The following is a 53,913-nucleotide window of genomic DNA, read 5'->3' on the forward strand; positions in this document are numbered from 1 at the left end:
GCATCTCGTTCAAACCTTTTCAGTCAAAGTGCTCAGCATAGACGAGCAAGTTGCTTGACCGTCAACGCGACAAAACCCGGAAAACTGCTCAAGCGGGAACTGCGCCTGCGCTACGCCGCAAGCTGAGCCTTACAGCGTCTCGTGGTGGCCCGTGCTGCCGCGCTTCCAGTAGGCCGAGGCGCGCACGCGTGATTTGTCCAGGCCGTGCCCGCCCACCAGGGCCTGGCGCACGGCGGCGATGCTGGCGGCCTCGCCGGCCGCCCAGGCGAAGCCTTCGCCGGCGGGCAGCGTGAGCGCGGCCACTTCACGCGCCAGCGCGTCGGTGGTCCCGGCCTTCACCCAGCGAACATCCACCGACGCGCGGCCCGTGAAGGCGCGGCGGTCGGCCTCGTCCGCCGTCTCGGCCACCACGATGGCGCGCACGCCCTCGGGCAGTTCCTCCAGCCGCCGCGCGATGGCGGGCAAGGCGGTTTCGTCGCCCACCAGCAGGTGCCAGGCAAAGCCCGTGGGCACCACGAAGGAGCCGCGCGGCCCGCCGATGCCCACCTCGTCGCCCACCTGCGCGCGCGCCGCCCATTCGCTGGCCGCGCCCTCGCCGTGCAGCAGGAACTCGATGTCGAGCCAGCCGTCGGCGGTGTCGTAGGCGCGCGGGGTGTAGTCGCGCATCACCGGGCGCTCGGCGCCCTCGGGCCACACCAGGCCGTCGGCACCCGTCTCGGGCAGCACCAGCGGCGCCCCGGCGCGCGCGGGCAGCATGAGCTTGAGGTGATCGTCGAAGGACGCGCTGATGAAATCGCGCAGATCGTCGCCCGCGAAGCGCAGGCGCAGGAAGTTGGCGCCCAGGCGCTGGATGCCCTGCACCCGCACGCGGCGCCGCTTGAGGGCGTGGCGCACGCGCTCCACGCTCAGATGGGAAGAAGTGTCACTGTTCATGGTCTTGATTTTGGTTGACAATAACAACCATCATTCCCCAAACTGGTTGACCACATCAACCATGTGGACATCATGCCCCGCCCCACGAACACCGAGGTGATGGACCGGCTGCACGCCGTCATGCACGGCCTGCGCCGCCACCTGCAACAGGCCCTGCGCGACGACGCCGACGGCCTGGGCCCCATGGAGGCCCGCTGCCTGAACTACTTCGCCCACCACGACGGCCACACGCAGAGCGACCTGGTGCAGCACGCCGGGCGCGACAAAGCGCAGATCGCCCGCCTGGTGAAGAGCCTGCACGAGCGCGGCCTGCTGCTGAGCCGGCCCGACCCGGCCGACGGCCGCGTGCTGCGCGTGAGCCCCACGCCCGCCGGCCTGGCCCTGCACCGCCGCCTGCAACAGCACCGCGCGCGCTTCGAGAAGACCCTGACCGCCGGCCTCAGCGCGCAGGAACGCGCCACCCTGCTCGCCCTGCTGGACCGCCTGGAGGGCAACCTGCCCGGTGGATGAGCCGCGCTCAGCCCTGCGCCAGCGCCCAGGCCACGTGCTCGCGCACCAGTTCGCTCGGGTCGTCGGCGCGGGCTTGCAGCGCCTGCCGCACCGCCCCGTCCCCCGTCGCCCGCAGCGCATTGCCCAGGCCCACCGCCAGGTTGCGCAGCCAGCGCTCATGCCCGATGCGGCGGATCGCGCTGCCCTCGGTGCGGCGCAAGAACTCCACTTCGCTCCACGCGAAGAGCTCGACCAGCGTGGCGCCGCTCATGCCCTGGCGCGCATCGAAGTCGGGCAAGGTGGCGCGCTGCGCGAACTTGTTCCAGGGGCACACCAGCTGGCAATCGTCACAACCGTAGATGCGGTTGGCCATCGCCGGGCGCAGCTCCACGGGGATGGGCCCCGCGTGTTCGATGGTGAGGTAACTGATGCAACGCCGTGCGTCCACGCGCTGCGGGCCGGTGATGGCCTGCGTGGGGCACACGTCGATGCAGGCGCTGCAACTGCCGCAGTGGTCGGAAACGGGCGCCGAGGGCGGCAGCGCCAGGTCCACGTAGATCTCGCCGAGGAAGAACATCGAGCCCGCCTCGCGGTGCAGCGTCAGCGTGTGCTTGCCGCGCCAGCCGATGCCGCTGCGCGAGGCCAGTTCCACCTCCAGCACCGGGGCCGAATCGGTGAACACCCGGTGGCCGAAGGGGCCGATGGCCTCGGCGATGCGATCGGACAGCTGCTGCAGGCGCGCGCGCAGCACCTTGTGGTAGTCCCGCCCCCGCGCGTAGACCGAGACGATCGCCTCGCCAGGCCGCTGCAGGCGGGCCCATTCCTGGTCCACCCAATCGGCCGGTGTGTCGCGCGGCAGGTAGTCCATGCGCGCGGTGATCACGCTCAGCGTGCCCGGCACCAGCTCGGCGGGACGCGCGCGTTTGAGGCCGTGCGCGGCCATATAGGCCATGTCACCGTGGCATCCAGCCGACAACCAGGCCATCAATCCCGGTTCAGCGGCCCGCAGATCCACCCCGGCCACCCCGATTTGGGAGAATCCCAACTGTCGTCCCCAAGCACGCAACTGCGAGACGAATTGAGCAGCATCCAACACAGCCTTCATGGGGCGCCGATGGTAGCAACGGCCCCCGCCACCTGGCAGGGCCGCTGGGCCCACGAAGCCGACACGCAGGCCTTCGCCCAGCGACTGGCCCTGTGCCCCGCCGTCGCCCACGCCACCATTGCCCTGCATGGCGACCTCGGCGCCGGCAAGACCACCTTCGTGCGCCACCTGCTGCGCGCGCTCGGCGTCAGCGGGCGCATCAAGAGCCCCACCTACGCCGTGGTGGAGCCGCACACAGCCATCGACTGCCCCGTGATGCCCGAGGGCGAGCCCCTGTCCATCTGGCACTTCGACTTCTACCGCTTCAGCGACCCGCGCGAGTGGGAAGAGGCAGGGTTTCGGGAACTGTTCGCCAGCGCGGGCCTCAAGCTGGTCGAGTGGCCCGAACGCGCCGCGGGATTTCTGCCCCCCATCGACCTGGACCTGCACATCGACCCCGACCCGATGAACACCGACCCCGAGCACGACGACGCGCGCCTGGTGCGCGCCGAGGCAAGAACCCCCGCCGGCCGACACTTGCTGGCCTGCATCGCATGACCGGACCGGACGACCGCTCCACCCTCCCCCGCCGCACGCTGCTGCAGGCCGGCACGCTGGTGCTGCTGCTCGGCAAGGCCCACATCGCGCGTGGCGCCAGCGTGGTGGCCGTGCGCATGTGGCCTGCCGAGGACTACACCCGCGTCACCATCGAAAGCGACGCGCTGCTCAAGACCAACTCCTTCATGGTGAAGGACCCGCCGCGCCTGGCGGTGGACATCGAAGGCGTGGACCTGCTGCCCGGCCTGCGCGAACTGGTGGGCCAGCTCAAGTCCGACGACCCCAACATCGCCGGCCTGCGCGTCGCGCAGAACGCGCCCAACGTCGTGCGCCTCGTCATCGACCTCAAGCACGACATCAAGCCGCAGATCTTCAACCTGCAGCCCGTGGCCGCCTACCAGCACCGCCTGGTGTTCGACCTGTACCCCGCCGCCCCGCCCGACCCGCTGCTGCAGATGGTGGCCCAGCGCACCCAGGCCGACGCCGCCGCCAGCGAACGCGCCGCGCGCCTGCTGGGCCTGGAGACCGAAGGCCTGGCCCGCACCCAGCCGCACGACCCGCTGGGCGACCTCATTGAACGCAGCCAGCGCGGCACCGCACCACCCCCCGAAACACCGGCCGACACACCCTCCGCCCCGCCGAACGAACCCTCGGCCGTGGCCAAGGCCCCGCTGCCGCCCGGCCCCAGCAAACAGCGCCCCGGTGGCGGTGGCGCCGTCGGCAAGTCCAAGCCCACCGAACGCCTCATCGTCGTCGCGCTTGACCCCGGGCACGGCGGCGAAGACCCTGGCGCCATCGGACCCAAGGGCACACAAGAAAAGCAGGTGGTGCTGCAGATCGCGCGCAAGCTGCGCGACCGCATCAACGCCACCACCGTCAAAGGCAACCCCATGCGCGCCTTCATGACACGCGACGCCGACTTCTTCGTGCCCCTGCAAACCCGCGTGGCCAAGGCCCAGCGCGTGCGCGCCGACCTCTTCATCAGCATCCACGCCGATGCCTTCTACAACGCCCGGCCCCAGGGCGCCAGCGTCTACGCCCTCAGCACGCGCGGCGCCAGCTCCGCCGCGGCGCGCTGGATAGCCGACAAGGAAAACAAGGCCGACCTGGTGGGCGGCCTCAATGTGCGCGCGCAGAACGCCACCATCCAGCGCGCCCTGCTCGACATGAGCACCACCGCCCAGATCAACGACAGCCGCAAGATCGCCACCAACCTGCTGGGCGAAGTGGGCCGCCTGGGCAAGCTGCACAAGCCCCGCGTGGAGCACGCCAACTTCGCCGTGCTGCGCGCGCCCGACATCCCCAGCGTGCTGGTGGAAACCGCCTTCATCAGCAACCCCGACGAAGAACGCCGCCTGCGCGACCCGAAGTACCAGGACGATCTGGCCGACGCGCTGATGCGCGGCATCGTGAAGTACTTCGAGGCCAACCCGCCGCTGGCGCGCAACCGGCCGATCTGAGTGCCGTTTCTTCCACCGTGGCGACCCGGATCATCGAGGTGCTGGTGAAACCCAACGCGCGGGTGAGCGAGTTGGTGGAGAACGGGGATGGGACGTGGACAGCCCGCTTGAAATCACCACCGGTGGATGGGAAGGCGAATGAGGAATTGATCGGGCTTGTCGCCAAACGCTTCGGATGCGCCAAGGCGGGGGTGGGAATCAAGACCGGAGCGTCGGGGCGAAGGAAGCGCTTGGTGATTGAGGGGGGCTGAGGAAATGCAGAGGCCTTCATTGCGGCCCCGAAGACCACCCCTGAGCTTCGCGGTCAGGTCCTGGCACGGGGCTTGACGTTGTGGATGGTCTCGCCGCGTGCCAGCATCTCCACCAGTTGCGCAATGCGCTTGGCGCGCGTCTGCGCCTTCACAGCCGTCTGTATGCGCCACAGCACTGCGTAGCGATTGGCCGCGTTGATCGTTGCAAAGAAGGCCTGGGCCTTCGGCTCGGCTTGCAGCGCAGCCAACAGGTCGTCGGGCACCTTGGACGTGCGCGCTCCGTCATAAGCCTGCGCCCAGCGTCCATCGGTCTTGGCGGCGTCGATCTGCGCGTAGCCCGGCGCCTGCATGCGGCCCGCCTCGATGAGCGCCGCGGCCTTGTCGACGTTGATCTTCGACCACTTGCTGCGCGCGCGCCGAGGCGTGAAGCGCTGCAGAAAGTGCTGTTCGTCGAGGCCCTGCTTCTGGCCGTCGATCCATCCCCAGCAGAGCGCAATTTCCACCGCCTCTGCGTAAGTGACGCTGGGTTCATTGGCACCCCGCTTGGCGAGCTTGAGCCAAATGCCGTCGGAGGTGGCGTGATGCTTCTTCAGCCAGGTCTCGAAAGCCTTGGCGGACTTGAACAGGATCGCAGAGGAGTCGGGTGGGATGAAAGGCGTGGCGGCAGGCATCGCATGGAGTGTGCGGCAAGAAAAGCAGCGTGGCGCGCTGCGTGAGGGCGGGAGCCATGACGCATCGTCGCGGCTTGCAAAACCCGGCCTGAGAGCTCGTCCGCGACGATGACCGCGCCCTTGGGATCGAGCGGGTTCCATCGAACCGCGTGCCCAGCAAGGCCTGAAGGGCCTGGATCTGGTCGCCGGCGCGGGCGCGCATGTCGGGCACGGCCGACGCGTGCGCGATCAACTCGGCCAGTGCGGGTGTTGATCGTCGATCCGGAAGGCGTGAGCGTGGTGGGTGCCATCGTCATGATCGTGTTCGATCACCTCGGGATCGTCGGCGGGCCACACCCTCCAGGCCACGCACAGCGCCAGCAGGACCGCGGAGGCCAGCACCGCGAAGGTGGTGCGCATGCCCCAATGGGCACCGGCCCAGCCTGCCAGGGGATAGAACAAGAGCCAGCACGCGTGCGAGAGCGCAAACTGCGCCGCGAACAATGCTGGCCGGTCAGTGGGGTGCGCGGATCGACGCAAGAGCCGGCCCGAGGGTGTCTGCGCGGTCGCATACGCGGCCCCGACCAGGAACCAGAGCAGCAGCAACGGCGGATAGCTCGTGAGCCACATGCCCGTCGCCATCAAGCCGCAGAGCATGGCAATGCCACCCAGCATGACCGGCCTGTCTGGCCAGCGCTCCAGCAATCGAGGCAGGCCCAGCGCGGCGACCATGGACCCCGCGCCAAAGCTGGCCAAGGCCAGCGCCAGCGCGTTCTGCGGCAAGCCCCACTGCGCCTGAACCAGCACCACGGTGTTGACGAAGACCATGGCGCCGGCGGCCGCGACACCGAAGCTGATGGCCAGCAGCCCACGAAGGCGGGGTGTCGCCAGGTAGATGCGCAGGCCGCGCGTCGTGCGCTCGTGCAAGCTGCGCCGCTCGACCGGCTCCGGGCCGGGCAAGGTCACCGAGACCACCAGCAGCGCGGATGCCAGAAACCCCAGCACCGTGCCCCCGAACAAGGCGTGAAAGGACATCACGCCCAGCAATGCCGCCGCCAACATGGGGCTCAGCAGGCTCTCCAGGTCATAGGCCAGGCGCGACAGGGAGAGTGCCTTGGTGTATTCCTGCTCGTCCGGCAATACGTCCGGGATCGTGGCCTGGAAGGTCGGGGTGAAGGCGGCCGACGCCGCCTGCAACAGAAAGATGAGCGCGTAGATCTGCCAGATCTGGGTCACGAAAGGCAGGCTCAATGCCACCGCCGCCCGCAGCAAATCGAGTGAGACGAGCACCCGGCGGCGCGGCAGGCGCTGCGCCATGGCGGTGGCGATCGGTGCGATGCCCACATACGCCACCATCTTGATGGCCAGCGCGGTGCCCAGCACCAGGCCGGCGTCCTGGCCCGCCAGCTCGAAAGCGAGCAGGCTGAGCGCCACCGTGGCCAGGCCCGTACCGATCAACGCAATGGCCTGCGCCCCGAAGAGGTGCCGGTAGGTGCGATGGCGCAGGACGCTCAGCATGGCTCAGAGGTAGCGGGTGATCTGCTTGAACTCGTCCAGCGTCGCCGCGGACGCAGCCGAGCCTCTGGCACCGGAAATCGCGTGCTCCAGGCAGTGGTCGATGTGGTCCTGCACCAGCGTCTTCTTGGCCTGCGAGATCGCCTTCTCGACAGCCTGCAGCTGCTGGGCGATGTCCAGACAGTCGCGACCGTGTTCGATCATGTCGATCACGCTTTGGAGGTGGCCGTGCGCACGGCGCAACCGTTTGATCAGCGCCGGGTGGGTTTCGTGTCGGTGGGGGTGTGACATGCGCTGACTATATCCTCCCCCCCAGGTTAAGATGTCGCTCGTGATCAACATCCCGCCCCCATGAACCCACGGTCTCCCAACCGGTCTGTGTGCCCCACCCGTCTGGGCCGGGCCGTGCGCGTGTGGGTGATGATGGCCATGCTGGTCGGCACCTTGATCTCCTCACTGGGCGTCATGAACACCCATGCGCTGGCAGTGCTCGATGCGCTCGGGGCCGCCGACATGGCGCGCGATAGCGACCACGACCACGAGCACGATCACGGCCGTTCCCACGACAACGGCGGGTTGGCCAACGGCGACGAGACGGCGCACACGCACCTCGGCTCCGACCACACGCACGACAAGGCCCACGCCTTGCCGGGCTTGCCCAAGTGGTCGGGCACAGACACGCCCGACTGGACGCGGCGCGCCGTGGCCTGGTCGGATCGCTTGCTGGTGCACCGCCTGGAACGCCCGCCAAAGCCCGCCTGATGCTGTCGCCTCCCACATCGCCTGCCCGCGTTTGAATCCGCCCGCGGCAGGCGGCCATCCGTTGTCTCATTCAGGGGTTTTCATGACCGGCTTTTTCATGCCGAGGTCGGCGCTTGTCCAACGGGCATTGCGCTGGCCTGTGGCTCTCTGGCTACCCATTGCGGTGGTCGCCCTCGCGCTCATGGGCGCCAGCGATGCGCTGGCCCACGGCGTCACCCAGGGTGACAAGGGCTACATACAGGAAATCTCCGGCGTCAAGCTGCTGCCCTTCATCTACCTGGGCGCCAAGCACATGATGACCGGCTATGACCACATCCTGTTCCTGTTCGGCGTCATCTTCTTCCTGTACCGTTTGAAGGACATCGGTCTCTACGTGAGCCTGTTCGCCATCGGCCACTCCACCACCATGATCCTCGGCGTGTACTTCAACGTCGGGATCAATGCCTTCCTGATCGACGCGATCATTGGCTTCTCGGTGGTCTACAAGGCACTGGACAACCTGGGCGCCTTGCGGCGCTGGTTCGGCGTGCAGCCCGACACCCGGGTGGCCACGCTGGTGTTCGGCCTGTTCCACGGCTTCGGCCTGGCCACCAAGATCCTCGACTACGAGATCTCCCGGGACGGCCTCGTGCCCAACCTGCTCGCGTTCAACGTGGGCGTGGAACTGGGCCAGCTGCTGGCGCTGGCGCTCATCCTGATCGGCATGAGCTACTGGCGGCGCACCGCCGGCTTCGCTCGCCACGCCTACACCGCCAACGTCGCGATGATGTGCGCCGGCTTCGTGCTGGTGGGCATGCAACTGGCGGGCTACGTCGTCTTCCACGCCTGACACCCATTCCCCGAACACCATGTACAACAACCCCATTCCCACCACTGCCGAGCTGCCATCCTCCCGGCAGTTGCTGCGCTCCACCGTGACTGCCGCCATCGTGGCGGCGGTTCTGCTGGTCACGGTCGTCTTTCCCGCCGAATACGGCAAGGACTGGACCGGTGTCGGTCGCTTGCTCGGACTCACCGAGATGGGCGAGATCAAGACCGCACTGGCCCGCGAGGCCGCGGAGGAAGCGGCCGCCGCGGCACAACAGCGCGAGGACGACCACGCGCAGCAGCACGCCAGCGGACAGGCACACGGCCATGCAGAGACCGCAAGCACGCCGACGCCCGCAGCAGCCGCGCAGCCCCTGCCGACCCCTGCGCCCGCCGCCAGCGCCTCGGCCCCGAGCGCCTGGCGCGACGAGCTGAGCCTGGTGCTCAAGCCCGGCGAAGGCACAGAGATCAAGCTGGTCATGAAGGAAGGCGAGAAGGCTTACTTCGCCTGGGCGGTAGAGGGCGGAGTGGTCAACTACGACACCCACGGCGACGGCGGTGCTCGCTCGATCAGCTATGTCAAAGGCCGGGGTGTCGCGGCGGACGAGGGCGAGCTGGTGGCCGCGTTCACCGGCAACCACGGCTGGTTCTGGCGCAACCGGGGCAAGGAGGACGTCACGCTCGTCCTGCGCACGCGGGGCGACTACAGCCAGCTCAAGCGGGCCAAGTAGCGCAGACGGCCTGGGGCCTCGCCAAGGCCCTTGACGCGGTCCGGGCCGGGTCAAGTGTCTGCCGGGGTCGCAATCCGGAGTCCGGAAACAGCGAGACATCGGGCCAACCGGGGATCAGACTGCAGCCTCTTTCAACCACTGGAATGCAAGTCATGAAGAGTCTGCTGAACAAGGTCGCCATCGTCACGGGCGCCAGTTCCGGCATTGGGCGTGCAACGGCCCTTTTGTTTGCCCACGAGGGTGCGCGCGTTGTCGTGTCCGCGCGTCGCGCCACGGAGCTTGATGCGCTGGTCGATGAAATCGAACGCGCAGGCGGGCACGCGAGATCCGTGGCAGGAGACATCTGCGATGAAGCGCTCGCGCAACGGCTGGTCGACATGGCCGTCACGGACTTTGGAGGCCTTGACATCGCTGTGAACAACGCGGGCACGCTGGGTACCTCGCGCAAGGTGTCTGCCATGGGGCTGGATGAGTGGCGTGAGGTGATGGACACCAACCTCACCAGCGCATTCCTGGGCGCCAAGCACCAGGTGCCCGCGATGATCGAGCGAGGTGGCGGGTCGTTGATCTTTACCTCGTCGTTCGTGGGGCACTCCGTGGGCATGCCCGAGATGTCGGCCTATGCCGCCAGCAAAGCGGGGCAGATCGGCCTTGTGAAGGCACTGGCGGCCGAGTTGGGAAGCAAGGGCATCCGGGCCAACGCCCTGTTGCCTGGCGGCACCGACACGCCGGCCAGCATCACCAATGCCCCAGGGGCCACCCCGCAGGTTCTGGCTTTCGTGGAGGGCTTGCACGCACTCAAGCGCATGGCAACACCGCGCGAGATTGCGCAGGCCTTCCTGTTCCTGGCATCCAGCGCATCGAGCTTCGTCACGGGCACCGCATTTCTCGTGGACGGCGGCGTGTCCATCAACAGAACCTGAGGCGGCGCGCCGTCGGCTACTGCGCCGTCGGCGTCACCCGCCACACCGTGTTCGAGAGGTCGTCCGCGACGATGACCGCGCCCTTGGGATCGAGCGTCACGCCCACGGGCCGCCCCATCGTTTTTCCGTCCGCCTGGAAGCCGGCGACGAAGTCCACCGGCGCGCCGTTGGGCTTGCCGCCCGAGAACGGCACGAAGATGACCTTGTAGCCCACCGGCTGCTTGCGGTTCCAGCTGCCGTGCAGGCCGATGAAGGCGCCCTCGGCAAATGGCGCCGGCAGGCTGGCCTGCGAGAACGCCAGGCCCAGCGGCGCGGAATGCGACTGCAGCGCGTAGTCCGGCTTCACGGTGGACTGCACTTTCTCGTCGTCGCCGGGCTGGATGCGCGGGTCCACGTTCGGGCCCCAATAGGCATAGGGCCAGCCGTAGAACGCGCCTTCGCGCACGGAGGTCAGGTAGTCCGGCACCAGGTCCGGGCCCAGTTCGTCGCGCTCGTTGACCACGGTCCACAACTGCCGCGTGCCGGGCTCGAAGGCCAGTGCCGTGGGGTTGCGCAGGCCGGTGGCGAAGGGCCGCACGGCGCCGGTGGTGGCGTCCACCTGCCACACGAGTGCGCGGTTTTCTTCGACGGCCATGCCGCGCTCGCCGATGTTGCTGTTGGAGCCGATGCCCACGTAGAGGAAACGGCCTTCGGCGTCGACGGTGAGCGCCTTGGTCCAGTGGTGGTTCACGGCCGAGGGCAGCGGCGCGACGGTGGTGGGCGCGGCAGCGGCCTGGGTCTGGCCGTCGGTGTAATCGAAGCGCACCAGCGCGTCCTGGTTGGCCACATAGATCTTGCCGCCCGCGAAGGCCAGGCCGTAGGGGGCGTCGAGGTTCTCGGCGTAGACCCAGCGGCCTTCGTAGGTGCCGTCGCCGTCGGCGTCTCGCAGCAGCGTGAGCCGGTTGCCGCCCTTGACGGCCGTGTTGCCCCGGGCCTTGAGGAAGCCGGCGATGAAGTCCTTGGGCGTGAGCTTGGGCGCACCACCGCCCCGGCCTTCGGCGACGAGGATGTCGCCATTGGGCAGCACCAGCGTCTGGCGCGGGATCTTCAGGTCGGTGGCGATGGCCTTGATGGTCCAGCCGGTCGGCACGGTGGGCAGGCGGGCGCCCCAGCCCGCGGGCTCGGCGATGCCCATGTCAGGCAGCAGGCCACGCTGGGGCGCGGGCAGTTCGGGGTTGGCGCCATGCTGGCCAGGGCCGGGCGTGGTTTGCGCAACCAAGCCCGGCGCGGTCATCAGCGCGACCACGGCGCCCCCGGTGATGAGCAGAGCGGCCTTCACGCAATGGCCCTCCGGCGCCAGCCCGCCAGCCCCATGCCTGCCGCCACGGCGGCCAGCACCAGCACCAGGGCCGACAAGACCAGGCCGGTGGGCATGGTGGCCGCGGCGTCGCGCGCATGCACCAGCGCGTTGATGAAGCCCAGCACGAAGGTGGCCAGCAAGAGCAGCAAATGGACCCAGCCACCGCGTCGTCGCGGCCCGCCCACCAGGGCCCCCAGCAGCGCCAGGCCGGTGAGCACCAGGGCGCCGGCGATGAGCCAGGACGAGAAGTTGATCCACTGGGTCTGGAAGCTGCGGCTGTAGGCCCAGTCGCTGAGGAGCGCCCCGAGGAACAGCGGCAAGGCAGAGGTGGAGATGACGGCGTGCATGCGGGGCGATGGCAATCGTGGTGCCCGGCGCCAGGGCATCACGGCGGTTTGCACAGGATGTAAAACTTGCAGCAAAACCCGGCCTCCGTACCGGCGGTACGCAGGGCACGAAGCGGGCAAGCCGTGTGCCATGGGAATGCATGGACGCGACGCAACGCTGGATCCCCTATTGCGGCGAGGCGCCCGGCCCGGACGCATGGCTGGGCCGCTGGAACCTCGACCCGGTTCTGCTGGCGGCACTGGCGCTGCTGGCCATCGCGCTGTGGTGGCCCAGCACCCGGCCCCGCACTTCTCTGCGCTGGGCCTGGTGGCTGACGGTGCTGCTGTATGTGTCGCCGCTGTGCGCGCTCAGCTCGGCCTTCTTCACGGTGCGCGTGGTGCACCACATGGCGCTGGTGCTGGCCGTGGCGCCTTTGCTGGCGCATGACCTGGCGCATGACCTGGCGCATGGCCTGGCGCCTTGGCTGGCGCGTGGCCTGGCACCGCACGGCCTGCCACAGCGGATGCCCCTGTGGACGAGCACGGCGATCGCCACCGCGGTGTTCTGGCTCTGGCACGCCCCCGCGCCCTACGCCGCGGCGCTGTCGTCGCACGGGGTGTATGCGTTGATGCAACTGTCGCTGCTGGCCAGCGCCACCCTGTTCTGGTTCGCGGCGCGCCGCGCGGCGCCCATCGCCGCGATCGGCGCCATCCTCGTGACGATGGTGTTGATGGGCCTGCTGGGCGCGCTGATCCTGTTCGCCGGGCGGCCGCTGTACGAACCGCACCTCGCGTCCACCCTGGCCTGGGGCGTGTCGCCGCTGGAAGACCAGCAGCTCGCCGGGCTGCTCATGTGGGCGCCGGGCAGCCTGGCGTACCTGGCCGCGGCCATCGGCATCGGCTGGCGCTGGCTGCAGGCCGAACGTGGGCTGCACACCGCATGAACCTCGTCCAGGCCATCGAATGGGCCGAGGGCCACCACCGGCGCGGGATGTACACGCCCATCGGCGTGGCCTTCCACTGGGTGATGGCGGCGCTGGTGATCTTCCAGCTCGGCCACGGCTGGTACCTGAGCTGGCAGCCCGTGGGCGGCGACAAGTACCTGGGGTATCAAACGCACACCGAGATCGGGCTGACCATCATGGTGCTGGGCACGCTGCGCTTTCTGTGGCGCAGCCAGATCGGCACGCCGGACAACGTGGACGAGGACTCGTTCGCCGGCCGCGCCAGCCACGCGCTGCAGGTGTGGTTCTACTTCAGCTTCTTCGCGCTGCCCATCAGCGGCTGGGTGATGTGGTCCACGCTGCCCAGCGACCTGCCGCTGTCCATTGCCGGCGTCATTCCGTTTCCCAGGCTGCCGTTCGACCAGTTGTCCGAGGCGCTGCAGTTCACGCTGATGCAGGGCGCGGCCCGGGCGCACGTGTGGATCGTCTGGATCACGGCGCTGTCCATTCCGGGCCACGCCGGCGCCGCGGTACTGCACTACCTCGTGAAGCGCGACCGCGTGCTGCAGTCGATGCTGGACCTCAACGGACCGGACGAGCCGGGTGTGGTGGGCGCTGCGACAGATGCAGGCTCACGTCCTCCACCTCTGCCGCGCTGAGCGCTTGCGCCACCTTCAACATCTCATGATGGCCATCGTTGCGCCGCTTCGACACCTGCCAGTCCCGCAGTTGCTGGGCCAGGTAGAACGCGGGCTGGCCGGCCAGCGGCGGGCCCAGCGGCGTGCCGGCGGCGTCCACGCCATGGCATTGCTGGCAGGCGCGCACGTACAGCGCAGATGGCACGGACGCCGCCGACACCAGGCCTTCCTCCACCGGAACCGGCAACGCCGCGTAGTGGTTCGCCACCCGAACGCGCTCGTGGCTGTCCAGGAAGCGCGCCACGTCGCGCATCACCGCGTGGGGGCGCAGGCCGTTGGCGTAGTCCTCCATCTGCTTCTGCAGGTAACCGGCCGGCAGCCCCGCCAGGCGCGGTGCGTCGAAGCCGTTGCCCTCCCCGCGCGCGCCGTGGCAACTGACGCAGGCGTAGCGCGCCCCGCCCTCGCCACCGCTCATGGCGATCAGCTCGCCGTCGCGGCCCCAGCGGTCGTCGCTGGGCGACATGCGATCGGTGCAGGCGGCCAGCGTCGTGAGGAGCGTGAGCAGCAACAGGCGAGAAACGCAGAGAGGCAGGTGGCGCATGGCAACTGACTTCTTGGCAAGGCGCGCGCCAGCCCTGGGCCTGACCGGCCTGTTCACCGTGTTGCTGGCCGCCTGCGACGGCCCGCCCGACCGCACGCCCACGCTGAGCGACGCCGACGTGAAGCGTGGCCGCCAGCTCGTCACCGACAAGGGCTGCGTCGCATGCCACAGCTTCCCCGACGTGCAATGGCCGCGCGGCGGCCTGGGGCCGTCGCTGGAGAACTTCGGCCGCCAGGGCCTGATTGCCGGGCGCCTGCCCAACCAGCCCGGCGTGCTGGTGCGTTTCGTGCGCGACGCCCCCGCCCACTTGCCCGGCACCGCCATGCCGGCCATTCCCATGACCGACCAGGAAGCCCGCGATGTCACCGCCTACCTCCTCCAGCTCAAGCCTCGCTGAGGCGCTGCGCGGCTGGCCGCCGCCCGTACTCGACCCGGCTGGCCCGTTCTCCCAGTCGGTCACCACGCTGTCCTGGGTGCTGATCGGCCTCGTCACGCTGATCTTCATCGGCGTCTGCGCGGCGCTGTGGGTGGCGCTGTACGGCAGCGCCGAACTGCGCGCCAGGCTCGGCGGCGAGCGCGTGGTGAAGTGGTTCGGCCTCATCATCCCGGCCGGCGTGCTGCTGGTGCTGCTGGTGTGGGGGCTGCTGATGGTGCGCGGCCTCACCACCCTCCAGGGCGACGAGCTGCGCATGCGCGTGTCCGGCAACCTGTACTGGTGGCGCGTGTCCTACCTCGACGCCTCGGGCCGCGAGATCCACGCGGACGCCAACGAACTGCACATCCCGGCGGGCCGGCCCGTCGTCGTGGAGATGGTGTCGGAGGACGTCATCCACAGCTTCTGGGTGCCCCGGCTGGGCGGCAAGATGGACATGATCCCGGGCCGCACCAACCGCCTGAAGCTGCAGGCCGACGAGCCGGGCAGCTACGGCGGGCAATGCGCCGAGTTCTGCGGCGGCGCGCACGCGCTGATGGGCTTCGTCGTCGTCGCGCACGCGCCGGCGGACTGGCAGCGGTGGATGGACGACCGCCTGAAGCCACCGCCCACCCAACTGAGTGTGGAAGCGCTGCGCGGCCAGCAACTGTTCAACGAAGTGGGCTGCGCGGCCTGCCACCGCGTGGCCGGCACCGACGCGCAAGGCATCGCCGGGCCGGACCTCACGCACATCGGCTCGCGCCGCTCGCTGGGCGCCGGCATCCTGCCCAACACGCGCGCCACCCTGATCGGCTGGATCGCCGACAGCCAGTCGATCAAGCCCAACAACCGCATGCCGGCCTACCGCTCGCTCACGGCGGATGAGCTGAACGCACTGGCCTCGTATCTGGAAGCCCGGAAATGACGCAGGCCGCCACCCCCGGCGTGGACGGCGCCGTGCGCGACGTCAGGGCCTCCGAGACCGGCTTCGACACCCGCCTCTACGCGCGCTTCCCCACGCAGGGCGGCCGCCCTTCCGGCGAACTGGAGGCGCTGGAGAAGGTGTGGGAAACGCCCACCGGCTGGCGCGCGTTCAGTGCCGTCAACAACAACTTCGTCGGCTTCCTGTTCATCGTCACGGCGTTCGCCTTCTTTGTGGCGGCGGGCATCCTGGCGCTGGTGATGCGCGTGCAACTGGCAGCACCCATGGCCGACGTGGTGCCACAGGAAACCTACAACCAGCTGTTCACCATGCACGGCTCGGTGATGATGTTCCTGTTCGCCGTGCCGGCCGTCGAAGCCGTCGCCGTCTTGCTGCTGCCGCAGATCATCGGCGCGCGCGACCTGCCCTTCCCTCGGCTGTCGGCCTACTCGTACTGGGCCTATGCCATCGGCGGCACCGTCTTCTTCTGCTCCATCTTCTTCAGCCTGGCGCCGTCGGACGGCTGGTTCATGTACCCGCCGCTCAGCGCGGGCGTGTACTCCAAGGGCATCAACGCCGACTTCTGGCTGCTGGGCATCGGCTTCATCGAGATCAGCGCCATCGCCGGCGCCATCGAGCTCATCGTCGGCGTGCTGCGCACGCGCGCGCCGGGCATGTCACTCGCGAAGATGCCCGTCTACGCCTGGGCCATCCTGATCTTCGGCGTCATGATCATCCTGGCCTTCCCGGCCATGATCATGGTGACCTTCCTGCTGGAGCTGGAACGCGCCTTCAACTGGCCGCTGTTCGACGCCACGCGCGGCGGCGACCCGCTGCTGTACCAGCACCTGTTCTGGTTCTTTGGCCACCCGGACGTCTACATCATCTTCATCCCCGCCTCGGCCATGGTGTCGACCATGATCGTCGCGGTGGCGCAGCACAAGCTCGTGGGCCATGAGCTGGTGGTACTGGCGATGATCGCCACCGGCTTCATCAGCTTCGGCGTGTGGGCGCACCACATGTTCACGGTGGGCTTGCCGGGTGCGTCGGCGGGCTACTTCTCGGCGGCGTCCATGGCGGTGGCGGTGCCGGCCGGCGCGCAGGTGTTCGCGTGGATCTGCACGCTGTCGGCCGGCCGGGTGCAGCGCAACGTGCCCTCGCTGTTCCTGGTCGGCGGCATCCTCATCTTCGTGATGGGCGGGCTCACCGGCGTCATGGTGGGCATGGTCGCTTTCGATGGCCAGGCGCACGACACCTACTTCGTCGTCGCGCACTTCCACTACGTGCTCATGGGCGGCATGGTGTTCCCGCTGCTCGCCGGCTTCTACTACTGGACGCCGATGATCAACGGCCGGCAGTTGTCCGAGCGGATGGGCCGCTGGGTGTTCTGGCTGTGCTTCACCGGCGTGCACGTGAGCTTCCTTCCCATGCACCTCACCGGCCTGATGGGCATGCCACGGCGCGTGGGCGTCTATCTGCCCGGTCGGGCCTGGGACTTGCCCAACCTCGTCTCCACCATCGGCGCCTTCATCATGGCGGCCGGCGTTCTGCTGTTCATCGTGGACGCAGTGCGCTGCTACGGGCGCCACAGCGGCGCGGCCGGCGCCAAGGCGTGCAACGTCTTCAACGGCGGCACGCTGGAATGGCTGTCGGCCGGCAACTACGGCGTGCGCTCCATCCCGGTGGTCAGCCACCTGGAGCCGCTGTGGGCCGATCCGCAACTGGCCGCCGACGTCGAGGCCGGCCGCTACTTCCTGCCCGGTTCGGCCACCGGCCAGCGCGAGACGCTGATCACCAGCCCCACGCGCGCCGAGCCGCAGTACGTGCAGATCATGCCGGGGCCCACCTGGTGGCCGCTGCTGGCCGCCGTGTTCACGGCCGGCGCCTTTCTGTTGCTGACTGTGAAGGCGCTGAGCTTGAGCGCCGCCTGCGCGGTGCTGTCCATCGTGTTCCTGATGCGCTGGGTGTGGAACAACGACCGGCACATGGAGCAGACCAGCGTGGATGCGGGCGGTGGCATCCGGCTGCCCACCTACGTGGCCGGCCCGCAGGCCCACGGCTGGTGGGGCGCCGTTCTGCTGTGCGTCACGCTGGGCATGATCTTCCTGATGGCGATGTTCGGCTACCTGTACCTGAACGGCGCGCACCCGGACTGGTGGCGCGTCGCCGCGCCGCGCGAGACCTTGCTGCCGGGGCTGGCGCTGCTGGGCGTGGCCGCCGGCAGCGCGTACGCCGCGCGGCCGCTGATGGCGCGGCTGAAGCACGGCAGCGGCGCCAGCGCCATGGCGATGGCGCTGAGCGCGCTGTGCCTGTGCGCCGCATTGGTCATCGACGTGCGCGACTGGTGGCAGGCCGGCCTGCGCGGTGATGCCAGCGGCCAGGGCGCGTCGGTCTACGCGATGCTGGCCTGGCACGGCAGCGTCGTCGTGGCGGTGGTGCTGTCGGCCTTCTACTACGCGCTGCGCTGGATGCGCGGGCTGGCCCCCGGCCCGGCCAACAAGACGCTGGAGGCGCTGCGCATCCTGTTTCTCTACGCTGCCATCGAGGGCACGGCAGGCCTGCTGCTGCCGCGTGTTCTGCCGTGAAGTGAAGGGGCCTTGAGCGGGCGCCGCGGCATCGGACAGAGCACCGCGCCGCAGTGGCAGCTGCGGTGGCAGGTCCGCCTCATGGCCGCGCCTCCAGCGCCTGAACTGCCACCAGAAGCTCCACCAGTCGATCCAGGCATTCGGCCCAGCCGCTCGCGTGGCCATCACGTTCCGATGGCGGCAGTCCTGACTGGCGGAAGCGCACGCGCGTGGCGTCGGGACCTTCCTGCAGGAAGTCAACCTCCACCAGTGTCAGTGGGAAATCTTCCCCGGTCCTTTCCCAGGCGAAGGTGAACACCAGGCGTTCGGGTGGCGCGATCTCGCGGTACTGTCCGCCCTGCCAATAGTCGTCTCCGCCCGGCGAACGGATGCAGATGCGCCAACGGCCGCCCGGCCGGAAATCCATCTCGCACGAGGCCATGCTGAAGTCGCGACCCTGCTCGTCGCGCGGCCCCCACCATCGGGCGAGATGCCGAGGCGAGGTCCAGACCTCGAAGGCGAGTGCACGCGGCACCTTCACCACGCGTTCGATCACCACCGACTGCCCACTGGACTGCAGATCAGGCTTTGCGCCCATGAGACTTCTCCTTTTCAGTCACGTTCAATTCGTCGAGGTAGTTGGCCATCCGGTCGAAGCTGTCTTCCCAGAATGGGCGGTAGTGCTCCAGCCATCCCGCAGCCTGCGCCAGCGGCGCGGCCTGCAGCCGGCGCGGCCGCCACTGCGAATGACGGCTCTGCTCGACCAGCCCCGCCCGCTCCAGGACCTTCAGATGCTTGGAGATCGACGGCAGGCGCATGTCGAAAGGCGCCGCCAGTTCGTTCACCGTGGCCTCCCCCTGCGACAGCAGCGCCAGCAATGCCCTTCGGGTAGGGTCCGCAAGGGCGGCAAAAGTCAGACTCAGCGGGTCATCGAGCATGGTGTTTGTAGTTTTCCATGTGGCTAATTAGCCTGTAGGCTAAGTAAAGTTCGGATTCCTGTCAACCGGGACGTGGAGAGTGCAAAACACTTTGTCCGCCGCCGAAACAAGGGGCGACGGGCGAGAACCTCATTCACGGTTTCCCGCGACGACATCAGCCCATGCTCCCGAATGGGGAGCGCCTCACGAGGGAGTGCCCGTCCGCTGCCGCATCACCATCGCCTCGATGGTGTCGCGCAGCTCCTGCTTCGCCTGCGTCGGCGTGATGTCTCCCACGGCGGCGGCATAGGACAAGGCGTCGGCGGCGCCTTGCATGGCGCGCAGGCCCGCGGGGGTGATGCCCTTGCCAGGCGCGAAAGGTGCCAGCAGCTCGCGGCATTTGTCGAGGAACACGGTCTCGCTCTCCCGCTTCAGCACCTCCAGCTCGGGGGCGCCCGCCAGCGCGGCACGCACGCCCGGGAGTTCGCGCCCCTGGGCCAGCACGCAGTCCACGTAAGAACCGGCGATCACGGACGCGCGGCTGTCCAGGTTCGGTTCGCTGGCCTGCAGCGCCGCGTCGATGAGTGCGTGTTGCTGCGTGTCGAACTCTTCGTACAGCGCCGCCAGCAAGCCGTTGCGCGTGGCGAAGTGGTCGTACACGACGGGTTTGGCCACGGCCGCCTGCTCCGCCAGCGAGCCCAGGGTCAGTGCGTCGCTGCCCGCCTCGCGCACGATGCGCCACGCGGTCTCGATGAGTTGGCGGTAGCGCTCCTGCCGCGGCAGACGTTGCCGGGGGCCGTCGGCGCGAGGAATCCCGCGTTTCTGCATGGTTATGTACCAAACGTAGGTTGATGAATATACTAAAGGTAGCCAAACAACTTTACCAGCAGGAGCCCAGACATGCATGCCCTCGTCGTCGTCGCACACCCCGAGCCCGGATCGTTCAGCCACCGCGTCGCGCGCCAGGTGGCCGACGGCATCGCTCGGGCGGGCCACACGTCCGAGATCGCCGACCTGGCCGCGGAAGGCTTCGACCCCCGCTTCACCGCACACGACCACGCCGTTCACAAGGACCTTCTCCCGCCCTCCCCTGATGTCCTGCGCGAGCAGCAGCGCATCGACGGAGCCGACGCGTTGGTGCTGGTGTATCCGGTGTACTGGTGGTCCTTCCCGGCGCTGCTGAAGGGCTGGATCGACCGGGTCTTCTCCAACGGATGGGCTTATGAGGAGCGGGCGGACACCGGGCTCGTGAAGCGATTGGGCCATCTGCCGGTGCACCTGGTGGCCATCGGCGGTGCCTCCGAGCGAACCTACACGCGCCATGGCTACTTCCAGGCCATGAAGACGCAGATCGATCACGGGATCTTCGACTACTGCGGCGCACGCGTCGCCGCGTCCAGGTTTCTGCTGGCCGGCGAGGACGTGCAGGAACCGGCGCAACTGCAGGCCGCGCAGACCCTGGGTACCGCCGTGTTCTCGGGCAACGGCCCACTGGCGCCGCAGACGGCCAAGGTTCAGGCGTGCGCGTGAGCCACGTCCACGGCCAGTTCGCTGGCCAGGGCCTTCGCGGCGTCCGTGGCGGCCTGCAGCGAATCGCGATGTCGCTGATCGCCGAACTCCTGGTATTCAATGGCCACGTGGTGCATGTCGTGCGCCGCCACGCCGAGGTAATGCGCACAAGTTCGCACGTGCGGCTCAAGATGCTCCCACGCTTCGCGCAGGCCGCCGGCCTGGAACGCGAACTCGCCTGAGGCGGACAGCAGCACCAGCTTCTTGCCAGACAACAGCGGCGACAGCGGCCAGGTCTTCTCCGTGCGATCGAAGTGGAAAGTGCGGTTGATGCGGATGACCTGGTCGAACCAGGCCTTCAGCGCGGCGGGCATGCCGTAGTTGTAGCGGGGCGTGGCGATGACCACGATGTCCGCCTGCGCGAGTTCGTCGATGGCGGCGTCCGAGTAGGCCAGCACGGCGCGCTGGTCGGGCGTGCGCTGGTCTTCGGCGGTGAAACAGGCCGCGATCCAGGCTTCGGTGAGCAAGGGCGGGTGCTCGATGCCGACGTCGCGTTCGACGATGGCGTCGCTCGGTCGCAGGGACTGCCAGCGGGCGACGAATGCATGGGCCAGTTGCCGTGACAGGGACCGCTCGCGGCGGGGGCTGGCGTTGATGACAAGTACGTTCATGGGGACTCTCTGGATGGGGGTGGTGGAAACGCCTGGGATCAGGGGCTCACTCATGCGCAGGCCCGAGCAACGCACGCAGGTCGATGCTGTCGGCCATGGCGCGGTAGCCGTCGTCACCGGGATGCAGGTGATCGCCTGAATCGAAGGCCGCGCGCAGGCGGGTCGGGCGGGACGGATCGCGCGCCATGCGATCGAAATCGACCACGGCATCGAACGCGCCGGCGTGCCGGATCCACTCGTTGAGCTGTTGGCGCAGCGCGTCTTTCTCGGGGCTGAAGTGGCCTTCCAGCGGCGTGCCCTTGAGGGCGTCCTCGAACGGCATGAGGGTGCCGCCGATGACCCGAACGCCCCGCTGGTGCGCCCGCTCCACCAGCTGGCGCAGGCCCTGGGTGAGGCTCGCCAGGGACGGGAGCGCCTCGTCGGGCGCGAAGGCGCCCCCCGGCCAGCCGATGTCGTTGGTGCCCAGCAGCACGATGACCGCCCGCACACCCGGGTGTTGCAGCGCATCGCGCTCCAGCCGGGCCAGTGCGCTCTCCCCCATGCCGGGGCGCAGCAGGCGGTTCCCCGAAATGCCGGCGTTCAACACGGCCACGCCCTGCGGGGCGAGGCGGCGCGCCAGAAAGTCGGGCCAGCGCCGATCCGCACCGGGCGTGGACCCGTTGCCGTCGGTGATCGAATCGCCCAGCGCGACCACTGCCACCGGTGCGCGCGCGGCTTCGACCATGACGGCGGAGAGGAAGGCGCGCGTTGCCAGCGTCTCGCCACGCTCGCCGCTTTCAGCGGCTGCTCGCCCGGCGACGTTGCCCGACAGCAGCAGCGTCTGATCGCGCGCGTCCCAATGGAAGCCCGCGAGCGACGTGCGATCGGGCAGGTAGAGGTCCACCTGCAGGCGCGCGCCCGACGGCACGGCCACGGCGATCGGATCGCTGACCGCCTTCGCGCCCGCCGCGACGGTGATCTCCTTCGATCCCTGGAAGCGGGCGTATGCCCCTGGGCCTGATGCACCGAGCCCGACGTGCGCGCTCGCCACCTTCAGGGGCGAGTGCCCGTATTCGTTGCTGACCACCAGGCGAAGGCGTTCACCGCCAACGCTGATGCGCAGGTGCTGGCGCAAGGTCACGTCCTGCAACTGCCGGGGCATGCCCAGGGGCAGTGCGAACCCGCTGTCCCACAGGGGCTGGGCGGGTGCGATCCAGCTCGTGGCCCACTGCGCTGGCGCTGCGGAAGCGGTGAATGGCGGGCGAGCGAACGACAGGGCGGCAGCGCCTGCGAGAAGCAGTGCCAGACCGATGCGCGCGACGAGATGTCTCATGGAAATTCCGTGTGGATGGGTGGAAGTGCAGCGACTTTCCGGTATTCCCAATGAGATGCGAAGTGGAGAGAATGGAAGACACCCTCTTCTGAATTGGAATGACTCTATGGACAGGCTCAAGGCCATGGGCGCCTTCGTGCGCGCCGTCGAACTCGGCAGCCTCTCGGCCGCCGCGCGCGAGATGGCGACCACGCAACCGACGGTCAGCAAGCTGGTCGCCTGGTTGGAGCGGGAAGTGGGCGCCAGGCTGCTGGAGCGCGGCAGCCAGCGCGTTCTGCCCACGGAGGAAGGCTCGCGCCTGCTCGTGCACGCGAAGCAGCTGCTGGAGGACTACGAAGAGGCGCTGGCCGACATGGCGAGCGGCGTGCGCGAGCCCCGCGGACTGGTGCGCCTGTCGGCGCCGGTGGCGCTGGGGGAATTGCGTCTCAGCGCCTTGGTGCTGGAGATGTTGTCGACGCTGCCGCAGCTGGAGGTGGAGCTCTTGCTGGAGGACCGCTTCGTCGATCCGGTGGAGGAGCGCATCGACCTGACCCTGCGCATCGGCGGCGTGCTGCCCGCCGATCTCGTCGCGCGCCCACTGGCGGTCTGGCCACGCTACCTGGTGGCCTCGCCCGACTACGTGCGTCGCAAGGGGCGGCCCCGGCGGCCGGGCGACCTGACGGCGCACGAGTACCTGCGCTACGCGGCCAGCGACGAGGTGCTGCACTTGCGCAGCGGCGGCGAGAGCGCCGTGCTGGAACTCGCCTCCCGCTACCGCGTCAACAGCGCGATCGCATTGCTGGACGCCGTGCAATCGGGCGCGGGCATTTCACTGCAGCCCTGCTGGATGGTGGACGAGGCCCTGCGCCAGGGCACGCTGGTGCGCCTGCTGCCCCGGTGGACGGGGCCGGCGCAAACGGCGCATGTCGTGCATGCGCCGCGTCGCCGGCTACCGGCCCGCGTGCAGGCCGTGATGGACTACCTGGTGGACGCCGTGCGGCGCTGGTAGTGCGGCTCACGCCACCGCGTAGGGCGTCTCGGGCACGGGCATGTGAAAGCTCGCATTGAGCATGTTCCACGAGCGGATCGCGCCGACCTGGAACGTGAGGTCCGCGATCTGAGCATCACTCAGGTGCTGTCGGATGGTGCGGAAGTCTTCGTCACTGGGCGTTCGGTGCGGCACGGCATTCACGGCCTCGGCCCAGTTCAGGGCGGCGCGCTCGGCGTCGCTGAAGAAGCGGGTGGCTTCGCGCCAGCCAGCCACGGCGTTGACGTGGCGCGGCTCCATGCCTTCCTTGAGCAATTGGGCCCAATGCATGTCGATGCAGAACGCGCAGCCGTTGATCTGGCTGATGCGCAGATTCACGATTTCGCGCAGCCGCATGTCCAGGGTGCGGCCAGCGGCGTGGGAGAACTGTGCGCCGGCGCGGGCGGCGTGGGGGGCAAGTGCGTGGTAATCGAGTCGCGGTGCGGACATGGGAGCTCCTGTGGTGTGAAAAAGGGATGGGAACTCCCCTTAGACGATCCGGCCCATCGGCTTGTGACAGGCCAGCGACCTACCCTCGCGCGAACCCCTCCATTTCTTCATGCAGCACATCCACGAACTGCTGCGCGGCCGGCGACAGTGAGCGCCCTTCCTTCACCAGCACATAGATGTCGCGCGACACCCGGGGCCCGGTCAGCGGACGTGTCACCAGATCCGGGTCGCGCGCGTAGCGCACGTAGGCGGCGGGCATCACCGATGGCCCCATGCCGCAGGACGTCATCCACAGCGCGGTAGAAAGCAGGGACACCTCGCGCGCCACGTTGAGGCGGATGCCGGCCTGCGCGGCGGAGTGATCGATGAGCGGGCGCACGCCAAAGCCGGGGCGCACAGTGGCAATGGGCACACCGTCCAGGTCTTTCCAGCGCACGGATTTGCGCGCGGCCATGGGGTCGTCCTTGCGCAGCACTACGCTCAAATGGTCGCCCATCAGGCGCTGCATCTGCACGCCGTCGTCCGCGCGGTCGGGCGTGCCGATGCCGAAGTCCGCGCGCTCACCGATCAGGCGCGCGACGAACTGGTCGGGCGCGCAGTCGTCCACGTTGACCTGGATGTCCGGGTGGCGCTGCATGAACGCGCGGATCACCGATGGCAGCAGCACCTCCGCCAGGGTTGGCGTGCAGGCCACGGTGACGCGGCCGCGGCGCAGGGTCGACAGGTCGTCGAGCCCTGCGCTCAGCGAGTCGATGTCGCGCAAGACGCGCTGTGCGATTTCGATGACGTCGTGCGCGGCGGGCGTGGGCTGCAAGGACCGCGTGGTGCGGTCGAACATGCGCACGCCCAGCTCCTCTTCCATCTGGCGGATCAGCACGCTCACGGCGGACTGCGTGACGTAGAGCTGGGCGGCGGCCGTGGCCAGGCGCCGCAGCTTGTAGACGGCGACGAAGGCGCGCAACTGCTTCAGGGTGAGGCCGGTGAGTCGGGTCTTATTCATGAAGTCATTTTATGGATGGTTGAATACTTATCGATTTACGAAAGTACCGTTCTGGACTTCAATCGCGGCGTGTTTCAAGCAAGCGATGAGTCAACCGATACCACCGAGCGAGTGAAGCTGCCGTGCGGCGCGGCCACTTTGACGGGCCTGCGCCGGCACGGGGTGATGCGCTTTGGCGCGCTGCGATATGCGCAGGCACCCATGGGCCAGTTGCGCTTCGCGCCGCCCGTGCCCGCCAGCCTGCACGGCGAGGTGGACGCCACCGCCACCGGGCCGATCGCACCGCAACTGCCCTCGGCCCTGTCCCGCGTGCTCGGCTCCTGCGAGGCCCCGCAGTCCGAGGACTGCCTGCACCTGAGCGTGTGGACCCCCGGCACCGACGAACCGACACGCCCCGTGGTGGTGTGGTGCCACGGCGGCGCCTGGCAAAGCGGCGGCGTGCTGAACTGGTATGACGGCGAAGCCCTGGCGCGACGCGGCAACGTGGTGGTGGTGGGCGTCAACGCGCGCCTGGGCCCGCTGGGTTGGCTGCTGGCCGATGGCGGCGTGGCCAACCTCGGCCTGCTGGATCTGGCACTCGCCTTTCAATGGGTGTCGGACCACATCGCGGCGTTCGGCGGCGACGCCACGCGCATCACGGCCATGGGGCAGTCGGCGGGCGGCACCAACGTCGCCGCGCTGCTGGCGCGCGGCGCTTCCACCTTCCAGCGCGCGATTCTGCAGAGCGCGCCCCTGGGCCGGGGCTTTCGCTCGGCCGACGCGGCGCGCTCGCTCGGCCGGACGCTGTTGCGCGCGGCGGGCGTGGCGACGCTGGATCAGGCGCGCAGTCTGTCGGCGCAAGCCCTGCTGCACGCCCAACAGGCGCCAGAAGTGGTGGCCGCCGTGCGCGAACTGGCGGACGGCCACGGCCTGTTCGGCCCCGTGCTCGACGGCGAAACGCTGCCGCCCTTGACACCGCAGGCGGCGGGCCGCGTCGACGTGCTCGCCGGCTGGAACCGCGACGAGATGCGGGCCTTCACCGCCCCCGCCACCACCTCCGGCACCACCTCTGGCACCACGCCCGATGAAGACGAGGCGCAGCGGCGCTTCGCCACGCCCGCGCGCCAATGGGCGGCGCAAGCAACGCAGGCCGGCCGGCAGGCCTGGCTCTATCGCTTCGACGGCGCGCCCGGCATGCCCTTGGGCGCTTGTCACTGCGCGGAACTGCCCTTCGTGTTCGGCACGCTCGACGCCTTTGCATCGGCCCCGATGCTCGGCTCGCTGCACGCCGACGACGCCCGGCGCCTGACCGACGACATGCAAACCGCCTGGCTCGACTTCATCCACAGCCGCGCCCTGCCCTGGGCGCCCGGCCCGCAGGCGCACGTGTTCGCGTGACCACCCACCCCGTTTCCCCTGACCTCCCGAGACCGAGAAAGCCACCATGCGATTGAAAGAAGGCGACCTTCCCCCGAAGGCCGATGAAGAAGAAACCCTGGCGGCGTTCGACCGCGTGATGCCGATCGTGGCCACCGACGCGGAAATCGACGCCGCCGTGCGCGACGCCGACCTGCCCGCGCTGCTGGCGGCCCTGGCCATGCTGACGCAGGACCCGGCGCTGCTGGCCGACGACCTCAAGCCGCCATCGCCGTCGATGACCGCGCGCATCGCGCCGCAGGGCGGCATGTCGGCCGAGCAACAGGCCAAGGCCCGCGCCCTGGCCACACAGGCCTTGATCCGCTACCGCGACGCCGGCTGCCCCGTGGCGCCCACGCCCTCGCCCGAGTGGCTCGACCGCATCGTGCAGTTCCTCATCCGCTCCGGCCACGACGACCTGATGGACCTGTTGCGCCACGAGGTGAACGTGCCCGACGACCAGGGCGCGCCCGGCTGGCACGTGAGCGAGTTTCCGAACGCGGCGGGCGTGAAGGTGGCGGTGGTCGGTTCGGGCTTCGCGGGCATCACCGCGGCCTACCGGCTCAAGCAGGCCGGCCTGGACTTCACGGTGTTCGAGAAGAACAGCGAGATCGGCGGCGTGTGGTGGGAGAACACCTACCCCGGTTGCCGGCTGGACACACCCAACTTCGCCTACAGCCTGTCCTTCGCGCAGAAGCAGGACTGGACGCAGCAGTTCTCGCAGCAGCCCGAGATCCTGCGCTACCTGCAGGACGTGGTGCGCCGCGCCGGCATCCGCTCGAACATCCGCGTCAACACCGAGGTGGAGTCGCTCGAGTTCGATGAAGCCAAGGCGGCGTGGAAGGTGACGGCGCGCACCGCCGATGGCGGCGTGCACGTGGAGCACTTCAACTTCGTCATCACGGCCATGGGGCTGCTGAACCGGCCGCACGTGCCCGATTTCCCGGGCCTGGAATCTTTCAGAGGCGAGGTGGTGCACTCGGCCGCCTGGCGCCCGGACGTGAGCGTCAAGGGCAAGCGGGTCGCACTGATCGGCACTGGCGCGAGCGCGTTCCAGATCGGCCCGGAGATCTACTCGCAGGTGGACAAGCTGCACGTGTTCCAGCGCAACGCGCCGTGGATGCTGCCCACGCCCACCTACCACGACGACCTCAAGCCCGGCATCCAGTGGCTGCTGAACCACGTGCCGGCCTATGGCCGCTGGGTGCGCTTCTGGCAGTTCTGGATCGGCGTGGAAGGTCGTCTGCACCTGGTGGAGGTGGACCCGGCCTGGCAGCACGAGGTGTCCATCAGCGCGGGCAACGAGGCCCTGCGCCAGGAGTGCCTGGCCACGCTGCAGCAGCAGTTCGCGGACCGCCCCGACCTGCTGGTGCACGCCACGCCCAACTACCCGCCGGGCGCCAAGCGCATGCTGCGCGACAACGGCACCTGGCCGCAGATGCTCAAGGCCGACAACGTCAAGCTGGTGACACAGGAGATCTCGCACCTGTCGGAGAACGCCATCCACACCAGGGACGGCCAGCGCCACGAGGTGGACCTCATCATCTGCGCCACCGGCTTCAAGGCGGCCGACTTCCTCTATCCGCTGAAGGTGACGGGCCGCGACGGCCTGGACCTGCACGCGCACTGGGACGGCGACTGCCGCGCCTACCTGGGCATTTCGGTGCCGGGATTCCCCAACCTGTTCATGACCAGTGGCCCCAACACCGGCGTGGTGGTCAACGGCAGCGCCATCTTCTCGTCGGAGTGCCAGGTGGAATACAGCTTGCGCGCGCTGCGCCACGTGCTCGGCCAGGGCTTCAAGACCGTCGACTGCCGGACCGGGCCTTACGTCAGCTACAACGCCTGGATCGACAAGGGCAACGAGACCAAGGCCTGGGCCGTGGCCAAGACCAGCAGTTGGTACAAGAACAAGAGCGGCCGCGCCGCGCAGACCTGGCCCTTCGGCATGCTGGAGTACTGGAACCTCACCGCCACTTTCCGGCCCGAGGACCACGTGCTCTCCTGAAGCCGAATCCCTTCCCTCCCTTCCCCCTTTTTTCCCTGAACCATCCCGAGAAGGAGACACATGTTCAACGCACGCCTCAAATCCCTCATCGCCATCGGCCTGGGCGCCTTGATCGCCACGGCCGCCGCCGCGCAGGACTACCCGGACAAGCCCGTCAAATTCGTGCTGCCCTTCCCGCCCGGCGGCTCGGCCGACGCGGTGACGCGCGAGCTGGCCGACAAGCTGCAATCGAAGGGCAACGGCACCTTCATCATCGAAAACAAGCCCGGCGCCGCCGGCAACCTGGCCACGGGCCAGGTGGTGCGCGCGCCCAACGACGGCTACACCATCCTCGTCGGCGTGACCGGCGCGCTGGTGATCAACCCCGAGCTCTACTCCAACCTGGGCTACAACACGCAGACGGACCTCACGGCGATCTCGATGCTGGCGCAGGCGCCCGTTGTGATCGTGGCCAGCCGCGAATCGGGCATCACCTCGCTCAAGGACCTGGTGCAGCGCGCCAAGGCCAAGCCGGGCGAGCTGTCGTACGCCACGAACGGCAGCGGCACCAGCCACCACCTGGCGGGTGAACTGTTCAAGCAGAAGGCCGGCATCTTCATGGTGAACATTCCCTACAAGGGCACGCCAGGCGCCTTGCAGGACATCGGCGGTGGCCGTGTCGACGCCGGCTTCCTCGACCTCACGGCCTCGCTGCCGATGATCGCCTCGGGCCGCATCGTGGCCCTGGCCACCACCGGCGCCACGCGCCCGTCCGCACTGCCCAACGTGCCCACCGTGGCCGAAGCGGGCTTCCCCGGCTACGAGGCCATGACCTGGATCTCGCTCGTGGCGCCCAAGGGCATGAAGCGCGAGCACGTGGCCAAGCTCAGCGGCATGGTCAATGCCGTGCTCGCCGACGACGCGTTCAAGAAGAGCACGGCGGCCAAGGGCCTGGAAGCGGCCGGCTCGACGCCCGACGAGCTGCAGCGCTTCATTGCCTCGGAATCCGAGAAGTGGCGCGGCGTGATCCGCAGCGCCAACATCCGGCTCGAATAAGGGCCGACTCCCGGCACCCGGATGTCATTGCTCCGGGTGCTGGTGGCGGTACTCCTGCGTCCTGCCACCGAAGCCGTAGGCAGAGGCCCGTACGTCCTGCACGTACACATAACTTTCGGGGTGCAGATCCCCCAGAAGACCTTCGAATACCTCGAACGCCTCTGCCACGTAGCGGGCCTTCTCCGCCTTGGTGTTGGTCTCGTCCACCACCTTGACGTCGAAGTAGAAGCTGGCCTTCCCCAGTTCCGCCAGCGATTGGCCGGCGATGGCCCAGTCGCGCGGGTCGACATAGGTGATCACCACGGCGGTGAGGTCGCGCCGCTTGCCGAGCACGCGGCTGGTGAGTTCGAGCAGCGCTTCCGTGATGCGGTGGGAGAGTTCGGGCGTGCGGTGTGCCGAGACCTTGACGTTGAGGATGGGCATGGCGGGTTTCCTGTGAAGTGATGTGGAGGCCTTGACTCTAGGAACGGTGGCCCCGGCCGGAAATCGCCTGGGTCGATAATTGGTTTTGCTTTGAACGCAAAGGCAAACCGATGAGGTATTTCCTGCCGGACCCTTCCGACCTGCGATGGCTGGTTCGCTCGCTGGATCTGCAGTCGTTCTCCGCGGCGGCGCGGGAGCTGGATGTGGCGGTCTCGGTCGTGACGCGGGGCGTGAGCCGCCTCGAAGCCGGGTACGGCGTCACCTTGTTGCGACGCTCCACGCATGGCCTGTCGGCCACGCCCGAAGGTGCCGAGCTGGCGCAGGAAGCCCGAGTGCTGCTGGCCCAGTTGGAGGACATTTCCGCCGCGCTGTCCGGGCAGCGCAATCGTGTGGCCGGCGCGCTGCGGCTGGCGTCGAGCCAGGAAATCTGCGAACAACTGGTCTTGCCGCACCTGGTCCAACTGCGCGCGCGGCATCCGGCCCTGCGCATCGAGCTGGTGGCCGAGGACCGCGTGGCCGACCTGGTCACCGACGGCATCGACGTGGCGCTGCGCACCACGGTGGGCAGCAGCGAGTCGGTGGTCGCTCGCGAGCTGGGGTCGTTCGAGCGGCGGTTGTACGCCTCACCCGCGTATGTGCGCCAGCATGGCGAGCCGGCCGACCCGCATGCGTTGAGCCAGCACCAGGTCGTCACGCACACGGCGCAAGGACCCACCGTGACCTGGACATTCCGCCAGGCGGGCAAGCCGCTGGACGTCATGGTCCGATCGCAACTCGCCGCCAACACCTCGGCCCTGGTGCACCACGCGCTTTTGGCGGGGGCCGGCATCGGCATGCTCTCGCGTCCGCTGGCAGCAGCCGACGTGGCCGCCGGACGCCTGGTGGAGGTCCTGGCGCCGTTCGCTTCCCGCGCGAAGCACACGATGTACGCCGTCTCATTGCCCAGCCGGCGCAACGCCGCCAGGGTGCGGGCCGTCATCGACTTCCTTCAGGAAGCCGCCCGCGAGCAATGGGGCTTGGCGCCCGCTACCAGCGCACCCGCAGCCCCACGCTTGCGTTGAGCCCGCCCTGGTGCCGCGCAGGCCCGCTGGAGGCCCACACGGAACCAAGCTCACCGTAGAGGCTGGTGCGGGCCGACAAGGCCAGCGTCGCGCCCGCGGCCAGTTCGGTGCTGACGCCGCCCGTGCCGGTGGCGACGTCGGCGAAGCCGGCCGGCCCGGTGAAGCGCGTCACGTCCCTGCCTTTGCTGCCGCTGTACAGGTTCACGCGGCCATAGGGCTTCAGCACGCCGGCCGCGCTCGACAGTTCACCCGCCACCCGCAGCCCCGCGCGCACGGCCCAACCGCCGTGGCTGTCCTGGTGCACGTCGGCACCGGCGATGTTCACGCCGTCGAGGTCGATGCGCTGGTGCGTCAGCTGCAGTTGCGGCTCCAGCACCCAGCCCTGCGCGAGCGTGAAGCCGCGCCCCACCTCCACGGAAGCGAGCAGGCTGTCGCCCTTGCCGTGACTGGACGAGGCCGTCAGCGGCGACACGCTGTAGCGGTGGCGCCCGCCCTGCAGCACCGTGTCGACGTACAGGCCGTTCGGGTGCTGGTAGGTGGCGTAGACGCCCAGGTACTGGCTGCGCAAGTCGTTGCCGCCCACGGCCTGGTCGGCGATGCCGCTCGCGAAGCCCCGCACCTTCATATCGCCGTCGAGTTGGCCCACGTAAAGCCCCGCGCGCCAGCGTGACTGGGCCCAGAGGTCGATGCCGGCCTGCAGGCCGTTGAGGCGGCCCTCGCTGCGCGAGCTCGTGTCTCCGCTCTGGTCGATGGTGCGATCCGCGCTGATGAGCCGCGCCCAGGTCTGTCGCTCGGCGCCGCTGATGGCGACGTCGCCGACGCGCTGGTGCCAGTTGCCCAGCATCACGGCGTTGCCCAGGCGCAGTTGCTCGGGCAGCGCGGCGAACAGTGGCACCTCAACGCGGTAGGCGGGCGTGCCAGGCCCGGCCACCAGCGCGCTCGACCGCAGGAACCAGTTCTCGCCCGCGCCGTTGGCGTCCGCCGCGTACAGACGGTATTCATAGGCGCCAGCGTCGACATGGTCGCCCGCGAGGCGGAAGGCGTCCCGGGTGGTCTGGGCCGTGGTGGTGGCGCCGTTGACGGCACTGATGACCTCGATGCCGTCGCCAGTGGTCAACGCGCCCAGGCCGCCGAGATTGGTGACCTGCACGGTGGTGGTGCCACTGGCGCTGGCAGCGGCGCCATCGAGCACCAGGCGGTCGCTCAGGCTGGCGCTGTTGCCCAGCGCGGTGCCGATCCGCAGCACGGCGTTGTGGCCCACGTAGGTGCCGTTCACGGTCAGCCGGCTGCCCGGGGCGGCGCCCAGCAGCGAGACGGTGCCCGCGTTGTCCAGGCTGGCCACGGTCTGGTCCAGGCCCGCCGTGTCCAGCGTGGCGCCGGCCGCCACCGTGTGCGCGGAGGCGGCGCTGAAGGCATTGGCGACGCCCGCCCGCAGCGTGCCCTGAAGCGTCGCGGTGGTGCCGCCATAGACGTTGGCCGTGGCCAGGGTCAGGGTGCCGGCGCCCAACTTGCTCAAGCCGCCGACACCGGACATCTCGCTGCCGGCGATCACGTCGAAGCCATTGGAGTCCAGGAACAAGCCCCCGGCACCGAGCGTGAAGGTACCGGGCGTAAAGCCGAAGATCAGTGGCGTGCCGGGCGTGCTGTGCGCGAGTGCGCGCAGCGTGCCGTTGTCGAAATGCGCCGTCGCGTTGCCCATGTCGCGGCCCAGCCAGCCCGCCTCGATGACACCGCCGGTGTCGACGACCAGGGCACCGGTCGCGCCGACGTCGCCCGTGCCCAGGTCCACGAGTTCCGCCGACACGAGGCCACCGTCGCGGACGGTCAGCGTGCCATTCCCCTGCGTCGAGCCGAACTCGCCAATGTGCAAGGAGAAGGGCACGATGAACCGGGAGCCGGACCCGGTCACCAGCATCGAGGCCGTGCCGTTGCGGCCGATGGAGCCGCTTCCGTTGAGCGACTGCACCACGGCGCCGTTGGAGACGGTGATGTCCACGCCGTTGGCGGCTCCGCCCGCCCCGAAGTAGTCCTGGACGGTCCAGACCGTTCCGGCCCCGTCCACCAGCACGTCGATGGTGTTCGCCAGGGTGTTGACCGCGTCTTCCCCGATGAAGGCGCGGCCGGTGGTCAGCGTGCCGCCACTGGTCAGGGTGATGCTGGAATCGCCGTTGCGGCCCACGGCGAAGTCACCGTCGACGCTCAGGCCCGATCCACTGTTCTCGATGAGCAGGCCGCCCTCCATCCAGTTCACGAATCCCCTGACGCGCGCCGTGGCGCCGTTCGTGAGGCTCAGGGCGTTGGTGCCGGCCACGCCGTTCATGCCGACGTAATTGAAGCTGCCCATGTCCCAGACCGTGCCCGCGCCGTTCAGGTTCAGGGTGAAGCCGGAGGTGTAGATGTCCAGGGTCACGGGGTTGGTGACGACGCCGAACACCGTCCCGGCCGGGGTCGTGATGTTCTGCCCTAGCGTGAACGAGGTATTGGGATCGCCATCGCCATTCGCCACGGGGATGGCGTTCAACAGATCGCTCGTGTCGGACACCGGGTAGTCGGTGGCGGATGCGATCGGCACGAGCGCAACGCCTCCCACCATGGCCAGCGCCACCAGCTTGTAGCTCCTGTTCACCGATATCCCTCCCCGAAAGAAGCACCGCTCGCGTGTTGCGATGCAGCACATTCGTTGATGCCCATAGGTGCGACTGCCCCTATCGGCAGATTCCGGTGCTACTTTAACGGCAGCAGTGCGGCCCCACCAGGGCTGGCCCGCCGACGCTCCCGTTCGCGATACGCCTGCGGCGCCAGCCCCAACTGCCGCGCAAAGGCCCGTTGAAGCGCATCCACCGACCGGAAGCCGCTGCGGCTGGCGACGCGGTCCTGCGGCCAGTGCGTCTGCACCAGCAACTGCGCCGCCGCGGCCACGCGCGCCTGCTCCACGAAGCGGGCCGGCGTGTGGCCCACCTCGGCCGCGAAGGCGCGTGCGAAGTGCCGCGGGCTCATGCCCCACTGCCCGGCCATTGCCTCCACCGACAGGTCTTCCTGCAGGTGCGTGCCGATCCAGGCCACGACCTCGCGCATGCGCCCGCTGGCGGCCGACTGCGCCTGCAAGGTAGGGCTGAGCTGCGGCTCGCGCGCGCCGCGCAGCAGGGGCAGCGCCAGCGTGCGCGCGATCTCCATCGCCACCGCGTGGCCCAGATCGTCCTCCACCAGCGCCAGCGCGAGCTCGATGCCGGTGGTGACGCCGGCCGATGTCCACACCGGGCCGTCGCGCACGTAGATGCGCTCGCGCTGCACGCGCACCTGCGGGCGCAGCGCCTGGAGCTGGTCGCACACACGCCAGTGCGTGGTGGCCTCGCGGCCGTCGAGCAGGCCGGCCGCGGCCAGTGCGAAAGCCCCGCTGCACACGCTGGCCACGCGGCGCGCGCTGCCTGAGCGGCGGGCCAGCCACTCCCCCACCCGGTGTTCGACGATGGCCGCGCGCACCGCCGGCTCGTCGCCGCCGGAGACGATCAGCGTGTCGATGGGCATCGGCAGTTGCTCGAAGGCGACCGTGTCGGCCAGGCGAAGGCCCGAGTTGGTCAGCACCGTCTGGCCAGTGGGCGAAGCGATGTGCAGGTGGTAGCTGCCGGGGCGCAGCTCCTCGGCCTTGCTGAACACGCTGGCCGGGCCGGCGATGTCGATCGCCTCGACGCCGTCGAACACGATCAGCACGACGTGCCTGGCAGGAATCGCGGGCTTTGTGTCCTTGTCCGGCACCGAGGGGGGTCGTAGGCTCATGTCCGTACTCTACTTTTCCCTGTCGCCATGAAGCTTCGCGTGTTTCTCTGGTGCGCCTTGGGCGTCGCCATCCTGGGCCTGGCGGTCTTCGCGGGATGGGTCGCATCGCTGCCGCCTGCCACGGGCCCCGTGGTCGCGCAAGCGATCGCACCACAGGAGACCAGCGCCACACTCGCCGCACTCGCGCCGCCCAAGCGCGCGCGGCCACTGGTAGCGATCATCGGCCTGAACGACGCGACCGAGACCACCGACTACCTCATGCCTTACGGCATCCTGCGGCGATCGGGCGTGGCCGACGTGGTGGCGCTGGCCACCGGGCCCGGACCGGTGAAGCTCTACCCCGCACTCACCGTGGAGGCGGACGCGACGACCGCGCAGTTCGACGCGCGGCACGCCGACGGCGCCGACTACGTCATCGTTCCCGCCATGAGCCGCGACGACGACCCTGCGGTGCTGCAATGGCTGCGCGAGCAGGCGGCCAAGGGCGCGGTGGTCATTGGTGTGTGCGCGGGCGCCAAGGTGGTGGGTGCGGCCGGGCTGCTCGACGGCCAACGCGCCACGACGCACTGGTACTTCCTCGACGAGCTGCGCGAGCGAACCCCCTCGATCCGCTACGTCGCGGACCGGCGCTTCGTGGTGAACCCGGGCGTGGCGACGACCACGGGCATCTCCGCGTCCATGCCGATGTCGCTGACGTTGATCGAAGCCATCGCGGGCCGCGAGAAGGCGGCGGCGGTGGCGCGCGAACTCGGTCTCGCGCACTGGGACGCGCGGCACACCAGCGCCGCGTTCAAGATCACGCGCCCATTCGCGCTGACGGTGATGGGCAACGCAATGGCTTTCTGGAACCGCGAGCGCATGGGCCTCGGCCTGTCGCGTGGCGTGGACGAGGTGTCGCTGGCGCTGGTGGCCGACGCGTGGTCTCGGACCTACCGCTCACGCGCGGTGGCGTTCGCGGCAACGCACGACGCGGTGGAAACGCGGCACGGCCTTCGGGTGCTGCCCGATGAGGTGGCGGCGCAGTGGCCGATGGAGCGCCGCGTGCCAGCGTTCGATGACCGGCCACCCGCACGCGCCCTGGACGAAGCCCTCGCCGCCATCGAGCGCCGCTACGGCGGCGGGACAGCCGACGTGGTGGCGATGCAGCTCGAACTCGTGCGGGCGCCCGCGCCTCAGTCGACCTCGGGGTCGTAGAAGCGCTTCGCCAAACCAGCGCGTCCGGGATAGAACCGGAAGTACGGCCGCGCGTCGTCGATGGTGCGTGCCACGGATGAGTGCTCCATCAGCCGCTCGAAGTACGCGGCCAACCGGGCGTGTTCGGGCGCGAAGGGCACGTAGGTGACGGCGTAGAACAGCGACGGCGCGGCGGCGCAGTCGGCCATGCTGAACGTGTTGGCGGCCACCCAGGTGCGTCCTTCGAGGTGGTGGTCGATCATCGCGTAGGCCGTCTTCAATCCGTCGCTGGCCCGGGCCACGCTGGACGGATCGCGCTGCGCCTGCGGGCGCAGCAGGTCGGCGGTGAAGGCCTGCATGGGCGTCATCACGTACAGGTCGAACAGGCGGTCCCACAGGCGCACCTGCAGTGCCTGGTCGGGGTCGTGCGGAATGAGGCTGCGGCCGGGGCGCGCGTGGTGGCGCTGCAGGTGCTCGATGATGATGCTGGTCTCGGGAATGGGCTGGCCCTGGTCCACCAGCAAGGGCATCTTGCCCGTGGGCCACAGCTTCAGGAAGGCCGCGCGTTCGTCGAGGTCGCCGAGGTTCAGCAGGCGCTTGTCGACCTCGATGGCCAGGTGGTCCAGCGCGATCAGCAGCTTGTGGCAGTAGGACGAGAGCGGGTGGTAGTGAAGGGTGAGCGCGGCCATGGGGCGAGTGGCGGGTTGGCGATTCGCAAGAGCCTCCATGCTCGCAGATCAGCGCTTTTTCTCAAGTGGCGCCGCCGCTTTCGGATCGCACGGGTCGCCCTCGGGCTTCTGCCCGCGCTCCACGAGCGGAATCACCGCCGCCGCCGGGCCCGCCGCGGCACCCAGAGCGATGGCGCCAATGACGCGACCGGCGAGTTTTCGGCCTTCTATGCCGATGTCCGGGTCGCCCAGCGTGCCGGTGACGGTGACGGGCGTGCGCAGCGACAGGGGCGACCAGTCCTTGGGCTGCGTGACGAGGCGCAGGGCCATGGATTCGTCGTTCAGGTTGACCTGGCCGTTGATGCGCACGGTGCTGTCGCGGTTGTCGAGCACCGCGAGCCGGGGTTCGATGACACCGTCGCGCGCCAGCAGGTCGAATCGCGCGCAGCGCAGCGGCAGCGGCTTGTCGCCGGTGATCACCACACCCAGCGCCTGCGCCAGGTCCAGGCCCATGGCCTCGGTGACGAGGTAGGACATCGTGCCGTCGCGCAGCCTCAGGTCGATGGGCCCGTCGAGCGAGCCCAGGATCTCGGCGGTGGAACTGCCGGCGCCCTGCACGTTCAGCTTGGCGAACAGCACACCGGTGAGGTAGGGCGAGGCCTCTTCGCGGCGCAGGCCGCGCACCCAGTTCGCCACATCCACGCCGGCGACGTCGAGCTTGGCCTCCCACTTCGCGGGCCGCACCGTGGCGTCGAGCTGGGTCATGCCCGCGAAGCGGCCACCGGCCACCTTGGCCTCCAATTCGTCCAGGCGCAGCACGCCGGCGTTCAATCGCACGCGGGTCAGCAGATCGCTCAACGGCGCCATGGCCGGGGTGCCGAAGTCGACCTCGTTGATGGCGACGCGCACGTCGGCGTCCATCACGGTGAGGGACGGCAGGTCGAAGCGACGCTGGGGCAGCACGCGGCGCGGCGTGGTGGACGTGGAACGGGCGCCCACTTCCTTCGCATCTTTCTTCGCCTCTTCTTTCACGTCACCTTTCGCGCCACCTTTCGCTCCATCACTCGCACCGATGGCGGGCCCCAGGTCGGCGAAGGCGAGTTTCTTTCCCGTGAGTTCGCCGATGAGGCGACGCGGTCGCTCCAACTGGTGAAAGCGCAGATCACCGGCCAGGCGGCTGGTGCCGACGTTCGCGCGCGTGGCCTGCAGGCGCCACACGCCCGCGTCCTGCGACAGCGTGCCGCGCAGATCGAAGGGCGGTGTCTGTGGCAGCGTGATGCCCAGCGGCTCGCCCACCGCGGCGAGCGATCGGCCCTGCAGTTCCAGCGCGCCCTGCAACCTGGGCGTGCCCAGCAGGGCGGCGGCCTGGCCGTCGAAGAGCAAGCGCGATGAGGCCACCGTGCCTTCCACGCGCACGGGTACCCAAGGCGCGTCGGTGGCGGTGTCCGGGTCCTGCAGCAAAGGCAAGGTGCTGCCCGCGCGCACCTGCAGCTTCAAGGGCATGGCGCGGTAGCGGCCATTGGCCGTGGCTTCGTAGCCGGCGCTGGTGGCGGCTTCGGCTTCGCCCTCGCGACCGCGAAGGCGGATGTCCAGATCCACGTCGGCCACCGGGTCCTTCCAGTCGATGCGCCCCTGGCCGATGACCAGCGAACCGAAACGTGGCAGGCCGCCGAGCGGCTCCGCTTCGGCCTCTTCGGGTCGGGGCTCGCGCGCGCCCAGTTGCCAGTTGGCGCTGCCGTCGTCGACGCGCACCAGCCGCGCGTCCAGCGTGTCGGCTTGCAGCGCCTGCAGGCGCAGACGCTCCCCGCGCTGCCAGCGCCACACGTCACGCCAGCGCCAGGCCAGGGAGACACCGCGCGCGTCCAGCAGATGCGGTGCGCCGAAGCGTTCGGCGCTGGCGATGTTGAGGTGTTCGACTTCCACGCGCGGGCGCCACAGCAGGTGCACGCGAAAGCGCCCCTGCAACTGCACGGGCACCGCGGCGTTGCGCGACGCCGCGCTTTCGATGGGGCCTCGCAGGAAAGGCCAGCCACTCCACTCGGCGACCATGAGGCCCGTCAGCAGCACCACCACCGCGGCGCCCGCCCACACAAGGCCGCGCCAACGCCTGCTCATGCGGGCTCCACTGGCCGTGGAGCACGGCTGGCGCGGGGTCGATGAAACAGACGCGACATTCCGATACGAGCCCCCGGCCAACCCGGGGTTCCGGCACGGATGTGTCGGTCTGTGTCGTGTCTGTGCGCTACTCCGGCGTGATGTTGGCCGCCTTGATCACCTGCGACCACTTCTTCGTTTCGTTCTCGATGAAGGCCGCGAACTCGGCCGAGGTGCCGCCGCGCACCTGCAGGCCCACGGCCTCCACCTTCTTGCGCACCTCCGCGTCGGCCAGCACCGCGTTGGTCTCGGCGTTGAGGCGTTGAACCACGGCCGCCGGAGTGCCGGCCGGGACCATCAACCCGTACCAGCCATAACCCACCACCGTGGGCAGCCCCGATTCGCGGAAGGTGGGCGCCTGCGGGTACAGCGGCGCGCGCTCTTCGTTGGCCACGGCCAGCACGCGCAGCTTGCCGGCCTGGATGTGCGGCAACGCGGTGGAGATGGCGGTCAGCGTCGCGTCGATGCGACCCCCCAGCAGCTCGGTGTAGGCCGGCGCGTCGCCGCGGAACTGGATCACCACACCCTCGGTGCCGGCCGCGCGCATCAGTAGCTCGGCCGTGAGGTGCGGGGCCGAGCCCGTGCCCGGCGAGCCGAAGGTCAGGCCCTTGGGGTTGGATTTGCCGTAGGCGATGAACTCGGCCACCGTCTTGTACGGCGCGCTGGCGTTGACGATGAGGAACAGCGGTGCGATGGCGGTGCTCAGCACCGGCACGAAGTCCTTCTTCACGGCGTAGGGCAGCTTGGGGTATAGCGCTTCTCCAATGGCGATCGGCGCGGCCGCGTGCAACACGGTGTAGCCGTCGGGCGCGGCGCGCGCCACGTACTCATTGGCAATGCGCGTGCCCGCCCCTGCCTTGTTCTCGATCACCAGGCTCTGGCCCAGGCGTGGCGCCAGGGCCTCGCCGAGCAGGCGGCTGAAGATGTCGTTGGAGCCGCCCGCGCCATAGGGGGCGATGAGGTGGACGGTTTTGGCGGGCCAGGCCTGCGCGAAGGCGGGCGCGTGCAGCAGGGGCGCGAGGCCCAGCGAGGCAAGGCTGGCACCGATGAGGTGGCGGCGTGGGATGCTCATGGTTTGTCTCCTGTTGTGTGTGTGGATCGGGTCTTCGGTCGAGGTGTTCAGTCGAGGTGTTCAGTCGAGCCGCGTGAGCGCAGGGTAGGCGTATCGGTGGTCCAGGTGCTCGGCCTGCGGCTGGTAGAGCCGCAGCACCACGTAGAACGCTTCGCCCGCGGGCGCGGGCAGCCAGTTGTGGCCGGGGCCGGGGTCGCTGGCTTGCAGGCGGATGACGAGGCTGCCGTCGGCTTCGTGCCGCAGGCCGGGGGTGCGGTAGCCGATGGAGTAGCGGTCGATGGGGTTGGCGACGAACAGGCAGTCGCTGCGGCGGTACAGGGTGAGCGACCAGAACGCGCCCACCTTCGGGCCGGCGCCGGGCGCGAAGCGCAGTTCGTAGGCGTGTGCGCCGCTCAGCGTTCGCCCCTGCGAGTCGACTTCGGCCGTGGGGTACATGGCCTCGTCGATGCCGAGCGCGCCGATGAAGTTGCGCGCCACGCGGGCGCGGGTCAGCACGTCCTCGCCCCAGTGCGTGCGCACCTCCAGTTGCAAGGACCAACCGCCACCCAGTTGCCGCGGCTGATCGCGCTCGCGCAAGCCTTCGAAGACGCGCGGCATCTCGGCCTCCACGCCGTGAACGTCCAGCGGCCAGTCCAGCGATTCGCCCTCGGGCGGCGGGTTGCGTTCCAGGGCGTGGGCCACCGTCTCTAGGTACAGCGCGGCCGATGGCGTGGCCGTCGATCGCCCATCGAGGCGCGTGTCGAAGCGCTGTGCGGCGTCGCTGCCGTCCAGGCGCGTCATGCGCAATTGCGCTTGCAGTTCACGCACGGCCTCGACGTCGCCCGGCGAGTCGTCCACCAGGATGCGACCGATGAGCCACACGTCGTCGCCCGGCGCGGCGATCACCTGCGACACGCCGGCCGGCAACGGGCCGCTCCAGCGCGGGCCGTGCACCAGCGTGCGTTGGGCGCGGTTGCCCGTGGTGCGGCGGCCCACGTAGGCGAAGGGGTTGGTCCAGGCGTCCAACAGGCCCAGCGTCCAGTAGCGCTCGCCCATGTCGGGCGTGTCGATGAGCACCGGGCCTTGCGACAGGTCGAGCCAGGCGTTGCTGTAGACGGTGTCGTTGTTCGGGCTCACCACCTCGCGGTCGTCGGGCCCGAGCTTGCGGTGCGTGTGCGTGAACTGGTTGACCCAACGCATCGTCGAGTCGCGCTGATCGCTGGCGTAGCCCAGCGTGGGGTGGCGGCGCGCGGTGGTGGCGGCGCGCATGCGCATCATCTCGAAGAGCGGCAGGGTCTGGATGAGGGCCCGGTGCACCGCCTGCTGCACGGGGGCGTCGATGGTGGAGGTTGTGGTCATGGGGTTCAGGCGATGACGCCGTCGCGCCGCAGCGCGGCAATGTCGGGCGCGCTGTAGCCCACCTCGGCCAACAGCGCGTCGGTGTCGGCGCCGCAGGCGGGCGCGGCGGGGGGCGCCGTGCGCGGCGCGTCGTCGATGCGGTACGGCAGGCCCAGGGCCTGGTAGCGCGTGCCGTCGGCGCCCATGGCGTCCACGATCAGGCCGCTGGCGGCCAGGTCGGGGCTGCGCAACACCTGCGCGTAACCGCGCACGGCGCCGGCCACGATCTGCTGGCCCGAGAGCAAGGCCACGCACTCCTCGCTGCTGAGGTTGGAGAGGCATTCGCGCAGCACGGCGCGCAGCTCGGCGCGGTGCGCCACGCGGCGCTCGTTGCTGGCGAAGCGCGGGTCGCTGGCCAATTCCTGACGGTCGATCACGCGGCAGAAACGTTGCCAGTGTTCCTCGGCGTAGGCCGAGAGCACGATGTGGCCGTCGCGCGTGGGCACCACCTCGGCGGCGGGCGCGTTGTGGGGCTGGCCATCGCCGATGCGCGTGGGCTCGGGGCCACCACCGAGGTAGTCGGCCCAGGTGGCGGCCTGCAGGTGCAGGGCCACGTCGAAGAGCGAGGTGTCGATGGCAGCGCCCTGCCCCGTCTTCTCGCGCCCGTACAACGCGGCCAGCACGGCCTGCGCGCCCAGGTGCGCGGCGGCGGCGTCGATGATGGGCACGCCCACCTTCTGCGGCGCCCGATCGGGCTCGCCGGTGACGGACATGAGCCCGCTCTCGGCCTGCGCGGCGATGTCGTAGCCCGGCCGTTCGCTGGACGGGCCGCGCCGGCCGAAGCCCGAGATGTCGAGGCAGATGAGGCGAGGAAAACGTTCGCGCAGTTCGCGCGCGCCCAGGCCCAGCTTGTCGATGGCGCCGGGGCGCAGGTTCTGGATCACCACGTCGGCGCGCGCGATGAGCCGCAGCGCGGCCTCGCGGCCAGCCTCGCGCTTGAGGTCGAGCGCGATGGAGCGCTTGCCCCGGTTGTAGGCCCGCACCATGGATTCGCCGTAGCGCCCGATGTGGCGCGCCTGGTCGCCCGCGAGCGGTTCGATCTTGGTGACGCTGGCGCCGAGTTCGGCCAGCACCATGGCGGCGCCGGGGCCGGCGATGTACTGGCCGAGGTCCACCACGCGCACGCCAGCCAGGGGCGCGGCCGGTGTGGAAGTTCCGGGCGTTGTCATGTGGGGTCTTGTCTCCTGTCTGGCCCGCACGATAGGTGAGACCGGCATTCCTGAAAATTGAATAATGCTGATGCCGTGATCACGATGGGTGATCACCCATCTGGAGCGATCCGAACGATGAGCCAGGGCTTCGACCACCTCGTGCGCCGCCTGCGCCTGCGTCACCTGGAGCTGTTGCTGGCCCTGGCCGACGCGCGCACCATGCGCGCCGCCGCCAGCCGCCTGCACCTGAGCCAGCCCGCCATCAGCAAGATGCTGGCGGAGGCCGAAGACGCGCTGGGCGCGCGCCTGTTCGAGCGAAGCCCCCAGGGCGTGCTGCCCACGCCGGCCGGCGCGGCCGCCGTGCACCGGGCGCGCGTGGCGCTGGGCGAACTGGCGCACGCGCGCGACGAGGTGCAGGCCATCCACCGCGGCGCCAGCGCGGTGCTGCGCGTGGGCGCCTTCTCGGTGACGGCGGCCGTGCCCGCCGCGGTGGTGCAGTTGCGCCAGCGCCTGCCGGGCGCCGTGGTCCACATTCACGAAGGCCGCGTGAACGAGCTGATCCAGCGCCTGCTGGATGGCGACCTGGACTGCGTGTTCGGCGCGCTCACCACCGAGACGCTGACCAGCGAGCGGCTGAGCCTGCTGCAATCCGAGGCGCTGCTGGAAGACAGGCTGTGCGTGCTGGCCGCCAGCGACAACCCGCTGGTGCGGCGCCGCCGCCTGCGCTGGACAGACCTGCGCGAAGCCGCCTGGGTGGCGCCGCCGCGCCAGACCCTGGTGCGCCAGGCCTTCATGGGCGCCTTCCTCAACGAAGGGCTGGACCCGCCGGTGCCGGTGATCGAGGCGATCTCCTCCATCACCATCGGCGCGGTGCTGCGGTTGGACCGGTCGTTGCTGTGCGCGGTGCGCTTCGAGCACGCACGCGACGAGGTGGCGCGCGGCGGCGTGAAGCGCCTGTCGGGGCTGCCCGAGGTAGCGCTGCCGCCGCTGGGTCTGTTCACGCGGCGTGGCGAGGTGCCGGCCACGCCGGTGGTGCAGGCGTTTGCGCGGGAGATCCGCAAGGCGGGCGCGCGGGCGGGGTGAAGGCCGCTCAGTCTTTCCTTTCGGGTGCGGACACGCGGCGGTAGTTGACCTCGACGGCGAGCGCCTCTTGCCCGGCCGGGGCAATGTTGAACATGCGGATGTCCAGGTGCTGCGCGTCGGGTTGCGACACCTCGGTGCGCCAGCCCCAGCGCTCTCCCCCGCCGGCGCTATCGCGGTAGCTGCCCAGCGCGGCGAAGCGGCCGTCGTTCACCGGGCCCGTGCTGAACATGATCGACGTGCCGGTGCCGAAGCTTTCGCCCCAGGCGCACTCGAAGGCCTGGTTGTCCAGGTGGTAGGCCCACAGCGCGACGCCTTCGACAGGCTCGCCGCCGCAGCGGCCTTCGTATTCGTGCAGCAGGAAGCGGCCGCCGCCCACCAGGCGGATGCGCCCACGCTGCACGGAGTCCTCGGCCGGTGGCCCGGGCTCGAACCACAGACGAAACCGGCCCTCCCAATCGCCGGCCATGGCCGCCAGTTGGTGGTGCACGCCGCCGGGCGCGGCGGAACGTTTGAACGCGTCCTTGCTCATGCTGTCTCCTTGATGTTCGTTGGCGGCCGAGTCCAGTCGGGCAGCGGCTGGCGCACGCTGCCTGGCGACACACCGAAGTGGCGCTTGAACGCGCGGCAGAACGCGGCCTCGGATTGGTAGCCCACGCGCCCAGCCAACTGTGCCAACGGCTGCGGGCCTTCCTGCAGCCAGGCGCGCGCCAGTTGCAGGCGCCACTGGGTGAGGTACTGCAGCGCGGGCTCGCCCACCAGCGCGGTGAAACGCGCGGAGAAAGCCGAGCGCGACATGCCCACCTCGCGCGCGAGCGACTCGACGCTCCACGCTTCTTCGGGCCGCGCGTGCATCAGCGCCAGCGCCTGGCCGATCTGCCGGTCGCGCAGGGCCGCGAGCCAGCCGGTGGTGGCCTCGGGCGCCGAGTCCAGCCAGGCGCGCAGGGCCTGGATGACGAGGATGTCGGCCAGCCGCGTGATGACGGTTTCGCCCCCCGGCCGCAGCGCGCCCGCTTCGCGCGTGATGAAGCGCAGCGTGCTCTGCAGCCAGCTCGCGTCGTCCTCGCTCCAGCTGTCGATCTGCACCAGCGCAGGCAGGCTGTCGATGAGGCGCCGCCCGGCCAGGTGGTCGAAGCGCACCACGCCGCACAGGGCCTGCGTGGGCTCGCCGCCGCCGCCGTGGCGCATCACCTCGTAGTGCTCGCTGATGCGCTCCACAGGGATGTCGAACAGCGCCTCGGCGGGCAGATGCGGATCGCTGGTGATGCGGTGGCCCGCGCCGCGCGGCACCAGCGTGAGGCTGCCCGGCAGCAGCGGCTGGGGCGGTGCGCCGGGCACCTCGATCCAGCCGCGCCCAGCGGTCACCACATGGAACATCAGCATGCCGGGCAGCGCCGGCATGTCCACCGCCCAGGGGGCTGTCAGCTCGGCCCGGCAGTACAGCGTGCCGCACAGGCGCAGCAGATGCAGGGTGCGACCCAGGGGGTCGTTGGGCAACGGGGCTGGCGCGGACGACATGCGGTTCATCTTGCCGGCGCCCTTGCCCAACGTCCATCGGACTGGACGAATGGCAAAGAGCGATGGACTTCAAATCATTGTTCGTTCCGTTCACGGCCCATACGCTGGATGCCTCCTCAAACCACCTTTCGGAGCTCCCCCATGTCCATCACCCCCATCCTCGTCATCGATTCCACCGGCAAGACCGGCCGCCGCGTCGCCGCCCGCCTCAAGGCCCTGGGCCACACCGTGCGCGAAGGCTCGCGCCAATCCGCCACACCGTTTGACTGGGACCAGCCCGAGACCTGGGGCCCGGCGCTGCGCGGCGCGCACAGCGCCTACATCTCCTACTCGCCCGACCTGGGCTTTCCCGGCGCGGACGAGCGCATCGAGGCCCTCACCCGCCTGGCCGTCGCCACCGGGCTCAAACACGTGGTGCTGCTCTCGGGCCGCAACGAGGCCGCCGCGCAGCGCTGCGAAGGCATCGTGCAGGCCAGCGGCCTGAGCCACACGCTGGTGCGCGCCGCCTGGTTCAACCAGAACTTCAGCGAAGGCTTCCTGCGCGACGCCGTGCTGGAAGGCACGCTGGCCATGCCCGCGGGCGAGGTGCGCGAGCCCTTCGTGGACGTGGAGGACATCGCCGAGGTGGCGGTGGCCGCGCTCACCGACCCGCGCCACGCGGGCAAGACCTACGAGCTGAGCGGCCCGCGGCTGCTCAGCTTCGCGCAAGCCGCAGCAGAGATCTCGGCCGCCGCTGACCGCCCCTTGCAGTACCTGCCCGTGTCCTTGGCCGACTTCCACACCGGCATGCTGGCGGTGGTGGGCGAGCCCATGGCCAGCCTGTTCACCGGCCTGTGCGAGGAGGTGCTCGATGGCCGCAACGAACACCTGAGCAACGGCGTGCAACAGGCACTGGGCCGTGCGCCGCGCGACTTCGCGGACTTCTGCCGGGAGAGTGCGCGCGAGGGGGTGTGGGCTGAAACCGGCGTCGCGCGCTGAGCCCGCGCCGGGCACTCAGGCGCGGGCCGGTGCCGGGCGCTTGCGTCCTGGTCCTTGCGGCCGACGCGCCGCCGCCCACCCTTCCACGTAGTCGAGCGCGAACCGAACGAAGCTCTCGACCGCCGGGGATACCGAAGGGCGGTGGCGCACGAACATCGCGGCGCGCCAGTTCACCTGCGGCTGCTTCAAGGGCCGGAACACCAGGCCGAAGCCGTGCACGAGGCGCTCGGTCAACGCAGGACTCACCACCGCACCGGCGCCCACGCTGAGCATCGACAGCGCGGTGTTGACGCGGTGAACGGGCTGGATGCGACGCGGGTGGTGGCGCGGGGGCACATGGCTCAGCACGTGCGTCGCGAAGTTCGGCATGTAGTTGATGAGCGGCGCGTCGCGCAGGTCTCTCCAGCTCACCACGTCCTGGCGGCTCAATGGGTCGGCGGGGTTCAGGGCCACGCACATCGGGTCGGGCCACAGGGGATGCACATGCACCCGGTCGTCCTCCACGACGCCGGACGGGCCGAAGCCGACATCGGCACTGCCCTGCTGCAAACCCGCCACCACCTGCTCGATGGGCACGTCCTCGAAGCGCACCTCGATGCCGGGCTGGGCGGTCTGGTAGTGCGCGATCAGATCGGGCATCAGCGTGCAGGACAAGGGCTCCGGCGCAGCCACCCGCACGACACCCCGGCGCAGTTCCTTGAGATCCGACAGGCTGTCCAGGGCTTCTTCCAGCGTGGCGAGCACGCGCCGCGACATCGGCTCGAACGACTGCCCCACGCTGGAGAGCGCGACGGTGCGCGTGTTGCGGTCCAGCAGGCGCACGCCCACCCTGTCCTCCAGCTCGCGGATCAGTCCACTGAGGGCAGCCTGAGAGAGGTTCATCGCCTTGGCCGCCTCGGAAAAACTGCCTGCGTCCACCACCGCCAGAAAGGCGCTGAGCTGGCGCAGCGTCACATGCATCGTCATGGTGATCACCCTTGATGTGGACAGGACTATTTATCGGCAAAAGCGATAGGTTGCTCACAAATTGCCATTTGTCCGATAGGGTCAGTCCCACTATCGTGCGCGCACCGCCACCCGCAGCGTTCGGGCACCAGCGGCATCCACCACGAGGAGACACCCATGTCCACACTGCGCACGTCCGCTCTGTGCCTGCTGTTGGCCGGTCTTGCCGGCTGTGCCACCACCAGCGGCGACGCCCCCGTCACACAGCGAGTCACCCAGCGAAACACCACCCACGGCCCGGTGCTCGGCATCGACGACGCCCAGGCCACGGGCACCTACCAATGGAAGGGCCTTCCCTTCGCGGCGCCCCCTGTCGGCGAGCGGCGCTGGCGCGCGCCGGCCGACCCCGGCGCCTGGCGCACCGTTCGTTCGGCCCAGGCATTCGCCCCCGCCTGCGTGCAGACGGGCCGCCTTTACGGCCCCGGGCTGAACAACCGCTATGACGCCACCATCGGCAGCACCCTGGGTCAGACGCTCGGCTCGGAGGACTGCCTGTACCTCAACATCTGGCAACCCGCCGCCGCGTCGAGCCGGCCGCGGCCCGTCATCGTGTGGGTGCATGGGGGCAGCAACATCACGGGCTACGCGGCCGACCCGGTGTACGACGGCGCCGCACTCGCCAGGACGGCCGATGCGGTGGTGGTCTCCGTGCAGTACCGGCTGGGCATCTTCGGCTTCCTCGACCTGGACGCGCTCAAGACCGGCCAGCCCGACGAGGACTCGGGCAACTTCGCCCTGCTCGACATCGTGAAGGCGTTGGGGTACGTGCAGGCGAACATCGCACAGTTCGGTGGCGACCCGGCGCAGGTGACGCTGATGGGCGAGTCCGCTGGCGCGGTGAACGTCTACGCCCTGCTCGCCTCGCCCATGCTGGCCCAGCGCCAACCCCAGCTGTTTCACCGCGTGATTGCCTTGAGCGGCGGCATCTCCTCGGCTGCCACGCTGCCGCCCGGGTCGATTGCGGGCGTTCTGCCACGGTCCGTGTGGCGGCAGCGCGGCCAGGGCTTGCTGGAGCATTCGCTGATCGCCGAGGGCAGCGCGAAAGACGAGGCTGCGGCCAAGGCGACAGTGGCCTCGCGCCAGCCGCAGGATCTGGCGAAATACCTGCGCACCCGATCGGCCGATGAACTCCTGACCACGGTGCAGAAGCGCCTGGTGCCCGCGCGACTGGCCGGCTCCAACCCCATCCCCGACGGCCACGTGGTGGCGGCCGACCCGATTGCGGCCATTCGCGCGGGGCGCTATGTGAAGGGGCCGGTGCTGGCAGGCAACACGCGCGACGAAACCAAGCTCTTCCCCACCTTGCTGGCCATCCGCCCTTCGCTCGGCGGCGTGAGCGGTCGACTGATCGACGACGCGGCCGTCTTCCGCATCGCCCACACCTATGACCCCGAGGCGGCGCCCACCACCCGCGTCGAGGACTGGATTCCGAAGAGCCTGCTGCCGACAGACGCTCCGGGCACCGGCTTCGACGCGCGCAGCCGCGAGCTGGACCGCATCTGGTTCGGCGCCATCCGCGACGACGTGCTGGGCGCCCTGCGCTCGCAGCAGCCGCAGGTGTGGCATTACCGCTTCGACTGGGACGAGTTGCCCGCCCCCTTCGACCAGATCTTCGGCGCCGCGCATGCCTTCGACCTGCCCTTCGTCTTCGGCAACTTCGGGCCCTCGCTCTTCGCCAACATCTCGTACACCCGCGCCAACCGGCCCGGGCGCGAGGCGCTCTCTATGGCGATGATGAAGTCGCTCGGTGCATTCGCACACCACGGCGACCCGAACCACCCCGGCCTGGGCACCACCTGGCCCCAATGGCCCGCGAGCCTGGTGTTCGATGCGGATCGGCAGCGCACGCGGATCGGAGTGAAATAGCGCGCGATCGCTTCACACCTGCCGCGCGGCCTGGCGGCAAGCACGGCCAGCTTCGAATACCCCATCGGAGTACAGTGCCTGCGTGGCGTATAAAGTACCAATTTTTGGTACCATTTGATCAATGTGAAGCGCAGCCACGAACGCACGCTGGAGCAGCTCTGGGCCCATCCGGTCAGCGCGAACCTCGCCTGGAAGGACATCGAAGCGCTGTTTCGAGCCTTGGGTGCCGATATATCGGAACGAGAAGGCAGCCGGGTGGCCGTGGTGCTCTTTGGCGAAGTGAAGGTGTTTCATCGACCCCATCCTTCGCCGCACACAGACAAGGGAGCGGTGGCCAGCGTCAGGCGCTGGCTGGAACAACACGGAGTGAAACCATGAACGTCATGACCGTTGATGGCTATCAGGCCCGAATCGAGTACGACGCCGAGACCGACCAGTTTCGCGGCGAAATCCTCGGCCTCAACGGCGGCGCCGATTTTTACGGCCGCAACCCGAAGGAACTGCGGGCGGAGTTCCGCAAGTCCCTCGCCGTGTTCCTGGAAGTCTGCCGAGAGAAAGGCATCGAGCCCCGTCGCAGCTACTCGGGCAGGTTCAACCTGCGCATCCCGGCCGAACTGCACGAGCGCCTGGCCATCGTGGCGCAGGCCGAGGGCAAAAGCATCAACACGGTGGCGCAGGAGGCATTGCAGCAAAGGCTCACCGCCTGAACCCCGGTCCTCAATTCCCCTGCGGCCGCTTCACCCGGAACCACGCCGCGTACATCGCCGGCAGCGCCAGCAGCGTCAGCACCGTCGCCACGATCAGCCCGCCCATGATGGCCACGGCCATCGGGCCCCAGAACACGCTGCGCGAGAGCGGAATCATCGCCAGCACCGCGGCGGCGGCCGTCAGCACGATGGGCCGCATGCGGCGCACGGCGGCTTCCACGATGGCGGTCCAGACCGGCACGCCGCGCGCGCGGTCCTGCTCGATCTGGTCGATGAGGATGACCGAGTTGCGCTGGATCATGCCCATGAGGGCGATGACACCGAGCAGCGCCACGAAGCCGAAGGGCCGGTTGAGCAACAGCAGCGCGCCGGCCACGCCGGCCATGCCCATGGGGCCGGTCAGGAAGACCAGCATGGAGCGGCTGAAGCTTTGCAACTGCACCATGAGCAGCGTGAACACGATGAAGAGCATCAGCGGCACGCCCACCGCGATGGAGGCCGAGCCCTTGCTGCTCTCTTCCACCGCGCCGGCCACCTCGATGCGGTAGCCGGTGAGGCCTTCGCTCACCCAACGGCGCTGGATCTGCTCCAGCTCCGGTTGCAACTGCGCCGTGACAGTGGCCCCTTGCAGGCCTTCCACCACGTCGCTCTGCACGGTGATGGCGAACTCGCGGTTCTCGCGCCACATCACGCCCGGCTCCCAACCGAAGTTCACGCGCACCACCTGCAGCAAGGGAATGGCCTGGCCGCTGGCGGTGGGCAGGTAGCTGTTGGCCAGGTCGGTCAAGGCGTCGCGTTCGTCCAGGGGTTGGCGCAGCACGATGTCGATGAGCTCGTCGCCTTCGCGGTACTGGCCGACGGTAGAGCCCACCAGCGTGGTGCGCGAAGCCTGCGCGATGCTGGCGCTGGTGACACCCAGCGCGCGCGCCTTGGACTGGTCCACCTCCAGACGGATCTGCTTGACGGCTTCGTTCCAGTTGTCGTTCACGCCGCGCGTGTTGGGGTTCTGCGCCATGGCGCGCTTGACTTCGTCAGCCAGGCCGCGCAGCACCACGGGGTCGTCGCCGACCACGCGAAACTGCACCGGATACGGCACCGGCGGCCCGTTGGGCAGCAGCTTCACGCGGCCGCGCACCTCGGGAAATTCGGTGGCCAGCACGGCGGGCAGCTCCTTGCGGATGCGCTCGCGCTCCTTCACGCTGTTCGGCAGCACGATGAACTGCGCCACGTTGCTCTGCGGAAAGATCTGGTCCAGCGGCAGGTAGAAGCGCGGCACGCCCGAGCCCACCCAGGTGGTCACGCCCTTGACGCCGGGCTCCTTCATGAAGCGCTGCTCGACGCGGCCGGCCACCTCGTCCATGGCCCGAATGCTGCTGCCCTCGGGCAACCAGATGTCCACGAGGATCTCGGGCCGGCTCGAATCCGGGAAGAACTGCTGCTGCACCTTGCCCATGCCCGCCAAGCCGAGCACGAAGGTGAGGATGGTGGCGCCGATGGTGATCCAGCGGTGCTCCACGCACCAGTCGACCGTGCGGCGAAAGCGCACGTAGAAGGGGCCGTCGAAGACCTCGTGCGGCGCGCCCTCCACCTTGGGTTTGATCTTCAGCAGCTTCACGCCCAGGTAGGGCACGAACATCACCGCCACCACCCAGGAGATGAGCAGCGCGATGACCGTGACCGCGAAAATGGCGAAGGTGTATTCGCCGGTGGTGGAGTTGGCCAGGCCGATGGGCAGGAAGCCCGCGGCCGTGATGAGCGTGCCCGTGAGCATGGGCATGGCGGTGGCGTCCCAGGTGTAGGTGGCCGCGCGCACCATGTCATAGCCCTCCTCCAGCTTTCTCACCATCATCTCGACGGCGATGATGGCGTCGTCCACGAGCAGCCCCAGGGCGATGATGAGCGAGCCCAGCGAGATCTTGTGCAGGCCGATGCCGTAGTGGTTCATGGCCAGGAAGGTGATGGCCAGCACCAGCGGGATGGTGATGAACACCACCAGGCCGGGTCGGATGTCGAGCACGTAGCGGCGCAGGCCCTTGCCGCCGGGGCGCCGGTGCAGGCCGAGCGCCAGGAAGCTCACCGCCAGCACGATCAGCACGGCCTCGATCAGCACCTTGACGAACTCGTTGACCGAGGCCGCCACGGCGGAGGGCTGGTCCTGCACCTGCACGAGTTTCATGCCCGCGGGCAGCGTGCGTTCGATGCCCGCCACGGCGCCCTTCAAGGCTTCGCCGAGCGCGATGATGTCGCCGCCCTTGGCCATGGAGATGCCCAGCGCGATGCTGTCCTGGGCGTCGTGCCGCACCAGAATCTCGGGCGGGTCGATGGTGCCGCGCACGATGTCGGCGATGTCGCCCAGGCGAATGGTGCGCCCGCTCGCGGCGGAGCGGATCGGCATGGCCCGCAGGTCGTCCACCGAGTTGAAGCTGCCGTCCACGCGCACCTGCACCACGTCCAGCGGCGTCTGCACCGCACCAGCCGAGGCCACGGCGTTCTGCTGGCCGAGCTGGTCGAGCACGGCGTTGAGGTCCAGCCCCAGCGTGGCCAGGCGTTTCTGCGAGACCTCCACGTAGATCTTCTGGTCCTGCACGCCGAAGAGCTCGACCTTGGCCACGTCGTGCACGCGCAGCAACTGTTGGCGCACAGACTCGGCCACGTCCTTGCGTTCGGCGTCGGAGAAGCCCTCGCCCTGCAGCGCGTAGATCACGCCGTACACGTCGCCGAATTCGTCGTTGAAAAAGGGGCCGACCACGCCCTGCGGCAGTTCGCCGCGCATGTCGCCCACCTTCTTTCGCACCGTGTACCAGATGTCCTGCACCTCGGCCGGTGGCGACGAATCCGCGAGCTGGAAGATGATCAGCGCTTCACCGGGCTTGGCGTAGCTGCGGATCTTGTCGGCGTAGGGCACCTCCTGCAGGGTGCGCTCGATGCGGTCGACCACCTGCTCGGCCACCTGCGGCGCGGTGGCGCCGGGCCAGAACACGCGCACCACCATGGCCCGGAAGGTGAAAGGCGGGTCCTCGTCCTGCCCGAGCTGGAAGTACGAGGCGATGCCGAACAGCATCAACACGATCATGAGGTAGCGCGTGAAGGCCGGGTGGTCCAGCGCCCAGCGCGAGAGGTTGAAGCGCGAGAACGGGCCCGGCTTCGCGTCGGTGGTGTCCTGCATGGGCGGGCTCACTGCGCGACGAAGCGCGTGACTTTTTGGCCGGCGCTGAGCACATGGCCGCCCGCGGCCACCACCTCATCGCCCGGCTTCAGACCGCCCGCGATCACCACGCGGTTGCCGTCGGCACCGGCTACCTGCACGGGGCGCGGCTGCACCGTGCCGCTGGGCTCGTCGAACACCCACACCACGCTGCCGCTGCGGTCGCCCTCGGCGGACTGCATCACCGCCGTGGTGGGCAGGGTGATGGCGGCCTGACCGGTGAGCGGCGTGTTCAGGCTCACATAGGCGGTGGCGCCCAGCGGCAGTTTCGCGTCGGCGGGCAGTGCCAGCTTCACCTGATACGTGCGCGTGGCGGGGTCGGCACTGGCGGCCACCTCGCGCACGGTGCCCTTGAGTTCGGCTCCGTCGCCGGCCATGGCCCAGGGCCGCACGCGGGCCTCGGTGCCGGGGCGCACCAGGGCGAGCCGGTCCTCGGGCACGGCGATCACCACGTCGCGCTCTCCGTCCTGCGCCAGCACCACCACGGCGCTGCCCGCCTGCACCACCTGGCCGGGCTCGGCCTGCACCGAGGTCACCACGCCGGGCGCGTCGGCCAGCAGGCGCGCGTAGCCGGCCTGGTTGCCCTGCACGGCGCTTTGCGCCTGCGCTTGGCGCAGGCTGGCCTCGGCGGCGTCCAGCGTGGCCTGGCGACGGTCGATCTCGGCCTGGCTCACGAAACCCTGGGCCAGCAGGCCCTTGAAGCGATCCAGGTCGGCGCGCGCCAGGTCGCGCTGGGTGAGCGCCGCAGTGGCGGCGGCCTGGGCGGCCTGGCCGGACAGCGCCAGGTCCTGCGCGTCCAGACGCGCGAGCAACTGGCCCGCCTTCACGCGCTGGCCCACCTCGGCCGGGCGCTCCACCAGCTTGCCGCCGACGCGAAAACCCAGGCGCGATTCCACCCGGGCACGAACTTCGCCGGCGTATTCGCTGGCGGCGTGCAAGCTTGAAGGCCCCACGGTGAGCAACTTGACCGAACGCACCGGCTCGGGCGCCGGTTCGGGCCGGGCGCAGGCGGCCAGCGCGGCCGCGCTCGCCAGTACGCAGACAATCAGCGTCGTTCTCATCGGATTCCCTCACGTTCGGGCCGGATGCGGCACCGCAAATTAATGACTGACCGGTTAGTAACAGAAATTCTAGTGCAAACCCCCGCCGGTACCGACGCCACCCATCCTGCGACCGGGGTCGAGAGCACCCCCGCGCCGGCGACCGAGCCCGGCGAGGGCGTGCCCACCCAGGCACCGGCCGCGTTCGGCGCCTCGGTCGAGCACTACGAAAACTTCCCCGTGGCAAGCTGGCTGTGCCCCGCCCCGCTGCGCCCAGCCGTGGCCGCGCTCTACCGCTTCGCGCGCACTGCGGACGACATTGCCGACGAAGGCCAGGCCGATGCGCCGATGCGTCTGTCCGAACTGGCCGCCTACCGCGCGGCGCTGGACGATGCCTTCGCCGGCCGACCTATGCAGCCGCGCTGGCAGGCCGTCTTCACGCCCCTGGC

General features: G+C 69.4%; 54 protein-coding genes (1 of these 54 only partly in view). 26 read left to right on the forward strand and 28 right to left on the reverse strand.

The window, feature by feature from the left end; translation table 11 throughout:
* Positions 1–129 precede the first annotated feature (129 nt).
* Positions 130–933, reverse strand: coding sequence for a siderophore-interacting protein (locus tag BN948_RS12575; protein WP_009515341.1), 804 nt, complete (start codon positions 931–933; stop codon positions 130–132).
* Positions 934–1,005: 72 nt separating this feature from the next.
* On the opposite strand from BN948_RS12575, the gene BN948_RS12580 reads away from it, so the two are divergent.
* On the forward strand, positions 1,006–1,443 hold the full coding sequence (locus BN948_RS12580) for a MarR family winged helix-turn-helix transcriptional regulator (protein WP_009515340.1): 438 nt from the start codon (positions 1,006–1,008) through the stop codon (positions 1,441–1,443).
* Between the two features lie 7 nt (positions 1,444–1,450).
* Here the strand turns inward: BN948_RS12580 and queG are convergent, their stop codons facing one another.
* Entirely contained in the window at positions 1,451–2,527 is a 1,077-nt protein-coding gene (gene queG, locus BN948_RS12585; RefSeq protein ID WP_050980561.1) for a tRNA epoxyqueuosine(34) reductase QueG, read from the reverse strand.
* Between the two features lie 9 nt (positions 2,528–2,536).
* Here queG and tsaE point away from each other — a divergent pair, with 9 nt between their 5' ends.
* Genes tsaE through BN948_RS27565 form a run of 3 tightly spaced genes read left to right on the forward strand, consistent with a single transcriptional unit; the run spans position 2,537 to position 4,775 of the window.
* Positions 2,537–3,064, forward strand: a complete 528-nt coding sequence (gene tsaE, locus BN948_RS12590; RefSeq protein ID WP_009515338.1) for a tRNA (adenosine(37)-N6)-threonylcarbamoyltransferase complex ATPase subunit type 1 TsaE — start codon at positions 2,537–2,539, stop codon at positions 3,062–3,064.
* Entirely contained in the window at positions 3,061–4,524 is a 1,464-nt protein-coding gene (locus BN948_RS12595) for an N-acetylmuramoyl-L-alanine amidase (protein WP_009515337.1), read from the forward strand. Before tsaE ends, BN948_RS12595 begins: the two co-directional genes overlap by 4 nt.
* A gap of 38 nt (positions 4,525–4,562) precedes the next feature.
* Positions 4,563–4,775, forward strand: coding sequence for a DUF167 domain-containing protein (locus tag BN948_RS27565; RefSeq protein ID WP_369692110.1), 213 nt, complete (start codon positions 4,563–4,565; stop codon positions 4,773–4,775).
* A gap of 53 nt (positions 4,776–4,828) precedes the next feature.
* Here BN948_RS27565 and BN948_RS12600 read toward each other — a convergent pair whose 3' ends face one another.
* From BN948_RS12600 to BN948_RS12610, 3 genes are all read right to left on the reverse strand, one after another.
* Complete coding sequence (locus tag BN948_RS12600) at positions 4,829–5,446, reverse strand: YdeI/OmpD-associated family protein (RefSeq protein ID WP_009515336.1); 618 nt, start codon at positions 5,444–5,446, stop codon at positions 4,829–4,831.
* Between the two features lie 228 nt (positions 5,447–5,674).
* Positions 5,675–6,943, reverse strand: a complete 1,269-nt coding sequence (locus BN948_RS12605) for an MFS transporter (protein WP_009515335.1) — start codon at positions 6,941–6,943, stop codon at positions 5,675–5,677.
* A gap of 3 nt (positions 6,944–6,946) precedes the next feature.
* Complete coding sequence (locus BN948_RS12610) at positions 6,947–7,231, reverse strand: metal-sensing transcriptional repressor (protein WP_035621937.1); 285 nt, start codon at positions 7,229–7,231, stop codon at positions 6,947–6,949.
* A gap of 60 nt (positions 7,232–7,291) precedes the next feature.
* On the opposite strand from BN948_RS12610, the gene BN948_RS12615 reads away from it, so the two are divergent.
* The 4 genes from BN948_RS12615 to BN948_RS12630 all read left to right on the forward strand — a co-directional run bounded on the left by BN948_RS12615 (position 7,292) and on the right by BN948_RS12630 (position 10,163).
* On the forward strand, positions 7,292–7,702 hold the full coding sequence (locus BN948_RS12615) for a hypothetical protein (RefSeq protein WP_009515333.1): 411 nt from the start codon (positions 7,292–7,294) through the stop codon (positions 7,700–7,702).
* 97 nt (positions 7,703–7,799) lie between these two features.
* Positions 7,800–8,531, forward strand: coding sequence for a HupE/UreJ family protein (locus tag BN948_RS12620; protein ID WP_081921946.1), 732 nt, complete (start codon positions 7,800–7,802; stop codon positions 8,529–8,531).
* 19 nt (positions 8,532–8,550) lie between these two features.
* Entirely contained in the window at positions 8,551–9,240 is a 690-nt protein-coding gene (locus tag BN948_RS12625; RefSeq protein WP_009515331.1) for a hypothetical protein, read from the forward strand.
* Positions 9,241–9,392: 152 nt separating this feature from the next.
* On the forward strand, positions 9,393–10,163 hold the full coding sequence (locus BN948_RS12630) for an SDR family oxidoreductase (RefSeq protein WP_009515330.1): 771 nt from the start codon (positions 9,393–9,395) through the stop codon (positions 10,161–10,163).
* Positions 10,164–10,179: 16 nt separating this feature from the next.
* Here the strand turns inward: BN948_RS12630 and BN948_RS12635 are convergent, their stop codons facing one another.
* Together BN948_RS12635 and BN948_RS27030 are read right to left on the reverse strand one after the other, a co-directional pair.
* Entirely contained in the window at positions 10,180–11,481 is a 1,302-nt protein-coding gene (locus BN948_RS12635) for a PQQ-dependent sugar dehydrogenase (RefSeq protein WP_009515329.1), read from the reverse strand.
* Positions 11,478–11,849: a hypothetical protein gene (locus tag BN948_RS27030; RefSeq protein WP_009515328.1), complete on the reverse strand. Its 372-nt coding sequence runs from the start codon at positions 11,847–11,849 to the stop codon at positions 11,478–11,480. The genes BN948_RS12635 and BN948_RS27030 overlap by 4 nt, the downstream gene beginning before the upstream one ends.
* A 140-nt stretch (positions 11,850–11,989) precedes the next feature.
* On the opposite strand from BN948_RS27030, the gene BN948_RS12645 reads away from it, so the two are divergent.
* Positions 11,990–12,772, forward strand: coding sequence for a cytochrome c oxidase assembly protein (locus tag BN948_RS12645; protein ID WP_009515327.1), 783 nt, complete (start codon positions 11,990–11,992; stop codon positions 12,770–12,772).
* A complete protein-coding gene (locus tag BN948_RS12650) occupies positions 12,769–13,431 on the forward strand; it encodes a cytochrome b (protein WP_009515326.1) in 663 nt (220 codons plus the stop codon). Before BN948_RS12645 ends, BN948_RS12650 begins: the two co-directional genes overlap by 4 nt.
* Here BN948_RS12650 and BN948_RS12655 read toward each other — a convergent pair.
* A complete protein-coding gene (locus tag BN948_RS12655; RefSeq protein WP_061285367.1) occupies positions 13,355–14,011 on the reverse strand; it encodes a c-type cytochrome in 657 nt (218 codons plus the stop codon). The two genes, BN948_RS12650 and BN948_RS12655, sit on opposite strands and share 77 nt — an antisense overlap.
* On the opposite strand from BN948_RS12655, the gene BN948_RS12660 reads away from it, so the two are divergent.
* The 3 genes from BN948_RS12660 to BN948_RS12670 are packed head-to-tail and all read left to right on the forward strand — an operon-like array spanning position 14,010 to position 17,930.
* Positions 14,010–14,408 carry a c-type cytochrome gene (locus BN948_RS12660; protein ID WP_009515324.1) on the forward strand — a complete coding sequence of 133 codons (399 nt, stop codon included), beginning with the start codon at positions 14,010–14,012 and terminating at the stop codon, positions 14,406–14,408. The two genes, BN948_RS12655 and BN948_RS12660, sit on opposite strands and share 2 nt — an antisense overlap.
* On the forward strand, positions 14,371–15,348 hold the full coding sequence (locus BN948_RS12665; RefSeq protein WP_009515323.1) for a cytochrome c oxidase subunit II: 978 nt from the start codon (positions 14,371–14,373) through the stop codon (positions 15,346–15,348). Before BN948_RS12660 ends, BN948_RS12665 begins: the two co-directional genes overlap by 38 nt.
* A complete protein-coding gene (locus BN948_RS12670; protein WP_009515322.1) occupies positions 15,345–17,930 on the forward strand; it encodes a cbb3-type cytochrome c oxidase subunit I in 2,586 nt (861 codons plus the stop codon). Before BN948_RS12665 ends, BN948_RS12670 begins: the two co-directional genes overlap by 4 nt.
* A gap of 79 nt (positions 17,931–18,009) precedes the next feature.
* Here BN948_RS12670 and BN948_RS12675 read toward each other — a convergent pair whose 3' ends face one another.
* From BN948_RS12675 to BN948_RS12685, 3 genes are all read right to left on the reverse strand, one after another.
* Complete coding sequence (locus BN948_RS12675; protein ID WP_009515321.1) at positions 18,010–18,507, reverse strand: SRPBCC family protein; 498 nt, start codon at positions 18,505–18,507, stop codon at positions 18,010–18,012.
* Positions 18,491–18,847, reverse strand: a complete 357-nt coding sequence (locus tag BN948_RS12680; protein WP_009515320.1) for an ArsR/SmtB family transcription factor — start codon at positions 18,845–18,847, stop codon at positions 18,491–18,493. Before BN948_RS12680 ends, BN948_RS12675 begins: the two co-directional genes overlap by 17 nt.
* Positions 18,848–19,030: 183 nt before the next feature.
* Positions 19,031–19,654: a TetR/AcrR family transcriptional regulator gene (locus tag BN948_RS12685; protein ID WP_009515319.1), complete on the reverse strand. Its 624-nt coding sequence runs from the start codon at positions 19,652–19,654 to the stop codon at positions 19,031–19,033.
* A 72-nt stretch (positions 19,655–19,726) separates the two neighbouring features.
* Between BN948_RS12685 and BN948_RS12690 the strand changes: the two genes are divergently transcribed.
* Positions 19,727–20,356 carry an NAD(P)H-dependent oxidoreductase gene (locus tag BN948_RS12690; RefSeq protein ID WP_009515318.1) on the forward strand — a complete coding sequence of 210 codons (630 nt, stop codon included), beginning with the start codon at positions 19,727–19,729 and terminating at the stop codon, positions 20,354–20,356.
* Here the strand turns inward: BN948_RS12690 and BN948_RS12695 are convergent.
* Together BN948_RS12695 and BN948_RS12700 are read right to left on the reverse strand one after the other, a co-directional pair.
* The gene (locus tag BN948_RS12695; protein ID WP_009515317.1) at positions 20,341–21,006 is read right to left on the reverse strand and encodes an FMN-dependent NADH-azoreductase; all 666 of its coding nucleotides are present in this window, start codon (positions 21,004–21,006) and stop codon (positions 20,341–20,343) included. The two genes, BN948_RS12690 and BN948_RS12695, sit on opposite strands and share 16 nt — an antisense overlap.
* 46 nt (positions 21,007–21,052) lie before the next feature.
* Positions 21,053–22,318, reverse strand: a complete 1,266-nt coding sequence (locus BN948_RS12700; protein ID WP_009515316.1) for an SGNH/GDSL hydrolase family protein — start codon at positions 22,316–22,318, stop codon at positions 21,053–21,055.
* Positions 22,319–22,424: 106 nt separating this feature from the next.
* On the opposite strand from BN948_RS12700, the gene BN948_RS12705 reads away from it, so the two are divergent.
* Positions 22,425–23,306, forward strand: a complete 882-nt coding sequence (locus tag BN948_RS12705; protein WP_009515315.1) for a LysR family transcriptional regulator — start codon at positions 22,425–22,427, stop codon at positions 23,304–23,306.
* Positions 23,307–23,312: 6 nt separating this feature from the next.
* Here BN948_RS12705 and BN948_RS12710 read toward each other — a convergent pair whose 3' ends face one another.
* Both BN948_RS12710 and BN948_RS12715 read right to left on the reverse strand, forming a co-directional pair.
* On the reverse strand, positions 23,313–23,774 hold the full coding sequence (locus tag BN948_RS12710) for a carboxymuconolactone decarboxylase family protein (RefSeq protein WP_035621951.1): 462 nt from the start codon (positions 23,772–23,774) through the stop codon (positions 23,313–23,315).
* Positions 23,775–23,853: 79 nt separating this feature from the next.
* Positions 23,854–24,774 (reverse strand): LysR family transcriptional regulator, encoded by a 921-nt coding sequence (locus BN948_RS12715; protein ID WP_009520249.1) that lies wholly within the window; start codon positions 24,772–24,774, stop codon positions 23,854–23,856.
* 111 nt (positions 24,775–24,885) lie between these two features.
* Between BN948_RS12715 and BN948_RS12720 the strand changes: the two genes are divergently transcribed.
* Genes BN948_RS12720 through BN948_RS12730 form a run of 3 tightly spaced genes read left to right on the forward strand, consistent with a single transcriptional unit; the run spans position 24,886 to position 29,212 of the window.
* Positions 24,886–26,151, forward strand: a complete 1,266-nt coding sequence (locus BN948_RS12720) for a carboxylesterase family protein (RefSeq protein ID WP_050980731.1) — start codon at positions 24,886–24,888, stop codon at positions 26,149–26,151.
* A 46-nt stretch (positions 26,152–26,197) separates the two neighbouring features.
* Positions 26,198–28,177 (forward strand): flavin-containing monooxygenase, encoded by a 1,980-nt coding sequence (locus BN948_RS12725; RefSeq protein ID WP_009520251.1) that lies wholly within the window; start codon positions 26,198–26,200, stop codon positions 28,175–28,177.
* Positions 28,178–28,237: 60 nt separating this feature from the next.
* Positions 28,238–29,212 (forward strand): Bug family tripartite tricarboxylate transporter substrate binding protein, encoded by a 975-nt coding sequence (locus BN948_RS12730; protein WP_009520252.1) that lies wholly within the window; start codon positions 28,238–28,240, stop codon positions 29,210–29,212.
* Positions 29,213–29,236: 24 nt separating this feature from the next.
* Here the strand turns inward: BN948_RS12730 and BN948_RS12735 are convergent, their stop codons facing one another.
* Positions 29,237–29,635, reverse strand: a complete 399-nt coding sequence (locus tag BN948_RS12735) for a tautomerase family protein (RefSeq protein WP_009520253.1) — start codon at positions 29,633–29,635, stop codon at positions 29,237–29,239.
* Between the two features lie 110 nt (positions 29,636–29,745).
* Between BN948_RS12735 and BN948_RS12740 the strand changes: the two genes are divergently transcribed.
* Complete coding sequence (locus BN948_RS12740; protein WP_009520254.1) at positions 29,746–30,696, forward strand: LysR family transcriptional regulator; 951 nt, start codon at positions 29,746–29,748, stop codon at positions 30,694–30,696.
* On the opposite strand, the gene BN948_RS12745 is transcribed toward BN948_RS12740, so the two are convergent.
* On the reverse strand, positions 30,662–33,322 hold the full coding sequence (locus BN948_RS12745) for an autotransporter family protein (protein ID WP_009520255.1): 2,661 nt from the start codon (positions 33,320–33,322) through the stop codon (positions 30,662–30,664). The two genes, BN948_RS12740 and BN948_RS12745, sit on opposite strands and share 35 nt — an antisense overlap.
* A gap of 98 nt (positions 33,323–33,420) precedes the next feature.
* Positions 33,421–34,470 (reverse strand): GlxA family transcriptional regulator, encoded by a 1,050-nt coding sequence (locus tag BN948_RS12750; protein ID WP_009520256.1) that lies wholly within the window; start codon positions 34,468–34,470, stop codon positions 33,421–33,423.
* Positions 34,471–34,497: 27 nt separating this feature from the next.
* On the opposite strand from BN948_RS12750, the gene BN948_RS12755 reads away from it, so the two are divergent.
* The gene (locus BN948_RS12755) at positions 34,498–35,664 is read left to right on the forward strand and encodes a DJ-1/PfpI family protein (protein ID WP_009520257.1); all 1,167 of its coding nucleotides are present in this window, start codon (positions 34,498–34,500) and stop codon (positions 35,662–35,664) included.
* Here the strand turns inward: BN948_RS12755 and BN948_RS12760 are convergent.
* The 5 genes from BN948_RS12760 to BN948_RS12780 form a co-directional block, all read right to left on the reverse strand.
* Positions 35,643–36,332: a glutathione S-transferase family protein gene (locus tag BN948_RS12760; protein WP_009520258.1), complete on the reverse strand. Its 690-nt coding sequence runs from the start codon at positions 36,330–36,332 to the stop codon at positions 35,643–35,645. The two genes, BN948_RS12755 and BN948_RS12760, sit on opposite strands and share 22 nt — an antisense overlap.
* A gap of 48 nt (positions 36,333–36,380) precedes the next feature.
* Positions 36,381–38,426 carry an AsmA family protein gene (locus tag BN948_RS12765; protein WP_009520259.1) on the reverse strand — a complete coding sequence of 682 codons (2,046 nt, stop codon included), beginning with the start codon at positions 38,424–38,426 and terminating at the stop codon, positions 36,381–36,383.
* 127 nt (positions 38,427–38,553) lie between these two features.
* Positions 38,554–39,537 (reverse strand): Bug family tripartite tricarboxylate transporter substrate binding protein, encoded by a 984-nt coding sequence (locus BN948_RS12770; protein WP_009520260.1) that lies wholly within the window; start codon positions 39,535–39,537, stop codon positions 38,554–38,556.
* Between the two features lie 60 nt (positions 39,538–39,597).
* Positions 39,598–40,875: a DUF1254 domain-containing protein gene (locus BN948_RS12775; RefSeq protein WP_009520261.1), complete on the reverse strand. Its 1,278-nt coding sequence runs from the start codon at positions 40,873–40,875 to the stop codon at positions 39,598–39,600.
* A 5-nt stretch (positions 40,876–40,880) separates the two neighbouring features.
* Entirely contained in the window at positions 40,881–42,083 is a 1,203-nt protein-coding gene (locus BN948_RS12780; RefSeq protein WP_009520262.1) for a CaiB/BaiF CoA transferase family protein, read from the reverse strand.
* 117 nt (positions 42,084–42,200) lie between these two features.
* Between BN948_RS12780 and BN948_RS12785 the strand changes: the two genes are divergently transcribed.
* Positions 42,201–43,148: a LysR family transcriptional regulator gene (locus tag BN948_RS12785; RefSeq protein ID WP_009520263.1), complete on the forward strand. Its 948-nt coding sequence runs from the start codon at positions 42,201–42,203 to the stop codon at positions 43,146–43,148.
* A 7-nt stretch (positions 43,149–43,155) separates the two neighbouring features.
* Here BN948_RS12785 and BN948_RS12790 read toward each other — a convergent pair whose 3' ends face one another.
* Complete coding sequence (locus BN948_RS12790; RefSeq protein ID WP_009520264.1) at positions 43,156–43,677, reverse strand: DUF1579 domain-containing protein; 522 nt, start codon at positions 43,675–43,677, stop codon at positions 43,156–43,158.
* On the reverse strand, positions 43,674–44,663 hold the full coding sequence (locus tag BN948_RS12795; RefSeq protein WP_035622002.1) for an AraC family transcriptional regulator: 990 nt from the start codon (positions 44,661–44,663) through the stop codon (positions 43,674–43,676). The genes BN948_RS12790 and BN948_RS12795 overlap by 4 nt, the downstream gene beginning before the upstream one ends.
* Before the next feature lie 141 nt (positions 44,664–44,804).
* On the opposite strand from BN948_RS12795, the gene BN948_RS12800 reads away from it, so the two are divergent.
* Positions 44,805–45,641 carry an NmrA family NAD(P)-binding protein gene (locus BN948_RS12800; protein WP_009520266.1) on the forward strand — a complete coding sequence of 279 codons (837 nt, stop codon included), beginning with the start codon at positions 44,805–44,807 and terminating at the stop codon, positions 45,639–45,641.
* Between the two features lie 15 nt (positions 45,642–45,656).
* Here BN948_RS12800 and BN948_RS12805 read toward each other — a convergent pair whose 3' ends face one another.
* Positions 45,657–46,607, reverse strand: coding sequence for a LysR family transcriptional regulator (locus BN948_RS12805; protein ID WP_009520267.1), 951 nt, complete (start codon positions 46,605–46,607; stop codon positions 45,657–45,659).
* A gap of 156 nt (positions 46,608–46,763) precedes the next feature.
* On the opposite strand from BN948_RS12805, the gene BN948_RS12810 reads away from it, so the two are divergent.
* The 3 genes from BN948_RS12810 to BN948_RS12820 all read left to right on the forward strand — a co-directional run bounded on the left by BN948_RS12810 (position 46,764) and on the right by BN948_RS12820 (position 49,219).
* Positions 46,764–48,512, forward strand: coding sequence for a carboxylesterase/lipase family protein (locus BN948_RS12810; protein WP_009520268.1), 1,749 nt, complete (start codon positions 46,764–46,766; stop codon positions 48,510–48,512).
* A 123-nt stretch (positions 48,513–48,635) separates the two neighbouring features.
* Entirely contained in the window at positions 48,636–48,890 is a 255-nt protein-coding gene (locus BN948_RS12815) for a type II toxin-antitoxin system HicA family toxin (RefSeq protein WP_035622005.1), read from the forward strand.
* A complete protein-coding gene (locus BN948_RS12820; RefSeq protein ID WP_009520269.1) occupies positions 48,887–49,219 on the forward strand; it encodes a type II toxin-antitoxin system HicB family antitoxin in 333 nt (110 codons plus the stop codon). The genes BN948_RS12815 and BN948_RS12820 overlap by 4 nt, the downstream gene beginning before the upstream one ends.
* Before the next feature lie 10 nt (positions 49,220–49,229).
* Here the strand turns inward: BN948_RS12820 and BN948_RS12825 are convergent, their stop codons facing one another.
* Together BN948_RS12825 and BN948_RS12830 are read right to left on the reverse strand one after the other, a co-directional pair.
* The gene (locus BN948_RS12825; RefSeq protein ID WP_009520270.1) at positions 49,230–52,385 is read right to left on the reverse strand and encodes an efflux RND transporter permease subunit; all 3,156 of its coding nucleotides are present in this window, start codon (positions 52,383–52,385) and stop codon (positions 49,230–49,232) included.
* Positions 52,386–52,393: 8 nt separating this feature from the next.
* Positions 52,394–53,485, reverse strand: coding sequence for an efflux RND transporter periplasmic adaptor subunit (locus BN948_RS12830; RefSeq protein WP_009520271.1), 1,092 nt, complete (start codon positions 53,483–53,485; stop codon positions 52,394–52,396).
* Positions 53,486–53,644: 159 nt separating this feature from the next.
* Here BN948_RS12830 and hpnC point away from each other — a divergent pair, with 159 nt between their 5' ends.
* On the forward strand, positions 53,645–53,913 hold the beginning of the coding sequence (hpnC, locus tag BN948_RS12835) for a squalene synthase HpnC (protein WP_035621954.1). 622 nt of this gene lie beyond the right edge of the window; only the first 269 of its 891 coding nucleotides appear in the window; it begins with the start codon at positions 53,645–53,647; its stop codon lies beyond the right edge, outside the window.

The organism is Hydrogenophaga intermedia, assembly GCF_000723405.1.
Lineage (GTDB): Bacteria > Pseudomonadota > Gammaproteobacteria > Burkholderiales > Burkholderiaceae_C > Hydrogenophaga > Hydrogenophaga intermedia.

What these genes read in the sequence shown, in the direction of transcription:
- BN948_RS12600 (WP_009515336.1), bottom strand. Translation starts at nt 5,446, where the DNA reads ATGCCTGCCGCCACGCCTTTCATCCCACCCGACTCCTCTGCGATCCTG.
- BN948_RS12625 (WP_009515331.1), top strand. Translation starts at nt 8,551, where the DNA reads ATGTACAACAACCCCATTCCCACCACTGCCGAGCTGCCATCCTCCCGG.
- BN948_RS12695 (WP_009515317.1), bottom strand. Translation starts at nt 21,006, where the DNA reads ATGAACGTACTTGTCATCAACGCCAGCCCCCGCCGCGAGCGGTCCCTG.
- BN948_RS12750 (WP_009520256.1), bottom strand. Translation starts at nt 34,470, where the DNA reads ATGAGCCTACGACCCCCCTCGGTGCCGGACAAGGACACAAAGCCCGCG.
- BN948_RS12700 (WP_009515316.1), bottom strand. Translation starts at nt 22,318, where the DNA reads ATGAGACATCTCGTCGCGCGCATCGGTCTGGCACTGCTTCTCGCAGGC.
- BN948_RS12705 (WP_009515315.1), top strand. Translation starts at nt 22,425, where the DNA reads ATGGACAGGCTCAAGGCCATGGGCGCCTTCGTGCGCGCCGTCGAACTC.
- queG (WP_050980561.1), bottom strand. Translation starts at nt 2,527, where the DNA reads ATGAAGGCTGTGTTGGATGCTGCTCAATTCGTCTCGCAGTTGCGTGCT.
- BN948_RS27030 (WP_009515328.1), bottom strand. Translation starts at nt 11,849, where the DNA reads ATGCACGCCGTCATCTCCACCTCTGCCTTGCCGCTGTTCCTCGGGGCG.
- BN948_RS12615 (WP_009515333.1), top strand. Translation starts at nt 7,292, where the DNA reads ATGAACCCACGGTCTCCCAACCGGTCTGTGTGCCCCACCCGTCTGGGC.
- BN948_RS12650 (WP_009515326.1), top strand. Translation starts at nt 12,769, where the DNA reads ATGAACCTCGTCCAGGCCATCGAATGGGCCGAGGGCCACCACCGGCGC.
- BN948_RS12660 (WP_009515324.1), top strand. Translation starts at nt 14,010, where the DNA reads ATGGCAACTGACTTCTTGGCAAGGCGCGCGCCAGCCCTGGGCCTGACC.
- BN948_RS12800 (WP_009520266.1), top strand. Translation starts at nt 44,805, where the DNA reads ATGTCCATCACCCCCATCCTCGTCATCGATTCCACCGGCAAGACCGGC.
- BN948_RS12760 (WP_009520258.1), bottom strand. Translation starts at nt 36,332, where the DNA reads ATGGCCGCGCTCACCCTTCACTACCACCCGCTCTCGTCCTACTGCCAC.
- BN948_RS12780 (WP_009520262.1), bottom strand. Translation starts at nt 42,083, where the DNA reads ATGACAACGCCCGGAACTTCCACACCGGCCGCGCCCCTGGCTGGCGTG.
- BN948_RS12770 (WP_009520260.1), bottom strand. Translation starts at nt 39,537, where the DNA reads ATGAGCATCCCACGCCGCCACCTCATCGGTGCCAGCCTTGCCTCGCTG.
- BN948_RS12810 (WP_009520268.1), top strand. Translation starts at nt 46,764, where the DNA reads ATGTCCACACTGCGCACGTCCGCTCTGTGCCTGCTGTTGGCCGGTCTT.
- BN948_RS12685 (WP_009515319.1), bottom strand. Translation starts at nt 19,654, where the DNA reads ATGCAGAAACGCGGGATTCCTCGCGCCGACGGCCCCCGGCAACGTCTG.
- BN948_RS12620 (WP_081921946.1), top strand. Translation starts at nt 7,800, where the DNA reads ATGCCGAGGTCGGCGCTTGTCCAACGGGCATTGCGCTGGCCTGTGGCT.
- BN948_RS12610 (WP_035621937.1), bottom strand. Translation starts at nt 7,231, where the DNA reads ATGTCACACCCCCACCGACACGAAACCCACCCGGCGCTGATCAAACGG.
- BN948_RS12710 (WP_035621951.1), bottom strand. Translation starts at nt 23,774, where the DNA reads ATGTCCGCACCGCGACTCGATTACCACGCACTTGCCCCCCACGCCGCC.
- BN948_RS12795 (WP_035622002.1), bottom strand. Translation starts at nt 44,663, where the DNA reads ATGTCGTCCGCGCCAGCCCCGTTGCCCAACGACCCCCTGGGTCGCACC.
- BN948_RS12790 (WP_009520264.1), bottom strand. Translation starts at nt 43,677, where the DNA reads ATGAGCAAGGACGCGTTCAAACGTTCCGCCGCGCCCGGCGGCGTGCAC.
- BN948_RS12740 (WP_009520254.1), top strand. Translation starts at nt 29,746, where the DNA reads ATGAGGTATTTCCTGCCGGACCCTTCCGACCTGCGATGGCTGGTTCGC.
- BN948_RS12595 (WP_009515337.1), top strand. Translation starts at nt 3,061, where the DNA reads ATGACCGGACCGGACGACCGCTCCACCCTCCCCCGCCGCACGCTGCTG.
- BN948_RS12765 (WP_009520259.1), bottom strand. Translation starts at nt 38,426, where the DNA reads ATGAGCAGGCGTTGGCGCGGCCTTGTGTGGGCGGGCGCCGCGGTGGTG.
- BN948_RS12820 (WP_009520269.1), top strand. Translation starts at nt 48,887, where the DNA reads ATGAACGTCATGACCGTTGATGGCTATCAGGCCCGAATCGAGTACGAC.
- BN948_RS12665 (WP_009515323.1), top strand. Translation starts at nt 14,371, where the DNA reads ATGTCACCGCCTACCTCCTCCAGCTCAAGCCTCGCTGAGGCGCTGCGC.
- BN948_RS12735 (WP_009520253.1), bottom strand. Translation starts at nt 29,635, where the DNA reads ATGCCCATCCTCAACGTCAAGGTCTCGGCACACCGCACGCCCGAACTC.
- BN948_RS12825 (WP_009520270.1), bottom strand. Translation starts at nt 52,385, where the DNA reads ATGCAGGACACCACCGACGCGAAGCCGGGCCCGTTCTCGCGCTTCAAC.
- BN948_RS12645 (WP_009515327.1), top strand. Translation starts at nt 11,990, where the DNA reads ATGGACGCGACGCAACGCTGGATCCCCTATTGCGGCGAGGCGCCCGGC.
- BN948_RS12630 (WP_009515330.1), top strand. Translation starts at nt 9,393, where the DNA reads ATGAAGAGTCTGCTGAACAAGGTCGCCATCGTCACGGGCGCCAGTTCC.
- BN948_RS12755 (WP_009520257.1), top strand. Translation starts at nt 34,498, where the DNA reads ATGAAGCTTCGCGTGTTTCTCTGGTGCGCCTTGGGCGTCGCCATCCTG.
- BN948_RS12575 (WP_009515341.1), bottom strand. Translation starts at nt 933, where the DNA reads ATGAACAGTGACACTTCTTCCCATCTGAGCGTGGAGCGCGTGCGCCAC.
- BN948_RS12730 (WP_009520252.1), top strand. Translation starts at nt 28,238, where the DNA reads ATGTTCAACGCACGCCTCAAATCCCTCATCGCCATCGGCCTGGGCGCC.
- BN948_RS12690 (WP_009515318.1), top strand. Translation starts at nt 19,727, where the DNA reads ATGCATGCCCTCGTCGTCGTCGCACACCCCGAGCCCGGATCGTTCAGC.
- BN948_RS12670 (WP_009515322.1), top strand. Translation starts at nt 15,345, where the DNA reads ATGACGCAGGCCGCCACCCCCGGCGTGGACGGCGCCGTGCGCGACGTC.
- BN948_RS12605 (WP_009515335.1), bottom strand. Translation starts at nt 6,943, where the DNA reads ATGCTGAGCGTCCTGCGCCATCGCACCTACCGGCACCTCTTCGGGGCG.
- BN948_RS12805 (WP_009520267.1), bottom strand. Translation starts at nt 46,607, where the DNA reads ATGACGATGCATGTGACGCTGCGCCAGCTCAGCGCCTTTCTGGCGGTG.
- tsaE (WP_009515338.1), top strand. Translation starts at nt 2,537, where the DNA reads ATGGTAGCAACGGCCCCCGCCACCTGGCAGGGCCGCTGGGCCCACGAA.
- BN948_RS12775 (WP_009520261.1), bottom strand. Translation starts at nt 40,875, where the DNA reads ATGACCACAACCTCCACCATCGACGCCCCCGTGCAGCAGGCGGTGCAC.
- BN948_RS12715 (WP_009520249.1), bottom strand. Translation starts at nt 24,774, where the DNA reads ATGAATAAGACCCGACTCACCGGCCTCACCCTGAAGCAGTTGCGCGCC.
- BN948_RS12830 (WP_009520271.1), bottom strand. Translation starts at nt 53,485, where the DNA reads ATGAGAACGACGCTGATTGTCTGCGTACTGGCGAGCGCGGCCGCGCTG.
- BN948_RS12655 (WP_061285367.1), bottom strand. Translation starts at nt 14,011, where the DNA reads ATGCGCCACCTGCCTCTCTGCGTTTCTCGCCTGTTGCTGCTCACGCTC.
- BN948_RS12580 (WP_009515340.1), top strand. Translation starts at nt 1,006, where the DNA reads ATGCCCCGCCCCACGAACACCGAGGTGATGGACCGGCTGCACGCCGTC.
- BN948_RS12675 (WP_009515321.1), bottom strand. Translation starts at nt 18,507, where the DNA reads ATGGGCGCAAAGCCTGATCTGCAGTCCAGTGGGCAGTCGGTGGTGATC.
- BN948_RS12680 (WP_009515320.1), bottom strand. Translation starts at nt 18,847, where the DNA reads ATGCTCGATGACCCGCTGAGTCTGACTTTTGCCGCCCTTGCGGACCCT.
- BN948_RS12785 (WP_009520263.1), top strand. Translation starts at nt 42,201, where the DNA reads ATGAGCCAGGGCTTCGACCACCTCGTGCGCCGCCTGCGCCTGCGTCAC.
- BN948_RS12725 (WP_009520251.1), top strand. Translation starts at nt 26,198, where the DNA reads ATGCGATTGAAAGAAGGCGACCTTCCCCCGAAGGCCGATGAAGAAGAA.